Source organism: Mucilaginibacter paludis DSM 18603, assembly GCF_000166195.2.
GTDB classification, from domain to species: domain Bacteria; phylum Bacteroidota; class Bacteroidia; order Sphingobacteriales; family Sphingobacteriaceae; genus Mucilaginibacter; species Mucilaginibacter paludis.
This window is the reverse complement of the sequence record NZ_CM001403.1, coordinates 2,397,475-2,455,145: the sequence shown is the minus strand read 5'-3', so window position 1 is coordinate 2,455,145 and position 57,671 is coordinate 2,397,475. Positions and strand designations below refer to the sequence as shown.

Annotated in this window: 54 protein-coding genes (2 of these 54 only partly in view); 42 read left to right on the top strand and 12 right to left on the bottom strand. The window is 42.8% G+C overall.

The features are described from left to right. The 5 genes from MUCPA_RS10170 to MUCPA_RS10150 form a co-directional block, all read left to right on the top strand. Nucleotides 1-1,442, top strand: the 3' portion of a protein-coding gene (locus tag MUCPA_RS10170) for a RagB/SusD family nutrient uptake outer membrane protein (protein ID WP_008506209.1). It extends 28 nt beyond the left edge of the window; the window shows 1,442 of its 1,470 coding nt (coding positions 29-1,470); its start codon lies off the left edge, out of view; its stop codon occupies nucleotides 1,440-1,442. 165 nt (nucleotides 1,443-1,607) lie between these two features. Next, on the top strand, nucleotides 1,608-2,870 hold the full coding sequence (locus tag MUCPA_RS10165; protein ID WP_008506206.1) for a thioredoxin family protein: 1,263 nt from the start codon (nucleotides 1,608-1,610) through the stop codon (nucleotides 2,868-2,870). Nucleotides 2,871-2,930: 60 nt separating this feature from the next. Beyond that, nucleotides 2,931-6,158 (top strand): amidohydrolase family protein, encoded by a 3,228-nt coding sequence (locus MUCPA_RS10160; RefSeq protein WP_008506204.1) that lies wholly within the window; start codon nucleotides 2,931-2,933, stop codon nucleotides 6,156-6,158. A gap of 130 nt (nucleotides 6,159-6,288) precedes the next feature. After that, nucleotides 6,289-7,506: an aminotransferase class V-fold PLP-dependent enzyme gene (locus tag MUCPA_RS10155; RefSeq protein ID WP_008506202.1), complete on the top strand. Its 1,218-nt coding sequence runs from the start codon at nucleotides 6,289-6,291 to the stop codon at nucleotides 7,504-7,506. A gap of 125 nt (nucleotides 7,507-7,631) precedes the next feature. After that, the gene (locus tag MUCPA_RS10150) at nucleotides 7,632-8,159 is read left to right on the top strand and encodes a hypothetical protein (RefSeq protein WP_008506200.1); all 528 of its coding nucleotides are present in this window, start codon (nucleotides 7,632-7,634) and stop codon (nucleotides 8,157-8,159) included. Here the strand turns inward: MUCPA_RS10150 and tnpC are convergent. The 3 genes from tnpC to MUCPA_RS10135 form a co-directional block, all read right to left on the bottom strand. After that, the gene (tnpC, locus tag MUCPA_RS10145; RefSeq protein WP_008506198.1) at nucleotides 8,156-9,940 is read right to left on the bottom strand and encodes an IS66 family transposase; all 1,785 of its coding nucleotides are present in this window, start codon (nucleotides 9,938-9,940) and stop codon (nucleotides 8,156-8,158) included. The genes MUCPA_RS10150 and tnpC overlap by 4 nt on opposite strands. A gap of 90 nt (nucleotides 9,941-10,030) precedes the next feature. Further along, nucleotides 10,031-10,375, bottom strand: coding sequence for an IS66 family insertion sequence element accessory protein TnpB (gene tnpB, locus MUCPA_RS10140; protein WP_008506196.1), 345 nt, complete (start codon nucleotides 10,373-10,375; stop codon nucleotides 10,031-10,033). Then, the gene (locus MUCPA_RS10135; protein WP_008506194.1) at nucleotides 10,372-10,683 is read right to left on the bottom strand and encodes a hypothetical protein; all 312 of its coding nucleotides are present in this window, start codon (nucleotides 10,681-10,683) and stop codon (nucleotides 10,372-10,374) included. Before MUCPA_RS10135 ends, tnpB begins: the two co-directional genes overlap by 4 nt. A gap of 193 nt (nucleotides 10,684-10,876) precedes the next feature. On the opposite strand from MUCPA_RS10135, the gene MUCPA_RS10130 reads away from it, so the two are divergent. The 20 genes from MUCPA_RS10130 to MUCPA_RS10035 all read left to right on the top strand — a co-directional run bounded on the left by MUCPA_RS10130 (nucleotide 10,877) and on the right by MUCPA_RS10035 (nucleotide 29,726). Then, a complete protein-coding gene (locus tag MUCPA_RS10130; RefSeq protein ID WP_008506192.1) occupies nucleotides 10,877-13,276 on the top strand; it encodes a glycoside hydrolase family 2 protein in 2,400 nt (799 codons plus the stop codon). A 184-nt stretch (nucleotides 13,277-13,460) separates the two neighbouring features. Next, complete coding sequence (locus tag MUCPA_RS10125; RefSeq protein ID WP_233276852.1) at nucleotides 13,461-14,852, top strand: S8 family serine peptidase; 1,392 nt, start codon at nucleotides 13,461-13,463, stop codon at nucleotides 14,850-14,852. Beyond that, nucleotides 14,849-15,805: an NAD-dependent epimerase/dehydratase family protein gene (locus tag MUCPA_RS10120; protein ID WP_008506189.1), complete on the top strand. Its 957-nt coding sequence runs from the start codon at nucleotides 14,849-14,851 to the stop codon at nucleotides 15,803-15,805. Before MUCPA_RS10125 ends, MUCPA_RS10120 begins: the two co-directional genes overlap by 4 nt. Before the next feature lie 274 nt (nucleotides 15,806-16,079). Then, on the top strand, nucleotides 16,080-16,694 hold the full coding sequence (locus MUCPA_RS10115; RefSeq protein WP_008506187.1) for a Crp/Fnr family transcriptional regulator: 615 nt from the start codon (nucleotides 16,080-16,082) through the stop codon (nucleotides 16,692-16,694). A 577-nt stretch (nucleotides 16,695-17,271) separates the two neighbouring features. Continuing rightward, complete coding sequence (locus MUCPA_RS35935) at nucleotides 17,272-17,832, top strand: helix-turn-helix transcriptional regulator (RefSeq protein WP_008506186.1); 561 nt, start codon at nucleotides 17,272-17,274, stop codon at nucleotides 17,830-17,832. Nucleotides 17,833-18,055: 223 nt separating this feature from the next. Further along, nucleotides 18,056-18,970, top strand: coding sequence for an RteC domain-containing protein (locus tag MUCPA_RS10105; RefSeq protein ID WP_008506184.1), 915 nt, complete (start codon nucleotides 18,056-18,058; stop codon nucleotides 18,968-18,970). Nucleotides 18,971-19,089: 119 nt separating this feature from the next. Next, a complete protein-coding gene (locus tag MUCPA_RS10100; RefSeq protein WP_008506182.1) occupies nucleotides 19,090-19,590 on the top strand; it encodes a hypothetical protein in 501 nt (166 codons plus the stop codon). Nucleotides 19,591-19,693: 103 nt separating this feature from the next. After that, the gene (locus tag MUCPA_RS10095) at nucleotides 19,694-20,065 is read left to right on the top strand and encodes a DUF4134 domain-containing protein (RefSeq protein WP_008506180.1); all 372 of its coding nucleotides are present in this window, start codon (nucleotides 19,694-19,696) and stop codon (nucleotides 20,063-20,065) included. A 100-nt stretch (nucleotides 20,066-20,165) separates the two neighbouring features. Then, nucleotides 20,166-20,501 (top strand): DUF4133 domain-containing protein, encoded by a 336-nt coding sequence (locus MUCPA_RS10090; RefSeq protein WP_008506178.1) that lies wholly within the window; start codon nucleotides 20,166-20,168, stop codon nucleotides 20,499-20,501. After that, a complete protein-coding gene (locus tag MUCPA_RS10085) occupies nucleotides 20,498-22,969 on the top strand; it encodes a TraG family conjugative transposon ATPase (protein WP_008506177.1) in 2,472 nt (823 codons plus the stop codon). The genes MUCPA_RS10090 and MUCPA_RS10085 overlap by 4 nt, the downstream gene beginning before the upstream one ends. A gap of 19 nt (nucleotides 22,970-22,988) precedes the next feature. After that, nucleotides 22,989-23,375 carry a hypothetical protein gene (locus tag MUCPA_RS10080; protein ID WP_008506176.1) on the top strand — a complete coding sequence of 129 codons (387 nt, stop codon included), beginning with the start codon at nucleotides 22,989-22,991 and terminating at the stop codon, nucleotides 23,373-23,375. A 10-nt stretch (nucleotides 23,376-23,385) separates the two neighbouring features. After that, nucleotides 23,386-24,090 (top strand): hypothetical protein, encoded by a 705-nt coding sequence (locus tag MUCPA_RS10075; protein WP_040625826.1) that lies wholly within the window; start codon nucleotides 23,386-23,388, stop codon nucleotides 24,088-24,090. Continuing rightward, nucleotides 24,077-24,724 carry a hypothetical protein gene (locus tag MUCPA_RS10070; RefSeq protein ID WP_008506174.1) on the top strand — a complete coding sequence of 216 codons (648 nt, stop codon included), beginning with the start codon at nucleotides 24,077-24,079 and terminating at the stop codon, nucleotides 24,722-24,724. The genes MUCPA_RS10075 and MUCPA_RS10070 overlap by 14 nt, the downstream gene beginning before the upstream one ends. After that, entirely contained in the window at nucleotides 24,711-25,346 is a 636-nt protein-coding gene (locus MUCPA_RS10065; RefSeq protein ID WP_008506173.1) for a hypothetical protein, read from the top strand. The genes MUCPA_RS10070 and MUCPA_RS10065 overlap by 14 nt, the downstream gene beginning before the upstream one ends. A 5-nt stretch (nucleotides 25,347-25,351) precedes the next feature. Continuing rightward, complete coding sequence (gene traJ / locus MUCPA_RS10060; protein WP_008506172.1) at nucleotides 25,352-26,530, top strand: conjugative transposon protein TraJ; 1,179 nt, start codon at nucleotides 25,352-25,354, stop codon at nucleotides 26,528-26,530. Between the two features lie 9 nt (nucleotides 26,531-26,539). Beyond that, the gene (traK, locus tag MUCPA_RS10055; RefSeq protein ID WP_008506171.1) at nucleotides 26,540-27,163 is read left to right on the top strand and encodes a conjugative transposon protein TraK; all 624 of its coding nucleotides are present in this window, start codon (nucleotides 26,540-26,542) and stop codon (nucleotides 27,161-27,163) included. After that, nucleotides 27,160-27,393 carry a hypothetical protein gene (locus tag MUCPA_RS10050; RefSeq protein ID WP_008506170.1) on the top strand — a complete coding sequence of 78 codons (234 nt, stop codon included), beginning with the start codon at nucleotides 27,160-27,162 and terminating at the stop codon, nucleotides 27,391-27,393. The genes traK and MUCPA_RS10050 overlap by 4 nt, the downstream gene beginning before the upstream one ends. An 18-nt stretch (nucleotides 27,394-27,411) precedes the next feature. Next, nucleotides 27,412-28,467, top strand: coding sequence for a conjugative transposon protein TraM (traM, locus tag MUCPA_RS10045; RefSeq protein WP_008506169.1), 1,056 nt, complete (start codon nucleotides 27,412-27,414; stop codon nucleotides 28,465-28,467). 21 nt (nucleotides 28,468-28,488) lie between these two features. Continuing rightward, nucleotides 28,489-29,484: a hypothetical protein gene (locus MUCPA_RS10040; RefSeq protein ID WP_008506168.1), complete on the top strand. Its 996-nt coding sequence runs from the start codon at nucleotides 28,489-28,491 to the stop codon at nucleotides 29,482-29,484. Nucleotides 29,485-29,543: 59 nt separating this feature from the next. Continuing rightward, nucleotides 29,544-29,726 (top strand): hypothetical protein, encoded by a 183-nt coding sequence (locus MUCPA_RS10035; protein WP_008506167.1) that lies wholly within the window; start codon nucleotides 29,544-29,546, stop codon nucleotides 29,724-29,726. 108 nt (nucleotides 29,727-29,834) lie between these two features. On the opposite strand, the gene MUCPA_RS10030 is transcribed toward MUCPA_RS10035, so the two are convergent. Next, complete coding sequence (locus tag MUCPA_RS10030; protein ID WP_008506166.1) at nucleotides 29,835-30,749, bottom strand: DUF2971 domain-containing protein; 915 nt, start codon at nucleotides 30,747-30,749, stop codon at nucleotides 29,835-29,837. Between the two features lie 167 nt (nucleotides 30,750-30,916). Here MUCPA_RS10030 and MUCPA_RS10025 point away from each other — a divergent pair, with 167 nt between their 5' ends. The 3 genes from MUCPA_RS10025 to MUCPA_RS38620 all read left to right on the top strand — a co-directional run bounded on the left by MUCPA_RS10025 (nucleotide 30,917) and on the right by MUCPA_RS38620 (nucleotide 34,148). Next, on the top strand, nucleotides 30,917-31,636 hold the full coding sequence (locus tag MUCPA_RS10025; protein WP_008506165.1) for a hypothetical protein: 720 nt from the start codon (nucleotides 30,917-30,919) through the stop codon (nucleotides 31,634-31,636). Between the two features lie 41 nt (nucleotides 31,637-31,677). Beyond that, nucleotides 31,678-32,544 carry a DUF5677 domain-containing protein gene (locus tag MUCPA_RS10020; RefSeq protein WP_008506164.1) on the top strand — a complete coding sequence of 289 codons (867 nt, stop codon included), beginning with the start codon at nucleotides 31,678-31,680 and terminating at the stop codon, nucleotides 32,542-32,544. A gap of 98 nt (nucleotides 32,545-32,642) precedes the next feature. Then, on the top strand, nucleotides 32,643-34,148 hold the full coding sequence (locus MUCPA_RS38620) for a hypothetical protein (RefSeq protein ID WP_008506163.1): 1,506 nt from the start codon (nucleotides 32,643-32,645) through the stop codon (nucleotides 34,146-34,148). 95 nt (nucleotides 34,149-34,243) lie between these two features. On the opposite strand, the gene MUCPA_RS10005 is transcribed toward MUCPA_RS38620, so the two are convergent. Then, entirely contained in the window at nucleotides 34,244-35,455 is a 1,212-nt protein-coding gene (locus tag MUCPA_RS10005) for a hypothetical protein (RefSeq protein ID WP_008506162.1), read from the bottom strand. Nucleotides 35,456-35,697: 242 nt separating this feature from the next. Between MUCPA_RS10005 and MUCPA_RS10000 the strand changes: the two genes are divergently transcribed. Continuing rightward, complete coding sequence (locus tag MUCPA_RS10000; protein WP_008506161.1) at nucleotides 35,698-36,678, top strand: hypothetical protein; 981 nt, start codon at nucleotides 35,698-35,700, stop codon at nucleotides 36,676-36,678. Between the two features lie 68 nt (nucleotides 36,679-36,746). Beyond that, complete coding sequence (locus MUCPA_RS09995) at nucleotides 36,747-37,664, top strand: hypothetical protein (protein ID WP_169316164.1); 918 nt, start codon at nucleotides 36,747-36,749, stop codon at nucleotides 37,662-37,664. Nucleotides 37,665-37,742: 78 nt separating this feature from the next. Here the strand turns inward: MUCPA_RS09995 and MUCPA_RS09990 are convergent, their stop codons facing one another. Together MUCPA_RS09990 and MUCPA_RS09985 are read right to left on the bottom strand one after the other, a co-directional pair. After that, on the bottom strand, nucleotides 37,743-38,477 hold the full coding sequence (locus tag MUCPA_RS09990) for a hypothetical protein (protein WP_008506159.1): 735 nt from the start codon (nucleotides 38,475-38,477) through the stop codon (nucleotides 37,743-37,745). Between the two features lie 146 nt (nucleotides 38,478-38,623). Further along, on the bottom strand, nucleotides 38,624-40,102 hold the full coding sequence (locus MUCPA_RS09985; RefSeq protein WP_008506158.1) for a caspase family protein: 1,479 nt from the start codon (nucleotides 40,100-40,102) through the stop codon (nucleotides 38,624-38,626). Between the two features lie 468 nt (nucleotides 40,103-40,570). Here MUCPA_RS09985 and MUCPA_RS09980 point away from each other — a divergent pair, with 468 nt between their 5' ends. The 8 genes from MUCPA_RS09980 to MUCPA_RS09955 all read left to right on the top strand — a co-directional run bounded on the left by MUCPA_RS09980 (nucleotide 40,571) and on the right by MUCPA_RS09955 (nucleotide 46,534). Then, nucleotides 40,571-41,122 (top strand): hypothetical protein, encoded by a 552-nt coding sequence (locus MUCPA_RS09980; protein WP_008506157.1) that lies wholly within the window; start codon nucleotides 40,571-40,573, stop codon nucleotides 41,120-41,122. A 78-nt stretch (nucleotides 41,123-41,200) separates the two neighbouring features. Then, a complete protein-coding gene (locus MUCPA_RS39215) occupies nucleotides 41,201-41,329 on the top strand; it encodes a hypothetical protein (protein ID WP_008506155.1) in 129 nt (42 codons plus the stop codon). Nucleotides 41,330-41,332: 3 nt separating this feature from the next. Then, the gene (locus MUCPA_RS37655; protein ID WP_008506153.1) at nucleotides 41,333-41,500 is read left to right on the top strand and encodes a hypothetical protein; all 168 of its coding nucleotides are present in this window, start codon (nucleotides 41,333-41,335) and stop codon (nucleotides 41,498-41,500) included. A 4-nt stretch (nucleotides 41,501-41,504) separates the two neighbouring features. Then, nucleotides 41,505-42,575 carry a DUF932 domain-containing protein gene (locus tag MUCPA_RS09975; RefSeq protein ID WP_008506151.1) on the top strand — a complete coding sequence of 357 codons (1,071 nt, stop codon included), beginning with the start codon at nucleotides 41,505-41,507 and terminating at the stop codon, nucleotides 42,573-42,575. Nucleotides 42,576-42,623: 48 nt separating this feature from the next. After that, entirely contained in the window at nucleotides 42,624-42,998 is a 375-nt protein-coding gene (locus MUCPA_RS09970) for a hypothetical protein (protein WP_157543863.1), read from the top strand. Nucleotides 42,999-43,276: 278 nt separating this feature from the next. Next, nucleotides 43,277-45,403, top strand: coding sequence for an AAA family ATPase (locus MUCPA_RS09965; protein ID WP_008506148.1), 2,127 nt, complete (start codon nucleotides 43,277-43,279; stop codon nucleotides 45,401-45,403). An 18-nt stretch (nucleotides 45,404-45,421) separates the two neighbouring features. Further along, nucleotides 45,422-45,655 carry a hypothetical protein gene (locus MUCPA_RS09960; protein WP_008506146.1) on the top strand — a complete coding sequence of 78 codons (234 nt, stop codon included), beginning with the start codon at nucleotides 45,422-45,424 and terminating at the stop codon, nucleotides 45,653-45,655. A gap of 21 nt (nucleotides 45,656-45,676) precedes the next feature. Beyond that, nucleotides 45,677-46,534: an HNH endonuclease gene (locus MUCPA_RS09955; RefSeq protein WP_050982067.1), complete on the top strand. Its 858-nt coding sequence runs from the start codon at nucleotides 45,677-45,679 to the stop codon at nucleotides 46,532-46,534. Here the strand turns inward: MUCPA_RS09955 and MUCPA_RS09950 are convergent. Both MUCPA_RS09950 and MUCPA_RS09945 read right to left on the bottom strand, forming a co-directional pair. Continuing rightward, nucleotides 46,527-46,955, bottom strand: a complete 429-nt coding sequence (locus MUCPA_RS09950) for an ASCH domain-containing protein (protein ID WP_008506141.1) — start codon at nucleotides 46,953-46,955, stop codon at nucleotides 46,527-46,529. The two genes, MUCPA_RS09955 and MUCPA_RS09950, sit on opposite strands and share 8 nt — an antisense overlap. A gap of 5 nt (nucleotides 46,956-46,960) precedes the next feature. After that, entirely contained in the window at nucleotides 46,961-49,021 is a 2,061-nt protein-coding gene (locus MUCPA_RS09945) for a GNAT family N-acetyltransferase (protein WP_008506138.1), read from the bottom strand. A gap of 591 nt (nucleotides 49,022-49,612) precedes the next feature. Between MUCPA_RS09945 and MUCPA_RS35930 the strand changes: the two genes are divergently transcribed. After that, entirely contained in the window at nucleotides 49,613-50,839 is a 1,227-nt protein-coding gene (locus tag MUCPA_RS35930) for a thioredoxin family protein (protein WP_008506136.1), read from the top strand. 143 nt (nucleotides 50,840-50,982) lie between these two features. On the opposite strand, the gene MUCPA_RS09935 is transcribed toward MUCPA_RS35930, so the two are convergent. From MUCPA_RS09935 to MUCPA_RS09925, 3 genes are all read right to left on the bottom strand, one after another. Then, nucleotides 50,983-51,696, bottom strand: coding sequence for an SDR family NAD(P)-dependent oxidoreductase (locus MUCPA_RS09935; protein WP_008506134.1), 714 nt, complete (start codon nucleotides 51,694-51,696; stop codon nucleotides 50,983-50,985). Between the two features lie 76 nt (nucleotides 51,697-51,772). Further along, nucleotides 51,773-51,895 carry a hypothetical protein gene (locus tag MUCPA_RS39210; protein ID WP_262492993.1) on the bottom strand — a complete coding sequence of 41 codons (123 nt, stop codon included), beginning with the start codon at nucleotides 51,893-51,895 and terminating at the stop codon, nucleotides 51,773-51,775. A 154-nt stretch (nucleotides 51,896-52,049) separates the two neighbouring features. After that, nucleotides 52,050-54,428 carry an outer membrane beta-barrel protein gene (locus MUCPA_RS09925; RefSeq protein WP_008506132.1) on the bottom strand — a complete coding sequence of 793 codons (2,379 nt, stop codon included), beginning with the start codon at nucleotides 54,426-54,428 and terminating at the stop codon, nucleotides 52,050-52,052. A gap of 121 nt (nucleotides 54,429-54,549) precedes the next feature. Between MUCPA_RS09925 and MUCPA_RS35925 the strand changes: the two genes are divergently transcribed. The 3 genes in view from MUCPA_RS35925 to MUCPA_RS35920 are tightly spaced (at most 53 nt apart) and all read left to right on the top strand, a layout consistent with a single transcriptional unit that may run on beyond the window. Continuing rightward, complete coding sequence (locus MUCPA_RS35925; protein WP_008506130.1) at nucleotides 54,550-55,860, top strand: sensor histidine kinase; 1,311 nt, start codon at nucleotides 54,550-54,552, stop codon at nucleotides 55,858-55,860. After that, nucleotides 55,857-56,543, top strand: coding sequence for a response regulator transcription factor (locus tag MUCPA_RS09915; protein ID WP_008506128.1), 687 nt, complete (start codon nucleotides 55,857-55,859; stop codon nucleotides 56,541-56,543). The genes MUCPA_RS35925 and MUCPA_RS09915 overlap by 4 nt, the downstream gene beginning before the upstream one ends. Before the next feature lie 53 nt (nucleotides 56,544-56,596). Further along, nucleotides 56,597-57,671, top strand: partial view of a S41 family peptidase gene (locus tag MUCPA_RS35920; protein ID WP_008506126.1) — the 5' portion only. Its footprint extends 131 nt past the window's final position; the window shows 1,075 of its 1,206 coding nt (coding positions 1-1,075); the start codon lies at nucleotides 56,597-56,599; the stop codon falls past the right edge of the window.

Below are 57,671 nucleotides of genomic sequence, written 5' to 3'. Positions count from 1 at the left end.
ATAATACCGGAGTATTATATATACTACTCATTGTCATATTGGTAACTATACCTGGTTGTCGGAAATTAGTGGAAATCGAGCCGCCGACAAATAAAATAACGATCGAAAATGTTTTTAATGATGATGTAACAGCAGCTGGGGTGATGACCGGGATGTACTTAGACATGAGTACAACTCCCTTGTTAAGTGGCTCGCAGAATTTCAATACGCTATCATTTTGGGATAGTCTTTCGGCTGATGACATGATTTTGTGGGAAGGTTCAATAGACAACACATTGATTGCGGTTTTCAAGAATAACCTTTCTGGCAATATAGCAAACGATGGACTATGGTACACAAGCTACAATCATTTATATACCTGTAATCTTGTTATTGAAGCCTTAAATAGTACAAAGTCGGCAAAGTTAAGCCCCGCTGTTAAAACTCAGTTAATGGGGGAAGCCAAATTCATGCGGGCTCTATTATATTTTTATCTTGTGAATCATTTCGGTAATGTGCCGTTAGCTCTAACGACGGATTACACTAAAAACAGTTCATTAGTAAGAACTGACAAACAGGCTGTCTATGATCAGATAGTAAATGATGTAACTGAAGCAAAAAGCTTGCTTAGTTCATCATATTTAAGTGGTGCTTTACAACCTGGCACAACAGAAAGAGTACGTCCTACTAAATGGTTAGCGGCAGCACTTTTAGCAAGAGTTTACCTATATGAGGGTAAATGGGCCGAAGCCGAAACAGAAGCTTCTGTAGTAATCGATCAATCTTCCCTATATAATTTAGTGGATATTAATAGTGTGTTTTTGGCAAACAATCAGGAAGCAATTTGGCAGTTTCAGCCCAATGTAATAAATAATCTGAATCCGTTAGATGGCGTCATTTTCAATCTAACGAATACTGGATTGAGTGACTCTCATCCGGTTTATTTAAGTTCAGATTTGCTAAGTAATTTTGAATCTTTCGATAAGCGCTTGCTTAATTGGACGAAATCCTATACAGACAGTACTGTAAGTCCTGCTAAAACCTATTATTTTCCTTATAAATATAAAGTTGATGATAATGTCACCCCAACCACAGAATATCAGACTCTGTTCAGGCTTGCCGACCTTTATCTAATAAGGGCTGAAGCAAGAATTAATCTTTCGAAGATTCAAGGTCGGGATGATCTAAACATGATTAGATCTCGTGCAGGTGCATCTTTAATTGTCAGCTCCGATTTTGCATTTTTAAAAGCTGCGATATTAAAGGAAAGAAGGCTGGAGTTCTTTACAGAGATGGGACATCGTTGGATGGATTTAAAACGGACTGGAAATATTGATGCTGTGATGAGTGTTTTTTCACCTGCGGAGAAAGCCTCAACTTGGCATTCATATCAACAGTTATTCCCATTATCCAATAGCGAACTGGGACGAGCTCCGACCTTAACTCAAACTCCCGGATATTAAGAAGGAAAAATTCACGATTGTACAACATGTAGTCGAAGTTTGGAAACATCAGCATTTGCTGGATTTTCAAGCTTCGGGATGCTAACCCCATGTGTGTAGTGTCCTATAGAATTAACGTGCTCATGACAGTTTTTTTATATCAAAAATAAATTTAAAGCATATTAAATGAAAAAGGTCTTAATTCCCATATTATTATTGTCTTCTTGTTTCTGCACCGCACAAGGCATAAAGTTTGAATCCGAAGGCAGTGTTCCATCGTTCAAAAACAATCAAAGCAAATATTTTTTTTTAGACTGTTATGCAGATTGGTGCATACCATGCAAGCAGATGGATAATGAAGTGTTTTCAAATGAATCAATAGGTAAGTTAGCCAATAGTAGCTTCGTTTCCTTTAAACTTCAAATGGATTCTTCAAAAATAACAAGAAACTATAGCACAATGGCAAAAAATTTTACCGCGATGCTAAAAAGCACCTATAAAATTAAGTCGTTGCCTACTTTGATTTTTTTATCACCCGAAGGGGAATTGGTTATGAAAATTGAAGGGTATAGAAGCAAAATGGAGTTTTTATCGGATTTAAACAAAGTATTAAGTTTAGACAGTAATTATTATACTAAAATCACTGCCTTCCGAGAAAGACGACTCAATTTAGACAGCTTGGAGAAATTGGCTTTAACGGCACAGAAAAATGATATCAGAGACGTATTAGTCAAAATTGCGGAAGCATATTGTGAAAGGGCGGTCGCTGATAAATTAACAATTGAAAAACAAAGTAAAATTGGTTTAGAGTTGTTATTAAATTTTGATGTCGATATCCCTTACAATTATTTGAAATTGATTGCTAATAATGAGTTGTTTATCGATTCTACATTTAAAAATAAAGGGCGAACAAGAGTCTTTTTGACAGAAAGAATTTATTTAAAAAAAATTAATAGACAAATAGAAAAGGCCATTGCGTCCAAAAGTCAGCCCAAAATCCATGACCAGATTGACGAAATAAGTAAAGATTTTAACTTTAGTATTTCGGACGAAATTTTTCTTAATGCAATGGCTTATTACAGCCTCCAGATAAAAAATGACAAAAATTACACTCGGTATATTTGTGACAAAATAGACAAATATTCGTCAAAATATTTGACCGGAATGCCGCTTGTATTAGTCTTGAATAATACAGCTTTTGACATTTTCCATAAAAGCAGCAATAAAAATGAGCTTAATCGCGCTGTAAGGTGGTGTGATCAGGCGCTCAGTTTGGTACCAGAAAATGAGTCTTCGGCGATTCTCGATACCAAATCAAATCTCATTTATAAGCTCGGTGATAAAAAGCAGGCAATTAGCTTAGAAAAGAAAGCAATTTATATTCAAGAGGGCTACAGTGAAGCCAAAGCGAACTTATCAAAAATGGAGAAAGGAATACGTACTTGGTAGTTTTCGTTACTCAAGTGACGTCGCACAGGTATTTGAATTGAACTTCAAAAATATAAAGGAATGAAAACGAACATACTTATTAGGCAAATAATTGTCAGGATTTCCGTATTGTGTTTATTTGTCTTATTTGGTTCCAATAACATAACCGCTCAAGAAAACATAGTCGACCCGATTGCAAAGTTTAAATCTTTGCCTATGGGCGTCGGTAAAACGATATCGTTTACAACCAGCGAAGGCAGCAATATGGATGTAGACATATCTCCAAATGGGAAGTTGATTCTTTTTACTTTGCTTGGCGATATATATAAGCTTCCTATCACTGGCGGTTCAGCAACTCAAATTACTCGTGGTATGGCAATGAATTGCTCTCCTGTTTGGTCACCTGATGGAAAAAAAATAGCTTATATAAGCGATGAATCAGGTGGGTATGGCCTTCATATTATGGATACTACAGGAAAATCTAAGCGATTGCTCACCAAAGCCAAGCTCCCTTTGTATGCAAGATTTAATGCGCCAAAATGGACACCAGATGGACTTGCGGTATCTGTCGATCAAATGGTGTATCCATTAATTGGAGGTGAAGAGAGATTGCCAGACTCTAATATGCCTGTCGACAGTTTTATAGGCTTTTCATCTGACGGTTTATTTATGTACTACTCAGATTTTGATCTTAATGGAAACACAATAATCATAAAATACAACAGAATAAATTCAGCGAAGACGATAATATATACTGCAAGACATAAGCAGGATTTTTCAAACGTAAGAGTATCACCAGATGGACGATGGTTGACATATATTGCTGAGAAATTACAAAGGCCCACAGATAGTTTAATGATATATGATATCTCCAATAAAAAAGAACGTTTATTAGCCTCCTTAGGAATTTTTTCTCCAGGAGGGTTAAGACATCAACATTACTCATTCTCCTCTGATTCTAAAAAATTACTTATTGGGTATGGGGGAAAAATTCGGGAAATCTCAATAGAAAGCGGAGAACAAAAAGTAATACCATTTTCAGCAAATGTCAATTTTGATTTGGTTGGCGAGAAGATTTATAATACTCATCGTCTATTACATGATTCTTTAAAGGTTAATTATATACGGGACGCGAGAAGAAGTCCGGACGGATCAACACTTATTTTCTCGGCCTTAGAACACATTTATACCATGAGCTATCCGCATGGGATCCCAAGAACCCTTGTCAACCAAGACCAGGCTCAATTTCATCCAACATTTTCTGAAGATGGTAAGTGGGTTGCATATGTAACTTGGAGCGACAATAAAGGTGGACAAGTTTGGATAGTATCAAGCAAAGGAGGTAATCCAGTCCAAATCACAAAAATCTCAGGTCAATATTCATCACCGTGTTTTTCGCCAGATGGTAAATACTTAATTTTTGTGAAGGGAGAACCGCATTTAGGTGGCCGAGAGACACCTGGTGAAAATGGAAAATTGATACGTTTATCTTTAAAAGATAAACATTGTGAACAGTTGGCGGATAGCATTTCGTTATATAATAATCCAGTTTTCTCATTTGATGGAAAGTCTGTCATATATAAACCGCGACAAATAGATAATTCATCTGTGGAATCAAAGTTAGTTGTAAAAGATTTACTCACTCATAAAACATCGGACTTTGCCGTTGGGATATATGACAACGAAAGTATTAAACCGCTGAAATCGATACCTTCTCCTGATGAACATTACATAGTATATTTAAAAAACGAGTCTCTATATCTTGTGCCAAATCTAAAATTGGGCAGCCCCCAAGTAATAATAAATAGCGAAATGAATCTGCCAATTATTCGTTTTGCTAAAAGTGGCTTTGACCCCGCGTGGGAAGATCACGGAAAGAAATTATCTTGGTCTTACGGGAATAAATATTTTAATATTGATCCTCAAAAGATAATTGATGCAGCGACTTCCTTGTTGAACGCCAATCCAAGTGCAAAACCTGATGGACAACAATTTCTCGATGTAGACATTCCTGCAGATCAAGAAATTGAAGTCAATCTTAAGGTTCCAAAGTTTTTCGCTAAGGGAACGGTTGCACTAAAAAATGTGAGGATTATCTCTATGAAAGCAGACGAGATTATTGATAATGGGACATTGATCATTGAGGATGGTATTATTAAGAGTGTGGGAGCCGCTAATTCGATAAAAATACCTAACGGAGCAAAAGTGTTTGACTTATCTGGAAAAACTGTTATGCCAGGATTAGTCGACTTGCATAGCCACATGCCCTTACCTGTTGAGATTTACCCTCAGCAATATTGGGGAATGTTGGCAGATCTCTCTTATGGTGTTACCACGGCTCGTGACGTATCTTCCAGTCATGATATGTTTGGATATCAAGAGTTGATTGAGGCGGGACAAATGTTGGGCCCAAGATTTTATTCAGTCGGGTGGGCAATAAGACCTAATACATATCCAAGACTTTCCAAAAATGAAGCAGAAGTGGTTATTGAAAACAGAAAGAAAATGGGAGCGACAGTAATAAAGCAATATGTATTGTCTTCGAGGATTCAAAAGCAATGGCTTTTAAATGCCGCAAGGAAGCAGTCGTTAAATGTTACAAATGAAGGCGCAAGTGATTTATTAGAACAGTTAGCAATGATAAAAGACGGCAGTACGGGTATTGAACATAATCCAGATTGGGGAGATATCTATGATGATGTTATTTCATTGTACGCTAAATCAGGAGTTTTCCTTGATCCTGTTTTTCAGTATGACAGTGGCAAAGCCTATATAGACGATTCACCAAGGTATTATTTCGAATTAAAATATTTAAGGGATACTGATTCGAAATTTTTGAGATTTACTGATAAATTAAAATGGGCAGCAGTATTTAAAGAAAATTTAGCTAATAAAAACCGGGTAGACACTATAAATCCAACATTCATTGCAGAATCAAGATATAATACTTTGATGTCAAAAAAGGGAGCAAAAATTGTGATGGGAAGTCATGGTGAGGACTTAGGAGTAGGTGCCCATTTTGAATTATGGGCTTTGCAAATGGGCGGAATGTCTAACCTTGAAGCCATTAGAGCGGCTACATTGACTGGAGCAGAAGGACTTGGAGTACAGAATGACATAGGTTCATTAGAAGTTGGTAAAATTGCCGATTTAATTATCCTTGATAAAAATCCATTGGATGATATTCATAATACAAGAGCCATAAAATATGTAATGAAAGATGGAATTCTTTACGATGGCAATACATTGGATATAACCTGGCCATTCAAAAAGAAATTTTGCATCAAAAAATTTGAAGCAAATAAATGAAATACTAACGTACCAATAAATTTGCTTAAGAAAGACAACCAATAAACCCGTGTAAATATTGTAAAGTAACGAACTGAGGGGTATTGGTAATATAGAGCAGATTTTGTAGCCTTCGGGCAAAAGAAAAGATATGAATAACATTAGTAACGAAGAGTTGAACAAGTACCGGAATGACACATCAGGCTGCTCTGGCGTGGTGCATTTTAACAATGCAGGCGCATCGTTGCCGCCGGACGTAGTGATCGACACCGTTGTGGCTTATTTAAAGGAAGAAGCGACTTACGGCGGGTATGAAACGGAGTACAAGAACATAGCCCGAATCGAGGATACTTACCGTCTTATTGCGGAACTGATCGGAGCCGGTAAGGATGAGGTAGCCATATTTGAAAACGCCAGCGCAGCGTGGGGAACAGCATTTAAAGGGTTAACCTTTGAACCGGGTGACGAGATCATTACCTGCGAGATGGAGTATGTAACCAATCTGATTGGATTATCAGATGTCAGAAAGAAAGGTGTAAAGGTTGTGGTGATCAATAATGATGAGTTTGGCAATTTCCCCTTAGCCGAACTGGTCGATGCTATCAATCCGCGAACCAAACTGATTTTGGTAACACATATCCCGTCATCAGGAGGCGGTATCCTGCCAATTAATGAGATCGGTAAGATAGCTGCCAGGTACGGCGTGCTGTATATGGTCGATGCCTGCCAGACTGCCGGACAATATCCTATTGATGTTAAAGCGATCCAGTGCGATATATTATCCGCAACCGGCCGCAAGTATCTAAGGGCACCAAGAGGAACAGGCTTTTTATTTGTAAAAAAGAGCGTTCAGGATAGACTATCACCTATTCTGATGGACTTCCTTGCAGCAAGTAATGTCAGCCTGGACGGTTATACCTTACGCAGTGATGCACGCCGCTTTGAACTTTATGAGAAAAGCCGCGCACTCACTTTAGGCTTAGGCAAAGCTGTCGAATATGCACTGAACATCGGTGTGGACAGGATCTGGCAGCGGGTGCAATACCTGGCCGATCTTACACGAAGCGAGTTTAGTAGCATTCCCGGTGTTACGGTTCATGATATCGGCAGTGAGAAGTGTGGTATCGTTACTTTCTCGGTTGCGGGAATTGATAGTATGCTGGTCAGGAATAAACTGGTAGAACACGGTATCAACGTTTCTTTTGGGGGTGCCCAGGCAACGCCGATCTATATGGAAAAGCACCAACTTCAAGGTATAGTCCGGGCTTCACTTCATTATTATAATACAGAAAACGAGATATACAGTATGTGCAGCCTGCTTAAACAAATAGCAAAAAGCGACAGCACAGCCTCCGTTTTGACGGAATAATTTAACAATAACATAATACAACCGGGCTAGCGCGGATGCGGCCCAAAAACGTTCTTTATTTTATTATATATAGCTATGCGGATTTTTCATAGATTTAATGGACTTATTAACTAACTGATCTTATTATGGCGTTCTACTTGTGTGACGATCCCAAACGGGATATTCCAGGGGGTGTCGTGGCCAATATCTATGCCCACGAAAAGCCCCGCTTCTTCGCCATAATGATGACCCTGAACGAAGATACCCCGGTATCTAAGATCAACTATTCGGGTACCACAGTTACATTCCGCCATTTTATCCCAGGTGAAAACGAACTCGCCCACTACCTTTTAATGGTCAGCGATAATATCGATGGGGCAAAGTATGAGGAACTGGCAGAGAAGCTAAAACAGGCAGTGGAATGGTTTGTCAGCATTGTTGCGGACGAAGCCGAAGTCGAAAAGATTGAGCACATGTTCCTCGATCCGATCAACGAGAACCTGAAACCAGCGCAGCTGATCAAATTCGGAAAGACCGGTGAGCACCTGCTTAACTTTGGCATGGGTGCCAAAGGTTTTAAAAGCGAAGAGGATGCTTTGCAGTTCATGCACAAAGAATTCGGCATATCGCAGGACAGGCTGTTTTTTGAGCGTATGGTCAATTTAATCGCTTAGGCAGCTAAACGCTGAAGCTTCCAATATTGCGGCAGCAGATCGGACAAACGCTCTTTAGGCGTATGCGCAATGCGATTCAATACATCGGCCAGCCAGGCTTCCGGATCAATACCGTGCAACTTGCAGGTGCCGAAGAATGAGTACATAACAGCGGCATTAGGCGCTGATTCATGGCTGCCGGCAAACATCCAGGACTTCTTGCCCAAAGCGATAGGCCGAATGGCCCGCTCCAGGCAATTGTTGTCAATAGATAACATACCATCGGTCGTATAAAGCATGATCCCATCCCACAAGCGAAGTGTATATTCTATTGCCTTAGCCATAGGTGAATGCTCCTTTACCTTCGTTCGTTCGGTGGTCAGCCACTGGCGGAATGCACTCAGGATCGGTACGGCATACTTTTGCCGCATCTCGGTGATCTGGTCAAAGTCCAGTCCCTCGGATCTGCACTTTCGCTCGATGGCATATAGCGGGTTGATAAAGTTCTTCAGCACATAGAACGACCGTCGTTTGTCAACGTCCCTGGCATTGAAGTAATATCGCCGGGTATGTGCAAGGCAACGGCCATGCTGGATACCATCCCGCTTACCGATCTTGTTATAACCGGTGTAACCGTCCGTATGCAGGTAGCCTTTAAAGCCACGCAGCACATAAGCGATGTCGTCAAGCCCTCTGCCTTTTAGGTATTGGAAACCGACGATGTTCAATAATGGGTTCATCAGGCCCAGGATCTGCCCGCGGTGTGAACGTTTGCCCTGTTTTTTGGATTTATCCAGTACGGTCAGGCCGGTTTCATCACAATGCAGGATGCCGCTCTTTACCAGGTCGCGCAGGTGCAAACGGTGCAGTGCAGAAAGTGCGCCCGGAACAGCGTTAGACCAATCCAGTAAGGTAGAATACGGTACCCGCACACCAGCCTGCGCAAACTTGTTTTGCGTGCGCTGTACGGGTGAATGGTACAACCACCGGTCAATAGCCAGTTGAACACTTACCGATACGTCTGCTTTGCATTTCATCGGACGTGCAGGCAGTTTTTCGGTAATATTCTCAAAGCGCAGGTTCTGTTTATCTTCCCGCATGTAGATGTAGCGGATGGTTTCCTGTATCTCGGTCCAGGCTTTGTGATAAACCAACCGGCGCGAGGTTTTGGTACCGATATGGCGGACACCTTCAGGAATGATATCCAGTTTGATCACTTTGGTTGTAACAGGCAGATTTTGTTCCAGTAAACTTGGAACAGGTGTTTTTTCGATCTTGGCAAAGCCGGTCTTGTAAAAGACCTCTTTGGCTTCGGCCAGTTCTTCGTCGGTAATACCATCGCCAAACACATCGGGCAGTTCAGCGGGTTCATGCAGCTTTTCACTTTTACGGCCATAAAGGTCTTTTTTAGCTAACCTTTGGCCGTGACGAACCAGGTCAAGCTTACCCAGATCTTTTTGCTGTTTAGCGATCAGCCGGTCTTTCGTATCGATCTGCTGCTGGAAGTCGGCCAGGATAGTATCCTGAATGGTTAGCTTAGAAGAAAGGGCATCGCAGTTCTGCTGCAAAAGATTGGCAAGGGCGGTTTGTTCCGCAACCATTTGTTCCTTTGCGGCGAGTTGTTCGTTAAGTTCCCTGATAGTGGTTTGCAGGAAAGCATTGTGATCAGTGAGCCTGGTATTCTGTCCTTCAAGAAAAGAGACGTAGATATCTTTCGCCTGCTCTCTTTCGAGTGCATCGTTCAGTTGTCGGTTAGACAGTTTTAACTGCTGGCGCAGCGAAAGGTTGTTATTCAGGCTCAAATGTATCAGCTACGGATGGCCGCAAAACAAATACTATGCAAGCATAGTAAAAAGCGGATTTTATCCACTTATCCACAAAAAAGGCTGAACCTAAGCGCTTTTTGCACCTACAACGGTTAGGCCCTGGAGTAACGCAGTCATGGTTACCGGCGATACATCGATGGCTTTTTGATCAGGATCAAAGCCGGGCAGCTTGAATGCTTCCTCTTTACGCCTGCCATAAAGTATGGTCACCATCTGGTTATTGTAAAAGAGGGCTTTCACACAGGTGCGCTGCTTATTGAAGAAAAAGAACAGGATGGGCTCGTCATCGCCATACTTACCCAAATGCCGGAATACAAGCTGGCCGAGGCCGTCAAAACTCTTGCGCATGTCAACCGGGTCACGGAAGATCCGGTACTTCAGCGTGGTGGGGAACATAACGATTTCGTTCATCCTTTCAGCGATCTAAGGTAAGCGGCCGGAACCTGGTGGTAAAGTTCAATATCACCGATCTTGGCAAACAGCGCAGGCTGTTTCTTTGGCCCCGGTTTTTTAGGTTCATCGCGAATGTTGGGGTTAACGTTTACCTCCATCAGGCCATCGTCGGCCAGGTCAGGATAAAACTTTTCTACCCAGCTCTGCACGGTTGGTTCATCAAGATCTTCGATGGTGCAGAACTCGGCAAGGGAATATCCCGACTTAAAATATTCATCAAGTAAGCGAAGGATATCCGCTTCAGTGAGGTTGGTGTTATTCGGCATAAAATAGGTTTATACCGCAAAGCTATATATAATACGGGGGCGTCGGTTCGCTCCCTAATCCGTGACTTTACTAAATATTCTGGATTTAAAACTTAGATGCTGGAAACCGTGCGCCAGATTGATTACAAAACACGATTTTTTACACCCATTTTCTGTAAGCTTTTCAATTATAACTAAAATAACTATTAACAACATGAAAGCAAAATTATTATGGCTTGCATTTCTGACTTTGTTGTTCCCATATCGGACAATTGCTCAAAAATCCTATAGCATTCAACACATAACAATTCAAACCCGTTGGATCAAAGATGTATCAACATCTAACGCGTTAAATGACTACCCAAGGCCACACATGATACGCGCTAATTGGATGAACCTGAACGGGCTATGGGATTATGCGATTACCGCAAAAGATGCTGCAAAACCAGTCGATTTTGACGGGCAGATCTTGGTGCCTTATCCGCTGGAATCGGCTTTGTCGGGTGTGAAAAAAGCGCTGCTTCCAAATCAAAATTTGTGGTATAAACGCAGTTTTGAAAAGCCTCCGTTAAAGGCAGGCGAACGGTTAAAACTAAACTTCGGCGCGGTGGATTATGAGGCTACGGTTTTTGTCAATGGCACCGAAGTAGGCAAACATGAGGGCGGTTATTTTGAATTTAGTTTTGATATTACCTCAGCGTTGAAAAACGGCTCAAATGAAATTGCCGTAAAGGTATTCGATCCGACTGACCAGGGAGTTGGCCAACATGGCAAACAAGTATTGAACCCGGCTAATATTTATTACACGCCGACATCGGGTATCTGGCAGACCGTATGGCTGGAAACAGTTTCAGTTAACGCTGTAATTAACTTGGTGATAACGCCTGATATTGATAAAAGCTTGCTAAACCTTGCAGTGAACCAAGACGATAAAATAGATACCCAAGTCGAAGCAACCGCATATGAAAAAGGTAAGAAAGTTGCTGATTGGCATAATGGTCATATCTTAATTCCAAATGCCCATTTATGGTCACCGTCAGACCCCTTTTTATATGATTTGATAGTACGGGTAAAGAAGAATGGCAAAGTAGTCGATGAAGTAAATAGCTATTTCGGAATGCGCAAGATCGGTATCGGTAAAGATGAAAAGGGTTTAGACAGGATCATGCTGAATAACAAACCCTACTATAATTTAGGCACTTTAGACCAGGGTTTCTGGCCAGAGGGTTTGTACACTGCACCGACAGACGAAGCTTTATCGTTTGATATCAAGGCCATCAAGGCCATGGGCTTTAACACGATCAGGAAGCACATCAAAGTAGAACCCGCGCGTTGGTATTATTGGGCGGATAAGTTAGGAATGCTCGTTTGGCAGGATATGGTGAATCCCAACCAGGGTTTGCCGGAAGGTAGTAAGGCCGCTTTTGAGCGGGGTTGTAAGCAGGAGTTGGCGCAGTTGCATAATTATCCCTGTATCACGACCTGGGTATTGTTCAATGAAAAATGGGGACAATATGACCAAAAGCGGCTAACCGACTGGATTAAGGAAACCGACCCGAGCCGAATATTGAACGGGCATAGTGGCGAGCTGCTTTATGTCAACGAACAATTAAGGAGCCCTAGCCCTGATGCTTACGTAGATGCGGATATGACCGACGTGCACGCTTACCCGGACCCGATGATGAGTATTAAACAACCCGGCAAGGCTCAGGTTTGCGGTGAGTTCGGTGGCATCGGCGTTTTCATCCCCGATCACCAATGGCTGACTGGTAACGCATGGGGTTACATCCAGGAGAAACCGGCAGCACTCAAAGCCAAATACACCGTCATGCAGCAGCACCTACAACTATTCCAGCAGGAGGGATTGTCCGGTAGCATCTATACCCAACCATTTGATGTGGAAGGTGAACAGAACGGCCTAATGACCTACGACCGCGAAGTGATCAAAATACCTTTTGCAGAGTTACGGAGAATCCACAGTAAGTTGAACCCGGATGTGAATTCCCCAAGTTGGATGGCGAATCTGGGTGACGTTGCTGCACAGGATGCGGACCTGACCGAACCCGGATTGAAATACAGCGTCATGCTGGATGATTATATTAAAGGCAACCGGGATGCGGCGTTCCTTAAGAAAATGGCGATGATGGCGACACAGGCCGGTGATAAACCAGGTGCAGTGCTCGCGGGAAATGCTTACATCGCCAGTTTAAAACTACCATTGAGCGACGAAGATATCCAGAATATCAGCCAATTTACTAAAAGCACCAAAGATCCGGGTTTTGCTTTAATGCAAAATGATGCGGATGCTTTCAAAAAAGTAATAGGTGACCGCCAGTTCACAGTGAACATGATGAACATGATCTTCAAAGGTGAACTGGAGCCAATGCTCAATTCCAGTGAAAGTCCTGATTGGAACGCAATTGAGGTAAAAGCTAAAACATATGGTGCTGCGGGTGAAGAAATCTTCTTACGCGCCAAAACAGTGGCTTTGTACAATAAGCAAGATTGGTCGAATTATGTTACAACAGCTAATCAGTACCTAACTAAATATGGGAAAAATATCAGTGAGCAAGAACAGACGACTTTTCAGCAGGCCATTAACCAACACAAATAAAATTAAAGTAATAATACTTACCGTTTTACTGCTGTATACAAGAAACAATGATGCAGGAATTGAAATCAGCAAAATCGCTACCACGAAAATGATCAGACTGACTAAACTTATATTAATCGCCGTCGGGACTTTAACCTGCTTTAACGTGTTTGGGCAACAAATTCCAAATTGGCAGAACAAAGATTTGCAAAAGGACATTTTATTCGGTATCAGTACAGAAAAAGCCTATTCCCTGCTTCAAGGCAAGAAAGCTACTAAAATTACGGTAGCCGTTATTGACGCGGGTATAGATACCATACATGAGGACCTGAAAAGCATTTTATGGATCAACCCTAAAAAGGAAGCTTTTGATAATGGCACTTACGGCTGGAGCTATCTCGGTTCACCAAAAGGCAACGTTCACTACGACAACCTTGAGGTCACCCGCCAGGTGCGGCAGTTTGAACAACGCGATACCAGCAAATTACCGGCATCCGACCTACTGGCTTACCATGCCGAAAAACAAGTGCTTCAAAGACAGTTGTCAGAGGCGCAGCGCATGGTTGATGGAATGGGCAACTTTCGCCGCATTCTTGAAAGTGTCGTTCAAAAGATAGGTAAACCCGAACCAAAGTTAGCCGATTTCCAAACGTATCAGCCATTAGGGCCGGGCGAAACCCAGGTCTGCCAAACCCTGATAAAAGTCCTCACGGAGAAAGATGATTATAAATCTTTTAAAGAAGAACAATTAGACAGCCCCATGGAGCACTTCAAAGTGCAATCGGATTATCAGTTGAACACGGGATACGATCCCAGGATTATTATTGGTGATGACTATTTCAATAGCAAGCAACATAAATACGGCAGTTCCGATGTCATGGGGCCTGATGCCACACATGGCACCCATGTAGCTGGTATAATTGCGGCTGTAAGAAATAACGGAATTGGGCTTGACGGAATCGCCGATAATGTTCAAATCTTAACCGTTCGTGCTGTTCCTGACGGTGATGAACGGGACAAGGATGTGGCAAATGCTATCCGCTATGCAACTGATCACGGTGCCAAGGTTATCAATATGAGCTTTGGTAAGGATTATAGCCAGGATAAAAAAGCAGTAGATGAAGCTATTCAATATGCTTTAAAGAAAGATGTGTTGCTGATCCAGGCAGCGGGCAACAGTAATAAGAACATCGATTCAGCAGCTAATTTCCCCAATAGGAAATACATTAATGGAAAGATAGCTGGTGCATACATTGTTGTCGGTGCTTCTGGATTAAAAGATGATGACCACCTTAAGGCTGGTTTCTCTAATTATGGTAAAACATCAGTTGATGTTTTTGCGCCTGGTGTCCAAATTTATTCGACCATTCCCGGCTCCAAGTATGCTTATTTCGACGGTACCAGCATGGCCTGCCCTGTTGTATCAGGATTAGCAGCATTGATACGAGAGTACTACCCCAAGCTAACCGCTTTGGAGGTAAAAGAAATTATCTTGAAAAGTGTTGTAAAAAGAAGTGCCTTGACAAATTATTGCATAACCGGTGGTGTCGTAAACATCTATAATGCACTGCAATTAGCGGAAAAGTATCAAAAATGAAAGCGGAAAAAATCCTTGTCATAGGAGCCTGCGGCCAAATAGGAACTGAATTAACCATTGCGTTAAAAGCGAAACACGGTAATGATAGTGTACTTGCCGCTGATGTCAAACTGTTAAACGATGTGCCGTTCAATCTGCGTCCATACGTCAAACTAAATGTAATGGACAAGTTAGAGCTGCGCACATTGATCCTTAAAGAAAAAGTCACTACGGTTTACCATTTAGCTGCAATGTTATCAGCTAATGGTGAAAAGCAGCCTTTGGTAGCCTGGGATTTAAATATGCAGGGCTTGCTTAATGTGCTGGATATCGCCAAATCTGATCAGCTTAAAGTATTCTGGCCCAGTAGTATTGCCGTATTCGGCCCAACCGGCCCGAAGGCTTTTAGCCCGCAGCACGCGATCACCGAGCCTTCAACAGTTTACGGTATAAGCAAAGTGGCTGGAGAGTTATGGTGTAAATATTATTTTGACCAGTACGGGGTTGATGTTCGAAGTATACGCTATCCGGGATTGATAAGTTATTCAGCACCTCCTGGCGGCGGCACAACCGATTATGCGGTTGATATTTTTCACCAGGCCTTGAAACACCGTCAATACACCAGCTTTATCAAAGCACATACAGCCTTGCCGATGATGTATATGGCAGATGCGATACGGGCTACGCTGGAATTAATGGATGCTCCGGCCGAAAAGCTAACGGTAAGGACAGGTTATAATGTACACGCTTTAAGCTTTACGCCCGAACAATTAGCGGTCGAAGTCGAAAAGCAGTTACCAGCATTTAAAATGTATTACAAACCGGATTCCAGGCAATTGATCGCGGAAAGCTGGCCTGCCAGCGTCGATGACCGTCATGCCCGGCACGATTGGGGCTGGGAACCTCAATATGATTTGAGTGCGATGGTAAACGATATGCTGAAGAATTTGAAACAACAATTACAATACACATGAGCTTTAAAATCGGAATAGTGCTCATTGTAGCCTTTGCCATTTTTATCGCTTATAAAATATCCAAAGACGATGACCAGGACTAACAAGGGTCAGCGTTGCCGGAACTCCGTTCTTTATACACAGTTAATAATAATTAGTTAGTAGTTAGTTAAAAAAGTGAGCGCATCCCGGACTGATCGCCGGATGCGCTTTTTCATTCAAATTCTATTCGTCTATGTGAAATCCTTACGCTAATACTTTTATTTCTATCTACCAATTCTAAAAATCTAAATCTATGAGAAACCATGAAGAGATCATTAAACGTTTATTTAAACTTTTATGCAGTTATAAGATACAACCCGAGGCGTTGAGGGAATTTTTGCAGGCAGTAATGACCGGGCGCTTATATCCCGAGCGCGAGATTTTGTATGAACACAACAGTACGGTGACTGATGCCATTTTTGTTTCTGATGGCTTTGTGGCCTGTTATGGTTTTGGCGAAAATGGTGACAGGCAGGTTGCCGGCATCTATGGCAAGGATTCGATCATCGCTAGTAAAAGCTTTACCAGTGAGCAGCCTTCGGCTTATGAATGGGTAGCGCTTCCCGGCGCTTACCTGATGAAAATAGGTTACAACCACATGAAAACGGTTTATGCTACTTTTCCTGATGCCGAGGAACTGGCAAGATTGGTGATGGCGGATGCTGCTGATAAAGATTTACAGCGCGTTCACCTGTTGAAACGGGATGCGGAGTCTTTGGTTTATGAATTTTATAAAAAGGATTTCCCGGAGTTTTACCTGCCAGGTGGGCTGATGGTGGATTCGGATGTTGCTTCTTATCTTTTGATCAGTGAAAGCACCTTGCGCAACACCAGGGCGAAGCTAACCAAGGAAGATAAACTCCCTTAAAATAAGCCGTTTATAATCAGGTGATTACTTGCTTATTAGTTAAAACTTGCTTTGGAGTCACTTTTTTAGAGGCATGGTTTAATAACAATTTAAGAACTTACGTTCTTACAAAAACTTATTATGAAAACCATACTTAAATTAAAATTCCATTTGACAATAAACAGCTTAACTGGAGCAGTCTTGCTGCGCTATCTGATAAGCCCTAACTATTTTCTATCTTTACAACTGGTTAAAATTGATAATACGAAACAGACATAAGTCTTTAATAATATAGAACGATAGCGTTCACTAACCTTCCGGACAAAATAAAGCCGCTAACTTTTGAATCGACCAAGGAAGACAAGTGTAATGCCTGCGTTAGCGCGGGCTAGCCTTGTTTTGGAGTCGGGGTACTTAGCGGCACCTTTTTGTCCGGACATGGCGACACCCTCGCGAACGCAGGTTTGCTGTCGGTTAGCTGCTTCTCCGCAGGTTAAAAGGCGCATTGATCTGACTACCCCATCTGAATTTTACTGTGCTACTCTCCATGCGAATAAGCGGTTATTAAATTAATCTTATTAATAATCTTAAACTGCTTATGCGTACGATCAAAATTCAATTACCTTTAATTTCCTGGATATTTATCCTGCTTGATATTTCCCTTTTCTGTTTCCAGTTTATTCGTGTTTATTTCCATCCCGGTGAAGGCAGGCACTGGCGTGCTACGATGTTGTGTTTACTGATCATTATTTACAATTGTATTTCGGGAAACCTGTCGGCGCTCTGGGTACATATCTCTATAAATGTGGCCGTTTTATTTTTGGTAGTTTACCTTTTAACTAAGAAAGTTAGGGATGTCTCTAATAATAAGGCGGAAGAACCGCCGGCGGAAACACCGGACATCCCCTTTCAAATGCTGGAGATTACGGAAGCGATGGCGGTGGTTTTCCTGGAGAACTGCCATCTCTTCCAATTTACGGCACGAGAGATCGATGTTTGTCTCTTGCTTGCCAAAGGAATGACCTATACCGAGATCGCGGAAACGTTGCACATTTCTAATTCAACGGTCGATTCCCACACTCAAAAGATCTATAAAAAATCAGGGGTCAATAGTAGGGTCGCCCTGCTCAATAAATTCTACCAAAAACCGGGACAATAGCACGGTTTTTTTTATGGGGATAATCCCTGAATTGTCCCCTCTCTACGCTGTTTTGACGCGTGTCTGTTACAAATCGTGAACTTTCACTATTGTTTTTTTATGGGATTTGAACGCACATTTGGCAATAACCAATACGAATATGCCTATGGTCAAATGATACTCGTTCTGCTGATTTTCTAATGGTAGCCTCCGGGCGTCAGCAGGTTTATTTAAATCATCATATATGCGTAAAAACAATTTCAAAGTGGCGTTTCGTGAACTGCGGGGCAAGCTGAAAGTGATCTCTGGTAACGATGACCTGGGTCTGGTGGAAAAGTTCAACGAGGCGATTGCCCTGATCAGGGAATACTTAAAGGATGTCAGGACTTCGGTGCTGGCGAATCCATTTAAAGAGAAACTGGAACAGATCTATTTTTATAAGTTCGAGAAACCGGAGTATTATGCTTTAAAGATCTACCATGTGGCCTTGTATACCCTACTGTCCCAGAGACCGGCAGGTCCGCCGGATATCCTCCGCAAATTCTACCTGGAGGAACTGGAATTTATCCTGCGCTATTTTAATCAGCATGCTTTTTATTATGAATACTACCGTTCGGGTTTCACAGAAATGGATGAAGCTTTGTTTATTCCAGGTGCGGTCATGGCTTCGCCTTTACTGCATGATGTGCCGGAATTAGACCCTGATTACTCCACCAACGGGGATTACCTCTTTTCCAAATTTATCGCCTATGAAATGTTGCAGGAATATATCCTGAACGAGCTGTCGGCGCTTGACTGCCCGGTTCCGGGCGTCGGCAACGGCATTATGGGCGCTACGGGTATGCCTGCGATTGCCGGTAAAAAATGGTTTGAATGGACGGGCGAATTGATCAATGTGGTGGAATTGGGTTATGGGATTTATCTCTCTAAACAGTTGAATGACGGGAAAGCGACCCTGGCGGAGATTTTCCGCTGGTTGAATGAAAGTTTTGGCTTGAAGATCGTCAACCCGGCCAATAAGCTGGCCGAGATCAAACGGCGCAAAAGGATTTCGCGCACGCATTTCTTCGATTTTTTACAGGCGGCTTTTATTGCCTATCTGGACGAAGACGATGCGTTTGACCCGGATGAACTGTTGGGAAATGGCCGTTTAAATTAGTGTTAAGGCGGTTTGAGATTTATTCATCAGTACTACTGATAAGCCTGTTTCCGGCTTCCTGACCTTTGATTTTGTGATCCGGGGGCAATGGAGCCGCCGGAATAATAAACAACAATCTTATGTTAAAATCATTTTCATGGCCGGACTTTTTACTGGCCGCAAGCGTGTTCAGCCTGTTTTGGTTCCTGGTGATCGGGCTGCTGTTTTATCGTAAAGAAGTCTTCGGCTTGTTGTCGGGCAGTAAGGCCGATGCCGAACCTTTACCGCATAGCTGGCAAAATGAGGTGGAAGAATTTGAGGATTCGTCACCGGATGATCTGATGGGCAAGTCTGTTTTGGATGAAGGCGTAGCATTGGTATCAGCGGAGGATTTTTCTTTCGTGGACAAGGACGAACAGCTTGGGCTGCTGGCAGATGTGCAGGAGGAAGTGAAATCCATTTGCAGCATCCTGGAGAAAGAAGACGGCGGTAAGGAGTATTTCCTGTCTCTTTTCGCCCTGGTAAAAAGCAAGTACCCTGCGGTTGCTTCCAGTCCGGCGCTGTCCGCGATCAATGCTTTTATCCGGGAGCATGTGCCCTTCTTTTTGTCCGATGATGAACTGGACAGCCTTTGGGTATAGTTCTTTTGGCCTTTTTTAATTGCGGGTCGGGTTTGGTTTCCATTCCGAAAAAACAGGCGGTACATCGAGGTACTGCCGATTTGGAAAACTAAACAAAGACAGCATGATGAAAAAATTAAAAGTTCAGGTGAAGCCTGAAAGTGTACACAGCAGGAAAAAGCAATTGTTTGTCAAAGGATGGCTATTAACGGTAACGCTTTGCGTGTACCAGATGCTTTGCAGTGTGACTGCTTATTGCCAGGACGGCGCGGCAGGGATAAATGAAGCGACCAATAAGGTCAAAGGCTACTTTGATTCAGGTTGTAACCTGATGTATGCCATTGGCGCGGTTGTGGGCCTTATCGGTGCGGTGAAAGTGTTCAATAAGTGGAATGCCGGCGAGCCGGACACCAATAAGGTGGCAGCGGCCTGGTTTGGCTCTTGTATCTTTTTAGTAGTAGTAGCTACGGTACTAAAATCCTTCTTTGGAATATAAGTCGGATTAATGATTCACAGATCATGGCAGGCGGGGCGCAAAGCCTGGCTAAGAATGGCGCTGCGGCTTTGCCTGCCGGTGATCTTAAAATTTTACGTAAATGAGTACAGTATATCAAATTAATAAGGGGATTAATAAACCCATAGAATTCCGGGGCCTATACGGCCAGTATATCGCCTACCTGGCGGTCGGGCTGGTCGTACTGCTGCTAACCTTTATTATCCTTTACCTGCTGGGTACCGGCCTGATGGTCATTGTGCCGCTGGTATTTGCCCTGGGTGGCGGTTTGTTCTTTTCTGTCAATCGCCTATCTAAACGCTTCGGTGTTAATGGCTTGGAAAAGTATATGGCCAAACGTGGGCTGCCGAATTATGTAAGGTTCAGTTCCAGGCGGGTATTTACGACGCTGCGTTCGTCGGGAAAGGTGGGCGTATGATAGAGATCGAAAAAATACTGCCGGTCTGGAAAGTAGAACGGGATGCCATGATCTCCATGTCAGGCGATATCACGTTTGCATGGCGGGTGGAACACGCCGAAACGGGTACGCTTTCGCAACAGAATTTCGAGGCGCAGCATTTGGCCATGGTAAAAGCGGTCAGGGTGTTGTTGCCCGATACCGTGTTGCATAAAGCAGACTGGTACACTAAAGGTAAAGTAAAGGCGGATTTCGTGCGGGCAGGTGATGGTGTATTGTCTTTGGCCTCGGAGCGGTTCTTTAACGAAAGACCGTACTTAGACCATGAGTGTTTCCTGTTCATTACCTTAAAGCCGCTGGCTCGTAAGCTGTCATCTTCAGCATATGCCAATATCCTGCGCAAGTCGATCTCTCCTGTGGAGGTGAAAGATGAAAAACGCTACAAAGATTTTGTTTCGGCCTGCGGGCAGTTTGAGCGGATCATAGCGGACAGCGGCTTGATGAGTATGCGGCGACTTTTGGAGCCGGAATTATGTGGCACGGCTAACACGGCGGGTATCATTGAAAAATACCTGTTCCTGTTACGACCGAATCAGCAGCCGGTGATCAGGGACATTCATTTACGTGATGGCTTGCGGGTTGGTGACCAGCATTGCGAACTGTATACCTTATCGGATGCTGCCGACTTGCCTGCCTTTTGCGGGAGTCGTATCAACTATGATAAGTATTCCACGGACCGCAGTAAATACAGTATTGGGTTTGCTTCTCCGCTCGGACAGTTCCTGGACTGTAACCACATTTACAGCCAGTACCTGTTTATTGGCGATGCCCATAAAACGATCAAGGCGCTGGAAGCGAAAAAGCTGCGTTTACAATCGCTATCCGCTTATTCCAGGGAGAACGCGATCTCGCGGGATGCCTGCAATGATTTCCTGAATGAGGCCATTGGGCAACAGCGCCTTCCGGTCAAGGCACATTTTAACGTTTTGGCTTGGGCGGATAATGTTTCCGAGCTGGCAGAATTGCGGAATAAAGTAGGCTCTGCTATGGCTTCGATGGATGCGGTCTGTAAGCAGGAAACCGATGGCGCGGCACAGATTTGGTTCGCGGGGATGCCGGGAAATGCGGCGGATTTCCCGATGAATGACACCTTCGACACTTTTGCGGAGCAGGCCGTTTGTTTCTTCAACATGGAAACGAGTTACCGTTCCTCCATGTCGCCTTTCGGCATCCGGCTGGGCGACCGCACTTCGGGTTACCCCTTGCATGTGGATATATCAGATGAACCGATCCTTCGGGGCTGGACGACCAATCGCAATAAATTTATCATCGGCCCGAGCGGTTCGGGTAAGAGTTTTTTTACCAATCACATGGTGCGTTCTTACTACGAGCAGGGTGCGCACGTCGTTCTGGTGGATGTAGGCCACAGTTATAAAGGGCTTTGCGACCTGATGGGCGGCTATTATTTTACCTATTCGGAGAAATCGCCCATCCGTTTTAATCCTTTTTATATCGCTGAAGGCGATACGCTGGATACCGAAAAAAAGGAGAGCATCAAAACTTTGCTAATGACGCTTTGGAAAAAGGATGACGAAAGCTATACCCGCTCAGAGTATGTGGCCATATCCAATGCGCTGACCCTTTATTATGAGTATTTGGGTTTGCATCCTGATGTATTCCCTTGTTTTAATTCCTTTTATGAATTCCTGATGGAGGAATACCTGCAAGTGTTGGAAGATGGTAAAGTGCAGGAACGAAATTTTGATGTCGATAATTTCCTGTATGTACTGAATCCTTACTATAAAGGCGGTGAGTTTGATTATTTGCTGAATGCCACCAGTAACCTTGACCTGCTTAACGAGCGCTTTATCGTTTTCGAGCTGGACGAGATAAAGGAGCATGCCATTTTGCTGCCTATCGTAACGATCATCATCATGGAGGTATTCATCTCCAAAATGCGCAAGCTGAAGGGTGTGCGTAAGATGATCTTACTGGAAGAAGTGTGGAAAGCGATCTCCCGTGAAGGTACAGCAGAGTACATTAAATATTTGTTTAAAACGGTGCGTAAGTTTTTCGGTGAGGCGGTAGTCGTTACCCAGGAGATCGAGGATATCATTTCATCGCCCATCGTTAAGCAGGCCATCATCAATAACTCTGACTGTAAGATCCTGCTGGACCAGAGCAAGTACCAGAACAAGTTTGACGATGTACAGGCGCTCATGGGTTTGACCGGTAAGGAAAAGGCGCAGATCCTTTCTATGAACAAGGCCAATGACCCGACCAAAAAGTACAAAGAGGTGTTCATTTCACTCGGCGGCCAGCAGAGCAAGGTGTACCGTACAGAGGTTAGCCTGGAAGAATACCTCTGCTATTCAACCGAAGAAAAGGAAAAGATGAAAGTACAGGAATACGCCGCAAAGTACGGCGATATCCGTAAAGGGATCGCCGTACTTGCGGCTGAGCTCCGTAACGGAGCGAAGATTTTTTAACCATTTAAATTAATTCATTATGGAACTAGTATTCAAAACAACATTTACAAAAAACGTCGGACTGGCGCTTATCGCTGTACTATTTATTTTCCTTTTCGGTTGCCATTCCCAGCCTGATTTTAACGGCACTTATGTCAACCATGCTTCCGGCGAGTTCAGTATTGCTGACGACACCTTACAAGTAGAGCATGTGCAGGGTCAGCAGTATACCATCCACCGGAAAACGGGTTACCGCGAGATCGCTGAAGATGGCAAGCCAAGCAAACTGCAATGGCATGTAGAGGAATGGCAAGCAGTTTATGACCCTGGTGCCAGGGTGATGACCGAAAGCCGTAAGGGCCGCACGCTGACTTTTGGAAAAGGAATATTGGTTTTAGAGCGCAGCCGTTACCGGCGAGTCAATTAACAAAGTATTTATGAGAAATAAACTAAAGAGAATGATAAGAACCTATATGGTTGTTCTGCCGCTGAGTGCCACAACCGTACTTGTGGCTTTGCCCTCCGGGGCGAATGCACAGGTGATAATTGCAGAGGTGATCAAGGCGGCAATCAAAAAAGTGGTCAAGGCCATAGACCTGAAGGTGCAGCGCCTGCAAAATCAGACCATCTGGCTGCAAAACGCCCAAAAAACGGTGGAGAACCAGTTGTCCAAGTTTAAGCTGGACGAGATATCCGACTGGACGGAAAGACAGCGGAAGCTGTATGCAAACTACTATGATGAGCTGGTCAAAGTAAAAGCGATGATTGCTACTTATCAGCGGGTCAAACATCTGGCAGAAACACAGACCAACATTGTCCGCGAATATCACTGGGCGATTGCGCTGTTCAATAAGGACAAGCATTTCAGCCCGGACGAGCTGACGCACATGGAATCGGTCTATAAAGGGATACTGGAGGCGAGTATCCGAAATCTTGACCAGGTGTTTATCGTTACCAACTCCTTTAAAACGCAGATGAGCGATGGCAAGCGGCTGGAGCTGATCAATGCAGCGTCGGCCAAAATGGACGATAATTATTCGGACCTAAAGCAGTTCAACCAGCAGAATATTACGCTGTCCATACAGCGTTCTCAATCGGCGCTGGAAGTGAAAACCTTAAAGCAAATTTATGAGGTCAATTAAAAAATACGGGTATTGCCTTTGTGTCCTGGCATTGGTTTGCTGTAGTTCGCTTAGCCGGGCACAAACTTTTGCGGAATGGTTTAAACAAACGAGTACCCAAAAGAAGTATCTGCTGCAACAGATCGCCGCCTTACAGGTTTATACCGGCTTTCTGGAGAAAGGCTACACGATTGCCAAATCCGGGCTGGGCACCATTAAGGACATCACAAGCGGGGAATTTGACCTGCATTCGCTGTACATCAGTTCGCTGAAACGAGTCAACCCCGTGATACGGAACGATAAGCGGGTCGATCGTATTCTATCCATGCAAACCGAACTGCTGAAGCGCTTTAATGAGCTGGACGGACTGGATGTATTGCCTGCTGATAACAAGTCGTATATCGGTTCGGTAAAGCAAACCATTACGGACTTGTGCCGTAAAGACCTGGATGAACTGGAGCTGGTCATTATCTCAGGCAAGCTGGAAATGACAGACGACGAGCGTTTGGAGCGATTGGGCAAGGTCTATGAAAGCACGTTGGACAAGTATGCGTTTACGCAGCAGTTTACAGCGGGCGTTACGCTGCTGGTTATCCAGGTCAGGCAGCAGCAAAGCGATACGCAAAACGTAAGGAGGTATTATGAAAACAATTAAAATCGCGTTGTTAGGTCTAGTGTTATCCTTTTTCGGATTGCAGGGTGCATCTGCACAGTCTACCGAGATTCAGCAGTTGTTATTGAACGTGGAAAAGCTGGCGCAGTTCAAGCAGATCCTGTCCGATATGAAAAAGGGTTATACCATCCTTTCGACAGGCTATAGTTCTGTAAAAAACATCGCCCAGGGCAATTTTTCCCTGCACGAGACTTTTCTGGATGGCTTAATGCTGGTCAGCCCGGAAGTGCGTAAATATTACAAAATTGCAGATATCATCAGCGATCAGTCTGCCTTAGTTTCCGAATATAAGTCCGCTTATAGGCGTTTCAGTGGCAGCGGTAATTTCAATGCCGGGGAACTGGATTACCTGGGCAGGGTTTATGGATCTTTGTTTAACCAGAGCCTGGAAAACCTTGATCGGCTCATCATGGTCATCACTGCCGGTAAATTGCGCATGAGTGATGATGAACGTCTACAGGCGATTGACCAGATTCATGCTGATACGCAGGATAAATTGATCTTTCTCCGCTCGTTCAATCGGGAAACGGCGGTTTTAAACCTGCAACGGCAAAAGGAAAAGGATGATATCTCGGGAACAGCAGCCTATTACAATTTAAAGTAACAATTATGAAGAAACCAATTTTAATGACCGCATTTATTGCGGCACTGGCCATGCTTTTGCCTTTTAGTTCCCATGCCGAAGGGCTGGCAAACTATCTGGGCGGGATGCAGCCGGTACTGGATAATGTCTATAACGAAATGATACCGCTTTGCGGTAACCTCATTGGTGTGGCGCAGGAACTGGCCGGTTTCGGGGCATTGTGGTACATCGCTTCCAGGGTCTGGCGGCACATTGCCAATGCCGAACCGGTGGATTTTTACCCTTTACTCAGGCCGTTCATGCTGGGCGCTGCCATTATCGCCTTTCAAACCGCAGTGATCCCTTTGATGAACGGGGTACTTAAGCCGGTGGTTACTGCCACCGCTGCGATGGTCAAAAACTCCGATGACGCAATAGCTGCGTTATTGAAACAGAAAGAAGCAGCGGTCAAGCAAAGCAGGCAATGGCAAATGTACGTTGGCGAGAGCGGGCATGGTGACATGGATCGCTGGTACAAGTACACACATCCTGAAGACCCCAACCGCGAAAAGGAAGGCATGTTTGAAGGCCTGGGAAATGATGTAAAATTCTACATGGATAAGGCCAGTTATAACTTTCGTAATTCGATCAAGGAATGGATGAGCGAGGTGTTACAGGTTTTATTTGCAGCGGCGGCTTTGTGTATCAATACCATCCGCACTTTTTACCTGATCGTGCTGGCGATACTTGGGCCGCTGGTATTTGGCTTTGCCGTCTACGATGGCTTTCAGCACACGCTCACGGTCTGGCTGGCGCGATACGTCAACATCTTTATGTGGCTGCCTGTGGCTAATATCTTCGGTGCCATACTGGGTAAGATACAGCAGAATATGCTCAAGATCGACATTACGCAGATCGGGCAAGCAGGCGACACTTTCTTTTCTACGAGTGATACGGCATATTTAGTATTTCTCGTGATTGGCATTGTCGGTTATTTCACGGTACCCAACGTGGCCAATTACATTGTCCATGCTGGCGGCGGCAACGCGATGCTGCAAAAGGTAAACACGCTGGTGGTCGGCGGCACCAGTACCGCTGCTTCTACGGCGCAGACCGGCGCGGGCATGGCGGCTGATGCAATGGGCAATATCTACCGCAGGCTCAAAGGCGGCGACCAGTCGGATGATAACGATTATTTCAAAGACAAGATATCCGGTAAATCATAAACACACATTATGTTTAAACAACTCAAAAATATCGATACGGCTTTTCAGCACATCAAGCGTTTTAGCCTGGTGCTGATCGCGGCAAATGTGCTGATCTGCGGCCTATGGTCGTTTGTGACCTACAGGGCCGTTACTGAAGCGCAGCAGCGGGTGCATATTCTGTATAATGGTAAAGTGTTCGAAGCATTTGCCTCCACACGTAAGGCGAACCTTCCGGTTGAACTCCGCGACCACATCAAGGATTTTCACCATTATTTCTTTGACCAGAGCCCGGATGATAAGGAGATCAAAAAGAAAATCAGCAAGGCCCTTTACCTGGCCGACAATTCTGCTAAAAAGCAATATGATAACCTCGTGGAATCCGGCTATTACAACAACCTGATTTCTGCCAATATCTCCCAGGAAGTGGAAATTGACAGCATCAAACTGGATATCAATACTGCGCCTTACCAGTTCACCTGTTACGCCACAGAAAAACTGATCAGGGCAAGCAATACCGTTGTTCGCAAACTGGTCACCCAGGGCGTGATACGCGACCTGGGCGATAAAACGGATGATAACCCGCATGGCTTTCTGATCCAGCAATGGCAGATACTGGAAAACAGCGATGCCACTAATGCGCAGCAGCCATGAGGATATTCAAAAGAAAACCAAAGGCGTTAAGCCCTCGACAGGAGCAGCGGGCTGGCCAAATCGCCGGTGCCATTTTAAAAAAACAACGGCAGGCGGCAGATTACCTGAATAGGCAGACGGCGGGAATATCGGGCAAAGGCTGGCTGATTCTACTGATTTTGTTCTGCGCGACTTTTGGCAGCTATTGCCTCTACCTGCTGATACAGGCCTTTAATTCACTGAATCATTAACCTTTAAAACTATTTCAAATGACAAAAAGAAAAATGGATAAGCGCAAAATGCTGCTTATACTACCGTTTATCATCCTGCCTTTTCTGGCACTGGCATTTTATGCCTTGGGGGGAGGGCAACAGGTTGTCGCTGTGCAAGGCACAGCTGGTAAAGGCATCAATACGGCCTTACCGGATGCACAGTTTAAAAAAGATGCCCCTGCGGATAAAATGGGCATCTATGAACTGACCAAAAAAGATTCAACGCATGCTGATGTGAATGGAATTGCTTCGGTAGCGGATCGTTTAGGCTTCGATCAGGCAGATGATCCCCAAACCAAAGCGATCAATGAAAAACTGGCGGCTATCAACAAACAGGTCAACACACCGGTTACCGCACCGAATTCTTATAATGAATTAAGCCGAGATGTTACCGAAGATGCGCCTGTCTCCAAAGATGTAGCCAAGCTGGAAAAACTAATGAAAACCATGCAGGAATCCGGCAAAGGCGATGACCCTGAGATGGTGCAGTTGAATACCCTCATGGATAAAATCATGGCGGTACAAAATCCCAGTCAGGTGAAGCCACAGGCACAAAAACCGGAGGCAATAACAGATAGTGTATTTAAAGCCATTCCTGCGGTTATTGACGGTAACCAAAAGGTTATCGAGGGTTCGGTAGTGAAGCTGCGTTTACTTGATACCATCACCATTAATGGCCAGCTGATACCCAAAGGCTATCCTGTTTTTGGTCTGGCTAAATTCAGCAACCAGCGGCTCAACCTGGAAATACGCAATATCCGTTTGGGTACTTCTATTATCCCCGTAAGCCTGACCGTGTTTGATCAAACGGACGCCATGATCGGCATCAATGCGCCGGAAGCGATGCTTTCCGATGCAGCCAGTACCGGTGGCGCGGATGCCATTAGCGGTATCGGCCTGGGTTTCGACCAGAGCCTGACCACGCAGCTTGCGAGTGCCGGACTGGATGCGGCCAAAGGCCTGCTGACCAAAAAGCTGAAGCGCATCAAACAGCCGCTGAAATCGGGTTACCCGCTATTGTTGCGGGCCAATACCCAAAAGACAAATCATTAATGTTTTACTTAAATCATCATTATGAACAAGAACAATCTTGAAAATTTAAAAGCCGAAATGAAAGGCCTTAAATTCGACAAGCAACTCATTGCCGAGATGGAAAAGAACATGGAAAAAGACCTGCCTGCTTTTCAGCTCAAAACGACATTGCCATCGGATAAGGGCCAGATGGATGCTACGCTGCATTTCAAACAGTCCGGGCAGTCCGATTATTATTTCTTTAACAAGTTTGAACTGGCTTACAGTGCCAAAGCCAAACCGCTGGAAAACGAGCAGAAATACATGGTTATTTCTCCCGGTGAGCAAGGCAAAAACATGATGCGCTCATTTCAAAGCCCGGTAGATGCCATGGAGTTCTTTAAGTCACAGAAAGGTGCAAGCGAACTGGCATTAGGTAAGCCAACCGAAAAAGACCTGCAATTCAAAACGCCGCTGGCCACTATGAAGGATGGTAAAGTGGATTATGTAGCGAAAGATTTCCAGCAGACCTATTACGGCCAAACCCTCACCAATTCTTTTTACGTGGACAAAGGCAAAGGGTTCAATGTCACACAGGCGGCCAATATGCTGCAAGGTCGTTCCGCTTTCCGCGATGATCTGGTGAGCCGTGCCGGTGTTGGCTACCAGGCATGGAACGTGATTGCATTTGACAAGCCCAAAGATAATTATGGCAACTATAAGATCCAGCAGTATAATGAAAACTACGGTTTTGATCTGAAACAAGTATTAGCGGAATACAAGATCAATATGCCGGACGACCCAAAAAAGCAGGAAGCCATTTATAATGAACTGAAAGATGGTAACCGCCCGGTGGTCAGTGTGACCGGCACTGACGGCAAAGAAGTCCAAATGCGCATCGAGGCCGTGCCACGTTATGGCAACATCAACTTTTACCATTTAAACGGAAAGCCGGAAAAGCGCGAAGACCTGCAAAAAGCTCCCACGCTTGACCAGTCATTATCTAAAGGCCAGGAAAAGCAAAAAGGAAAAGCGGAAAGCCACGAAATGAGCATGTAAGTTCAGCGAAATCGTAATTAATCAATTTTTTATATCTTCAATTTTAAACAAGTAAATTTATGTCAACATTTCAAAAATTAAAAGACTTAGTAGCAGCAACAGAAGCAGACGCAGTTGCATTCCATGAAAAAGGTAACAAAGCAGCCGGAACACGCCTGCGCAAAGCTTACCAGGAAATCAAGGTATTGGCACAAGCGGGCCGTACAGAGGTAACAGAACTGAAAAATAAAGAGAGTAAATAACAGTAGCAAACTGTTTGGGGTAAAAGCCTGTCGGAGTCCGGCAGGCTTTTTTAAATAAATTATAATTATATCAAGCGTTTTCGATATTCCTTTTGCGGGCAAAGAGGCCTAACTTAATTCTTCTTTAACCATGCATCCATTTCTCATCTTCATTTGATAAAGATTACATTGGTAATCATTTTCGGTCAGTATTTCTAAAACTTTTTTGACGTCCTCGTCGTTTGTTCTAACCCCAAAAATTATCGATTTAACAGATTCTTTGGAAATACTTACATCAGTAAATAATGCTTCAGATTGATTTTTGACTGCTGTTTCTTTAAGGTTTGTCTGCATATTAATACTGGTCGTTATTTCGCCAAAATTTTCAAAAAACATAAATCTATATTCCTTTTCATAATTCCAAGATGTTCTTTTAGAAAATGCGACATCTCTTATCAATAAATCTCTTGTTTCCTCGGTTTCGCCGTATAGAAAGATATCTAAAGGATTGGATTGTGGTTGCAGATTTTCATGGTATCTCACATAACCTTCTCTTAGCAAGCGCGGTTTTTTAAGGTAGACACTGTCAAATTCAATAATGCAACCATAGTGCTGATCAGCATAATGCGCCCACATCAAGTTATTATCATACTTTTCTGTAACACAAAGGACTCGAAAACATTTTATAAGAGCAGCGTTGATAAAATCTCTGTAATCTGATTCGGGGTTACTAAATGTCTTCAGAACTACTTCTTCAAAGTAACTTGTGTTAAAAACAACATCATTCATTGATACCCTCATCACTTCAATTATTAGCCTGGACGCGTCACTTAATTCGTTAATGTTATAATCGGATTGCCCTTTTGCACATTCGGTAAGTATTTTGAAGTAAGCTTTGTAAGAGCTTGCATACTGTTCTTTAGTAAATGGAGTAAATTGGCACTCCTCCAAATCGTTAAAAATCAAGGGGCTCGACCATCGTAACGATTTGTTTTTAAGCACAAGACTTGCAGTTGAAATATTTGTGTATTTATAAAAACTCATAAATTAATGGTTCTAATTACTCCAACTTTCAGCGGCTTCGCGAAGTTGGCAGCTTGAGATAAACCTACTAAAAAGTGGTGAGGGTTGCAACGTTTGGCAAAGCAAGAGTACTTGTTGACGTTTGGTAATAGGAAATTCTTAGATTTATATTTTATAACCAATCACAAATGAGAAGGACGGTAAATGCGCTTGAAGAAATTTTTGCGGCGATATGCAATAGGTCATATCCATATGAATGGGATGAAAACCATATTTCTTTTCAGCTCATGCAAGCCTTGCGACAACTATTCAGCAATAGAGTGATTCATTTTAATGGGTGGTCAAAGATTGTAGATTGGCAAAGTTTTAAGAACAGAGGAAAGCAGGAAACCAGTTACGGCGATATCGCCCTGATTGTAAATGTTCAATTTACTTCGGGCGAAACACTTAAAGGTGTTGTCTGTTTGGAGGCTAAACGTGACTTTAATTCCGGTAACTTTGAATCTGTGGAAATGGCTCAACTGGAACGCTTGCATGCAAACTTACCCTATGCCCAAACATTGTTATTTACCCATAAAAGACAGGAGTTGCAGCAGAAGTTCCCAGATGAAACGACTTGGAAAAGCCATATTTGGGTATCACCCGTAAATACCGCTAAACAGTTATTTCAGCAGGTGCATCCCAGTAATAACTGGAAAATATTGAGGACTGCGTTTCCATTTACTATGTTTTTAACCTCACGGGTTTTTTGGGGACTTGATCTTGATTTTCGTGAGGATGTTTTAAAAGACATTGAAACTGGCATTCATAAAATTATTGATCCGGCTTATTTAGGCATCGTTAATGTTTATTACGAGGGTCAAAGGCCGATAGAGGTTTCACTCGCTGATATTTGGCAGGAGATATAACAGAATCTCTAGTATTGATATTTTTTATTTAATCCAATAATATGCCTTTACAGAAAAACCTTAAAGCAATTTTTGAAGCAATTAAACCACATTGTGATAACTTAATTGTGGAGGATTTCAATACTGAAGACAAAGCCTTTATTTGTCTATTGAAGGCCGCGTTTGCAAAAAACTATGAGTTTAACTGCTTGTGCAATCAATTAAAGCATGTTGATCAATTTTTCTTTATCATGCCGTCATTGCGTGGAATCTGTGAAGATTTAATAGCTATAAAATATATCAAAGAGCATATTAAAATAGAACGCAACAAACTGATCAGCATACAAACTGAAAAACGAACTATAGAGGGGACTTTAGTTCAAAAATCCTTTTTTGATGAAAACCGACCCGGCCAGATTATTCTTGAGATACGGGATGCCCAGACAAGAGTTGATAGCCTTTCCCATCAAATTAAAGACATACTCATTAAAAATGGCTTAAAAGGCGACAAAGAATTTCCGAGTGTAGCGCAAATGGCGACTGACACAAAGTTGATCAAACTTTATAATTACATGTATTATGCAACTTCCAAAACCGTTCATTTTGAACCCGGATTGTTATTACGTTTAGGTTGGTCTAACAGTCTGGAATCAAAGCTATTTACTTTTTCCACTAAGAATTTTACCCGATACCACGCTGATTTTTGTTCGTATTACGCCGCTTATTTATTTATAGAATTCTATAAAGCATTCAAAAAGGATTTAGGTTTAGATGTTCTTTTTAAAAAACAAATAAAGGAAATCACAGATCTGTTGGAGGACGAATTAAGAATGCCGGAGATAGTGACCTTTGAAGAATGCAATATCAAACCGCCATCGGTGATCACCCAATTACTTCTTAAAAGTTCAAAAAAGTTGAGTCACAAATAATTGGTAAATTAACAGATGGAATATCAGCTGGATGGCACAAATAATTCTTCAAAATTCAACTTTCGATCAATAAACCTTACACTAAGAAAAAAGATACCATGGGCCTATATGTAGAATCTCTTAGTAATATACCATCTGACGAAAACGTGCCGGCAGGATCTAAAAAGGATTATTATATCTATTTGCTGGATTACGGCTGGGATGAACCCATCGGCAATGCTTTAATGGAAAATTATGCGAAGATGGCCTCCCTTGCCGCCAATAACCGGGCTGTTGTTATACGTGGAACTAACCGTGTGCATTTTGAAGATGAGGTGTTGTCGTGGCACAACATTAACGGTGAGGATGCTCAGGAGTTGTTACCTGCCATACTGATCACCAATCGAAACCCACACCACTTTAAGCCGATCTTTAACACCGGTGATGCCGATCCGGTGGAAAACGACCTGCGGCTGATCCTGATCCCGTTAAGAAAATTTTGCCGCAATGCGACCGAGGTGGTGCACTTGATCGAGCGTATATTCACTGATATCAAACAGCAAAAAGCGCTCAAAGATTTCAAAATTGCCACCACCGTACCGAAAGATGGCATTTTTGCGATGGCGGATATGATCACTTTAGAGCCTGATGATTCGGGCGGCCAGATACCTGTTGAAAGCATTAAAAACTATTTATATTCAGGCAACGGTAATGCCCTTACCGTTGAAAAGACTGTGCTTCCTATTCATTTTGAGGATCGTAGTGGTGGTGAATTTGAGCGCCTGGTATTTGCCTATGTTTCGCGCCTCAAAAATTGGGACAAGATCGAATGGCTGGGCCAGTCCGGCGATGATGATGGGCGAGATATTTGGGGTGAATATCAGGGTACGACTTACTGTTATCAGTGCGCCAATTACCGTTCATTGGTATTGAAGAAAGTAACCGATGATATTGATAAACTTGTAAATGCAGATGTGGTGCCTAACCACTTTATCGTGGTCTGCGGCGGCAAGGTGAGCAATAACATGCGAACAGCGATCAAGAGTTATGCAGCTCAGTATGGTGTTGCAGAAACTCATATCTGGAGTAGTGGCGAATTAGAGGAACGGTTGCGAAAAGAGGCCCCTGAACTTTTAAAGCGATTTGTTGATGGTGAGGTGTTCCCCGAATTAAATAAGGCAAAAGACGTTGTTGTTAATGATCAGGAAATATTAAAGCAGATCATTCAATGTTTTGACCGCCCGGCATTTACTACATCATTTCACCGGGAAGTCAATATACCTCACTTTGAAAAGGCAATTGCTGACACAATAGAGGTATTAAACACTGGGGTGCACCGGCTTAGGGACGGTACTGTTATCCGCAAGATACCTTCGCGGCACGAACTATCTGGAAAAAGTCTAAAGGAGGGCTTAACAGCTATTTATAAATTGGTTGTTAATTTACGGGATACGCTGGTGGATCTGAAACGGAAAAAGGAAGTCAAAGGTTGCGAATGCGGTCAAGCGGATTGCCCTACCTGGTTCTTTACTGATAATGCCGGTCAACAGATGGACGATATTCGTCGTTCTATTTTTGAAGAGTTCAAGCGCATTAAGCCTGACTTTAACTTAGCAATCGAGTAATATTGTTATCAATGAGATACTTAAAGATGATTTTATCAATAAGGAATTTGAAGCATTGCGCTATAAAATTAAATTATAACGCAACTCACCATTAGTTACATCCTTTTCATAAAGGGGCTATCTTGTAGATATCGCAGTAAATTGTCAGTATTTCGCTGGCTAACACTCGTTTGTAAAAGCATATCGATGTTATGTAGATCAAGCAGGTCGCCGCAGCCGGCTTCCGTAAACAGGGGTTTCAATATCGGGTCATCTATAATATTTAAACTTCTAAAGCCGGTTAGCGTGTCTATGCCAAGATATTGCTTATCCAGTTTCTTTAATCTCGTTAATTCTGCCAGTTTGCGCCCTTCGGGTGTGCCATCATTGGTGAGGAACAAAAAGGTTCGGACGACCATTTTGTCGTCCACTAGGTCAACGGCGAGATAACCGACCTTTTTACCGAGTACGCTTAGCGGTAGCAGATTCCCGTCTACCAGGTAAAAATCTTCTGTCTGGTCATGGAATAGACATTCCAGTATATATAACAATATGCCGCCCTGTATCGCAAGCCGCTCAATTAGCCGCGCCGCGGCATGCTGCTGAAAAAAGACCGGGACAGGCTTTGACAATTCCACAGGGAAGCCCAGTTTGGAGGGAACTACCGTTACCTGCTTTAATTTGCCGTAGATGTCAGGCCAGCACAAGGCCGTTAGTTCACGCGTCTTCCCATCTATCATTAGCCGTTCGTGGTTCGGCCTACCTGTGCTAAATTTGATCTTATTATCGGCATTGGTGTGGATAACAAGCATGGAGGTAGAGGAGTAATCCGTCAGCAGGGCTTTGCCGTTAATGTCGCCGTAGATAATACACAGGCTGTTAATGAACTGCATGATCTTTTCGGCCATTTGTAAAAAGATTGGTGAACAGATGCCGTAAGTATCTGCAACTTTTCCATGAACGAATAGGTTGCTGTTTCTTTTATGCAAGGTGTCCGAGTACGTTGCCAGTAAAATACCGTCCCGAAAATAATCGGCTACAGGCATGGTTTCACCTGTTAGTGTCTTGAAAGAAAGGTCGGTTAATCGCAGGCGGAAGTGTGTTTGCCAGTTAGCTTCCTGTTCTTTAGTGAAGACACCCAAAGGAAATTCAAGTTTTAACGGTGGCAGCCGCTGCTGGAATAACTGCGGCAGATGTTCATTGGGAATTGTTGCAAAAAAGTCTTTCCCGACCATCAAGTCACAGGCAGTTCTAAAGCGCTGTAAAAATGCGTTGTACAGCTCTTTCTCCTGTACCGTAGGTGATTTAAAAACTGACTTTTTCTTCATAGCAGCCTCCTAATTTCATAACTTTTTATGTAAATAAGTAATGTTGACACATGTTGATGTTATAATGCAAATATTGAAGCGATTAACGTTCGAATGATTCGGTTTTCTAATTTTGCTTTCAATTGTTTTGGGTTTGGTTTAAAGGGGTGGATATACATCATTATACGGCTGTCCATAACTGATGATGATGCCCTAATTATTTAATACTTACGATTCCGAAGCGTTTTCATAAATTTACTTTGATGAGTAATAAAACGGGCTGGAAAGAACATTTATTAAAAAGTGGCATTCCATTAGAATTTGAGATCAAAAAATATCTGGCAAGAAAGGGTTGTATCAGCAATTTTGAATATACCTACTTAAGAAATAATGAATCGGATCTGCCTACCGAATTTTCTTATGATATAGACAGTTCTTACATTAAGGGCCATCATTTTGTTGATTTGATGATTGAATGCAAGTACCGGCACGAAAGTACAAAGTGGGTATTTCTCCCGGAAGAATACGGAGGCCCTGATGAGATCGAGTTTACTTCTTTTATGCATAAGAACAGCCATTTTAGCACCGCAAGGCAAGTCCGTTACGATCATCCTATAGCATTTGCGCCACTATGCTCAAAGGGAATAGAATTGACTTCAGAGGGACCGAATCCTAAAACCATAACCCAGGCGATAAACCAGCTCTCGTATGCGATGGCGGAGCGGATAGTTAACGGAATGCATCACCAGCTGGATGTGGTTTTAGGTGAACAATTTGGCGGCACCAATTTCTATAATATCCCGATAATTATTACCACAGCGGAGTTATACAGGATTAAGGAGGAATCGGATATTGAAACAATAAAAGGCGCTCAAAATATAGAAGATATTTCAGATAAAGCTCCTTTTCTCATCATAAAAAATAAACCGGGAATAGATCTGGAAACCTATAATAACCAGATTTTCCAGGCTTTTATTGACGAATATGGTAAGGAGAAATTAGAGAAACATCTGTTTTCTTTTAATAAAGATGTTGATTTTGTGATGTCTGTAATCGCAAAGGACTATTGCCCAAGGGCTATTGCGGTCATCCATTATTCAAAAGAGGAAAACGGGCTGGAACAATTCTTCACTTATATTGACCGGGTTTTTAATCCCGATGAAGAAATTATTGCGCTCATTAAGCAAAAAAGCGATGAGCTTAAAGCGATGTTGCAGAAATTCCAAACGCGTAAAAAAGCTTGACCTACTCACGGAATATGGATCTTTTTACACCAATGGTCGAACAGAATAAACTTCATCACAATTTTGTTATGACGGTTGCACCCCACGCTTTGGGCGTGAGGAAAGTTATTTCTGATTGGGCGAATGGATTTGTTGATAGGGATGGAAAGTTTATTAAGGAATTTCAAACCACTTACAATTCAAGCTTTTGGGAGTTGTATCTGTATGCTGTAATGAAGCATTTTAAACTGGATGTTGATTTTTCGTTCGCCTCGCCTGATTTTGTTATTAAAAATCGAAACCTAATCATAGAGGCGATCAGTGCAAACCATGCGCATGATGATGTTCCTGAATGGGAAAAAACAATCCCCGGAATTACCGAAGGCAACAGTTTTGATGTATTTAAACACTCTGCTATACGATTATCCAACGCGTTTTCAGCTAAGGTCAATAAATATAGAACCAACTATGCCCAGCTTAATCATGTAAAAGACAGACCTTATATTATTGCTATATCCAATTTTAGCCGGCAAGATTTTAACCTGCATGGAGACGTACCATTGCAATGGTTGCTGTACGATGTCCTGGAGCAGAAATCCCTAACCAAAAGCAACGATAGCACTGTCGATTTGGGGCTATTCAGATCAAATGCTTTTCAAGATATAAGCGCCGTTTTGTATAGTTCACTGGCGACGTTTGGAAAGGCAAGGGTGCTTGGCGACGATACTGGTGACATTACCTGCCATGCCATTCGCATTAAAAACAACTATGAAATTTTAAAAATACAGGCCAATATATCAGAATATAAAGAGACACTTACCGATGGCCTGCGGCTTTTCGTAAACCCTTTCGCTAAAAACCCGATTAACATTGACGATTTTGTTAATGGGGATATCAGAATTTTTATTGCGGATAAAAATGGCGACTTAACGGTTTCCTGTCATGAAGACGGTGATCTGTGTATGCGGTTTATTGATTCCAAATTCCCCAAACACATGCTTAAATAACCTTAATACTGGCTAAATGGGTATTACATTTTTAAGCAACGATCTTCAGTATTAGATCGTGTTAAAGTAAAGGTTGCGTTATTTACAATAGACAGTTGCAAACATGCAAGCCTTATCAATTTCATCTTTAGTCAGCCGGTATTTTCTTTCCAATTTCTTCCATTCCTTATTGATTAACTTATCGGAATAGACATCATGTTCAGTTCCATAATCGGGATACAGCTTATCTGCTGCGTGAATACTGTTAAGTTCAATATCGTTGACAGTCTTGTTAAGGTCACACATATCCACGCCTCTTGAAGCCAGTAGCTTTTTAATTTTCGCAAGCTGGATTTCATCTTTAGATAATACTTTATCCTTTAAACCCAAGGAGGCATTAACTTTGAAATCGTTAAAAGAAAGGTATGGATTCGTATCGCTTGGGCCTTTCATCAACATGCCCAACCATGCGGACGGGTCGGTCTTTGCCAGTTTTTCTGTTTCAAAGAGGTAGACAGCCACAACAGTCGGTTCACTAAAATTGGTGTAACCGCCTTCATGTCGGTAGGTATTATAAATATTATTTAAAGTCAATTCAAGTTCATTTTTATCTTTAAAACCGGAGGGTAAATAAGCCATTACCTTGATTTGCGCTTTACCTGATGTTTCCAGTTTATCCGCGCTTACGACGGCGTAGTTTTTAGGTTTGGCAACATTGGCTTTGACTACTGTATCGGCTACAGATACTTTGTTCTTTTTTTCTGGACTTCCACAGCCCGTTACAAGTAACAAAATAAGGCTGAGTAGCAGTAAAGGAGATAGGTTTAGTTTCATTGGTTAAATATACAGCAACATTCTTTTATAATAATTGGTTAGATAGTGACAAACTTAGTCGAAACAAAAATCAATCCCGATCTCCCAGTCGCAGATACACCTAACATACTCTCGGCAAGGTAATATGAAAACATACTGGTAGATCACTAATCTTGTCGATATAACTTGAAGCTGTCGGGTATATAAATTTTATTAAAATCTTTAAGGTCTTTATTACAGCTTACCCTTAGCATGCTTTTTGGCACACATAATTGCTTGCAAAGGGTCGTCATAAACTCATCTTTTGAAACCATAGCCACGTTCCACTCATCATCCTTATATGGCTCCATCAATTCAACGTTTTCGTGTTTTATCGACTTTACTTTAAAAGCTTTCCTTTCTTTTCCTGAAGCTAAAAAAATCTCCTCTTCTCCTTTAATTTCGATGGCACACGCTTTTGGTGAGATCCCCGGTATATAAAATATATAGTCTTGAAAGGGCGACAGTTGGTTTTTTATAAATTCAAATGATTTTATATAACTTTTATTGGTTTGCAATTTGCAAACTGCTTCTAATAGGTCACTCTTATAATTACCGTTTCGAAATACACCCTCTGGATTAAAATATATTTCATAAAGTATGCCATTCAAAACATGGTTTTCCCCATTTACGCTGTATTTTGACACCCATGTATCAAGATTATTAATGATCCACAAAGCACTTCTCTCTGTTCCGTCTGCAACTTGTAGTATATTTCTTCCAACTAAAAATTTGGAACTATCGTCGATTGTAGCCGGTGAAAGTTGATTTAGTTTAGCAATGGCAGCCTTTTGCTTATACCAGTCATGAGATTTCATCTCCGTAATAATGTTGTCTACAGCACTGCCAGAAGAAATGAAATCCTTATCTGAGATACAATCATCACGATATGGTAAATCCGGTGAATGGATCAATTGGCCAGAGTTGAAAAAGAAATTACCGATAAGGGAGGTGTGTTCCCAGCTTGTTTGTTTTCCATCTGACAGGTCGAAAACACTAGTCCTGACACGTTTAAAAAATTCTTCTAATGGAATATTGGCATCCTCAATATGGTTAAGTAATGCGCCAGTATAAATACTGTTATTTCCTGATCCCGAATCTTTAGCTTTTTCACCAGGAGAGGTTGAAAATGCAATGATTGTTCCCTTTGGCGCGTGTATAGGCGCAAGCCCTTCTGAACCAATACTTCTATATTTATCAGCTAAAGGATTATCCCGGCACGCATCTAATATGATTATATTGATCTTAGTTTGGGCTACCTGCATATATTCGATTACCTCACCCAAGTAATAGGCCGTCCGATGCACGGATGCTTCATCATTGAAATTTGTATCAATCGCAGTTAGATAATTCTTTCCCTTGCTTTGTAATCCATGACCAGAAAAATAAAATAGACCAACATCATATCCTTTTAACTCTTCTCCGTATTCACTTACGTTCCTTTCAAAAGTTTCTATAGTGCAATCTGTCACCCTTTTTACCGCAAATCCAAGTTTCATCAACTTAGCGGCTATGTCCTTAGCGTCGTTTACAGCATTATTCAATTTATACCTTCCAGGATAATTGGCGTTACCTACGATTAGCGCCAAAGCAGTCATTTTACTCATCAATGTGGGTTTAGTAGCGGTTAAAATTACGAAGTTTTAGGTCTTAAATTTTACATCAGCTTTTAAAAGTGAAATCAAGCCAGCAGTTCCAGCAGCTTCATTCCGTTCCTCCATTCAGCAGCTTCCCTGCATTTTAAAAGATCGCCCATTTTGGGCATCGCATTCGCATCACCCAAAACCGGGCGAACTTTTTTCCTGACACTTTATAGGATTTATTAGGCTTGATAAAATTGGTATTAGGCTGTTTGTGTAGCAAATTTCTGAATCGCAGTGCGCCCAGCCAAGGCCAGGCCCTTCGGGTTTGCTGAAAAAAAATCTCCACACCTCCGCTGCGCTCCGGGTAGTATTTTTTTTCGCAAAGCCTTGTCTGTTCACCCTGCTAATCAGGTGAGGTTGCTTAACAAAAAGCCAGAAATGGCTCCTGCCGAAAGGTAGTACGCAGGGTGTACAACTAAAATTCTATTAAAAATGGAAACGAATGTAAAAAACAACAACAGCGGAGTTGCAGCAGTTAACCCCGTTAAAGCGGACAAGGTGGCAAAGTTTGTAGCGGGTAATCCGGTAAATGCGGTATCAAAAGCCGAACCTGTCATGGAGGAAGTTAAAAAAGAAGCGGACAAAGTACCAGCGACCACATCGCAACAGCCTGAACCGCCGAAAGCGGAGGCACCGAAAGCCGAAGTTAAGGCAGAGCAGGTAAAGGAAGAGCCAAAAAAAATCGTGCTGAATTTAGAGGGTACGCTGAAATTTATCGAAGAAATGCACCGCAAGGCGAAACAGCGTACAAAGCTACAGGACACTATTAAAAATTTGGATGATTTTGAAATCGAGTTGCGAGACGAGGCAGATACGACCGATACCAATTATTATAACGGTTGTGTACTAACCATCGAAGATGATAACCGCAGGAAATTTGAGACCAAGAACCCGACGATCATCTGGACGGTAGCGCAGTTGGTGAACAATATGTGCATTGAAAAATTAGCCGAAATCGAAGCGGGTATTGTCATTCCGCAATAGCTGAAATCAGAAACGCCCCCTTTCCCAAAACTCCAAAGGGGGCGTTATTAAAACTTTTTTCAAATTCTAATTAACCAAATGTATCAACTATTCATCGAGTTAACAAACCAAATCTATTGGGAGGGTTATGCAGCGCAATTGGCGATAGAAAACCCGGCATCATTTCAAATGGAGCTGGCACAGTTTACAAATAATTATCATTCATAAGATATGTACGATACCATTTTCTTACTGGTCAAGGCGACCATACAGACCAAGCATAAAAATGTACACGAGGCGATTACCGAGATACAACAAAAGGCCACTTGTACTATTAGCAACACCCGAAAGGTGAAAATACACGAACTAAAATTTATGGACTATAAACTAAAATCTTAAAAGCATGGCACACGATATTAATTTCAATGAACAGACAGGTAAACACAGCTTTTTTTCAGTTAAGGAAAAAGCATGGCATGGGCTGGGCCAAGTCATAACAGACTACCCAACAAGCGCAGAGGCGATAAAATATGCGGGTTTAGATTACACCGTTGAAAAACGCAACCTGTTTACCTATGGTGATGATACCGACGAGAACACCGAGGATAATGATGTAGTAATGGAATGGCGTATTGATGTACCTAATCATTACGCAACCGTACGAACCGATACTGACCAAGTTTTGGGCGTGGTCGGCAAGGACTATGAAATCGTACAGAATGTTGATGCCTTTACATTTTTTGATGCCATTGTAGGTGGCAAGGAAGGCATTTTATATGAAACCGCAGGGGCGTTAGCCAACGGCTCACGGATTTTTATAACCGCTAAATTGCCTGATTATATCCGTGTCGGGCGTAATGATTGCATTGAGCGCTATTTATTCCTGACTACTTCACACGATGGTTTAGGCAGTATTCAGATTGCTTTTACGCCTATTCGTGTAGTATGTCGCAATACGCTGAACGCAGCATTAGCCAACCAAGTTAACTGCATTAAGATACGCCACACGGCGAGTGCCACCGATAAATTAAAGGAAGCGCATAAAATGATGGGTATCTCTAATAGTTTATCGGAAGAACTGGAAGCGATTTATAACCGCTGGTCAAGAGTAAGGATAACAGACAGAGAAGTTAAAAAACTGATACAGTTGGCAATGGCACCGAGTAAAGAAGTTTTAGCCAATGTACAGAAAGGCTCAGATGACGAATTGTCTACCCATTTTAACAACTTGGTAGACGATGTTTTTCAATACGCGATGATTAGCCCAACCCAACTGGAGGAAACCACCAAAGGAACTCTTTTTGGCGCATACAACGCAGTAACAGGATATTTTCAAAACGTCCGCAACTTTAAAAGTGATGAAGCCAAGTTAAAATCCATCATGTACGGTACAGGCTTGCAACGCAGTCAATCGGCTTTTGACCTTTGCCACAAGTTCACGCAACACGGTTCATCCGCTTTATTATTCAACTAATTCCACAGGGGGATTTTATCCCCCTGTATTTATTTTATGCTTATTATTATGAAATCTATCAGCCAGTATAATAATGTAGAAAAAGCACGGACATTGCACCAGCTATTTCCCAGTGCGGTTAAGGGCTTTATTGCATTTGCAAAAGCCCACGCACAAAACACCATCGACCATAAAGACGAGTTATCCAAAAACTGGGGTAGCCAGCCGTTCACCTTTGATTTTTGGTTACAACTTGCCGAGGAAGTGGTAAAGAAAACGAAGTTCTATAACGGCAAATTAGTAACAAATGGTAAACTCTTTTCCGAGCAGTTGTTTGACGGCTATTTAGCGATCTATACCAATAATTGTTTTGACCTTTACAGCAGGCAGAAAGATTGCCCCGTTAAATTTAAACAGGCAATCGCCTTGTTTATCCTCCCTTAAACAAATAGCCCCCGACTATGGGGGCTACAATTTCCTATCAATTACCACGGTTAATTAGGGCACAAAAGGCTGAAATTTCCGCGCGGCCCTGCCGGGCATTAAGGTTTCTAGATCAATTATAATACGCCAAGTGATATAATTTGTTGGCTTGTTTACTCTTAGTGTAGCTAGAACACTAAATGACAAGGAATTATTGTACATCAGTCAATAAGTCAGTAAAATATATAATAATAGGGAATGGTATAAGTATTGTATGTTGATTATCAAATATTTAACTTATGGGAACAAAACTACTTAGATATAAAGTTATAAATTTCAGATCTATTGAAGAAAGTGATTGGATCACAGCAGGCGATAATACCTGTTTAGTGGGTACTAACGAAGCCGGAAAAACTAATTTGCTAATTGCTTTATGGAAATTACGTCCCGCAAATAACGAACCGATAGTACCTTTATCAGATTACCCTAGACATCTTTACAGTAATTTTAAAGCCGGAAATCATGAAAAAGACATATTTATAGAGGCTGATTTTGAACTTGATGAAACTGTTAGTAGTAAAGTTGCCATTGATTGTGGTTGCGACATAGAACAAGTCCGCACTGTCTTGGTAAAAAGGGCATTTGACGGCCTATACTATATTTCCTTACCCTATTCCAAAATACAATCTTACAACGAGTCCCGGGTTAAAACATTAATAGATGGTTTTAAAGTTAAACTTAGTAATTCTGAGGCCTTTACCAAAGAGCCAGAACTTTTACAAACAAAAATCACTGAAGCGCTAAATTCCTTATTACCGAACAATGAATCAGGAACCCTGAATTTAATTGAGGTAACGGCAATAAAAGAGAAAATAAATGGCTTGATTGGAGAATTTGGCAAGAAGCAAAATTTGCCTGAATTATTTAACACACATTTGCTAAAGCCGATCTTGAAAATCATTAATTCATTTAATGGTCAGGCAATCGTCACTACTGAAGAAACACGGAAATATATATTAACTAAACTGCCAAAGTTTGTTTACTACTCAGATTACGGAAACCTTGATAGCGAAATTTATCTACCTCGTGTTATTGAAGATATGGAGCGTACCGATCTTACTGAATCTGCCCGCGCCAAAGCTAGAACATTAGACGTACTCTTTCAATATGTGAACCTTTCTGCACAGGAGATTTATGATCTCGGAAACGACCGTAAAACTATCATCAAAAAACATGATGCCTACGATAGAGAGATAAGTTCAGTCGAGCAGAATTTGTCAGCAGAAGAAGTTACCGACTGGGCGGAAAAGAAAAAAGAACGGGGTGTTCTGTTAAGATCAGCTGCCGGCGAACTCACAAAAAGCTTTAAAAAATGGTGGCAGCAGGGCAACTATATTTTTTCCTTTGAAGCCGATGGTAGTCATTTTAGAATAAACGTAGCCGATGAGTTAAGGCCGGAACCGATAGAACTGGAAGGAAGAAGCCGTGGCCTGCAATGGTTTTTTAGTTTCTTTTTGGTGTTTCTTGTTGAAACTAAACAAGAGCATACGAATGCGATTCTTTTATTAGATGAACCAGGGCTGTCGCTTCACCCGCTGGCACAATATGATTTGGCAACGTTTTTTAAAAGGCTCTCCGAAGATAATCAGTTGATCTATACATCACATTCACCATTTTTAGTTGACATGGATAACTTGGCGAATGTAATGGCTGTTTATGTCGATAAAAGTACCGGACGTACAAAGGTATCTGCCAATCTACGCTATAATGAAAGTGACTCGGAAAAATCAATTTATCCAATTCATGCAGCATTAGGTTTGACGGTTTCAGATACTTTACTGCTTGGTTGCCTTGCTGTACTAGTTGAAGGCCCAAGTGACCAAATTTATTTAAGTATGATAAAGAGATACCTAGTGAGTAAAGGTAAGTTCCTGAACAGCAAAGAGGTGGTCTTTATCCCAACCGGAGGTGTTAAGGGAATGGCGGCAGTAACCAAACTCGTATCATCCAGGGATAATGTTCTGCCTTTTGTATTACTGGATTCTGATAAAGTAGGAAAAGACTATGCTAAACAGTTGAAAACGTCAACGTACAAGGATCAGCAGGATAAAATATTGGAGGTTGCCACATTTTTAGATGAAAAAGCATTTGAAATTGAAGACTTGATGCCTGTACAGCAGCTCATTGATATTGTTGATCGAAAATACCGTTCAGATAATTATTTTAACGATAGTTATGTTAAAGACGAACCCATTGTTGATCAAATTGAACTTTGGGCTGGCAAAAATAAAATCGAGTTGGAAAAAGGCTGGAAAGTTGAGTTAGCGAAAAGCGTAATTAAACAGTTCGATCGCGTCATGGGTGGGGTGTCTGAGGAATTAGAAGCAAAGTGGGTAACGCTATATGAAACGTTTTCAAAAAAATAGTTAACTCATCTCTTTAAAATGAAAACTATAAATATTAGAACAGACGCTGCAACGAGTTCAGTTCCAGTTTTGATTCCTTTTCAAGGAGGCCCGCATGATGACTTTGCTGATGGAGAGGAAGTGTTAATTCAACTTGTAAACAATGATGGCGAAAGAGTAGGCTACCCAGAAATTAGATCAGTAATCAAAACCATAAGTGCAGATGAAAATCAAAGTGCCTGGTATGATGCTTATATACCGATTGTACGATAAACTTTTATATTTTGAACTGTAATGCCAAATATGAAATGTGTATTTTGTAAACAGTCATCTGTTAGCTCAGTTACCGTTGAACATATCGTTCCCGAATCATTGGGGAACAAAGAACACGTTTTAGCAAAAGGCATCGTTTGTGATAAGTGTAATAATTATTTCGCTACCAAAGTTGAAAAAAGGGTACTGGAAACCGAGTTTTTTCGTAACCTTAGATTCAGAACAGGCTTGGAATCTAAAAAGGGACGTGTACCTCCTGGCAATGCTTTATTTCCAAAGACGGGATGTAAAGGAGAAATTAGTTTTGATGATGATAGCTCACCTTTAGCAATTAAAATAACTGTCGATAAAGAGACGTTTGACGCTATATTGGCAGGGAAAATTAAACAAACCTATATTCCTTTTAATTTTGAACTTCCTAAAGACAATCAGGCCATTTCCAGAATGCTTGCTAAGATAGCTATGGAGTTTATGGTTCAAAAGTTTTTACATGAGCCCGGATATGTGGAGTTTATGGTTGACGAAGAAGGCTTTGATCCGCTAAGAAACTACGCGCGTTTTAACCATAAGAACGAGACCTGGCCATATTCGGTTCGCAAGATTTATAATGAGGATGAAAAGTTCTTTAAGGCCGATGGAAATTCAGTCGATATGGTTTTTGAATGCGACTTTTTAGGTACAGAATTAGGGGAAATATATTTTGTGATTGCGTTTAAAGGTATTGAATTTGCATTAAACCTTGCGGGGCCTTCGGTTGAGGGTTATGAAGATTGGCTTGAATCCAACAACGGGTTAAGTCCTCTATATCGCCAAGGGATGGGTTTTGGATATTCACTGACGCCAGAATTCCTAAAGTCCAATAAAGATAATCCTATGTGATTAAATGCTTAAAATCCCTGAGAGCGGTAAACTTATTTAAATACTTAAATGTTTGCGGCGGTGTGAAACTCGGGTGGATCAATTTGATGGCACTCAATAAAATTTCTCCATTTAACGGAATAACTTCACTGAGTTCAATACCGACTGCTTTTTTGTTGTTTTTATAATAATCATCAAATCCTGTTTTGTCAATTCCAAGTCTATCATGGTACAAACGCCACATTTCCTCCGGTTCGCATTTAATAATTTGCTTCACAATCGCTATGGCTGTAATCGCCTTTTTGGGTTGAGTAGTATATATTATCAATGTATCACCGGCCACTGCTTTGGGTGCAGACTTTCTTAGTTCGATTGTTTTACGACCCGAAAGCATCTCCTTTACATATCTATCCTTTACAGATATAAGTATCAATTCGCTCATTTTACTCAGAATCCATTTCCCATAGCATACAATTCCATAAAGGTAGTGCTTTTAATGCGAAGCGGTGATTGAAAGTTATTATCCGATTCATTATACTTAACAAGTATCTGCTTTACTTTAGCCAGTGGTATTACGTTAGGAAATGACTCTGAATCACTGAAACGTAATACTTTTATGGGTTTAGTGGCTACCTCTTTTACCAGTTTTGAAATATCTCTCTTCCATGAATAGACCCCAAACTTTTCATGCTTTTTGAAAACCTCTTTAGCAGGGCCAACTACTATTTCATTTAGATATGAGGAACAAACAATTCCTTTTTGACGTGTAGAATTAACATCTGAGCTAGCATACCATAGAATCCTTGCGGGGGATTTTTCGACATTTGGGTTAATGTTACGATAGTAAACATTTTCTTTGCTCCAAATCAATGTTGGCTGTACGCCAAAGAGTTCCGCTTTAGCAGCTTTTGTATCAAATAACTCTTTTGCATAATGTGGCTTGATAGGTACAATAAAGCATGGGATGTCCGCATCACTGATTTTTAGCGGCCATAATAGCTTTTCCAGCTCCAATGCTTCCAAATTCGATTCGCCACTGATGGCGCTTATCAAATTTTTAAGTTCCGGGATCTTGTCGGAAATGATATTTAATTCTGCTGTTAATTCATCGATCTGATATATGCCGGATTTAATACCCCTAATGTATGCATCGTCCTTATAAAAGAACCCTGAATTTACAAGGATTTCTTTTTCAATACTTGTTAAATATCGGTCATCAATGACAATAAAACTCTTTTTCTTGTTTATTGCCAACTTAACCAAGTCGTTTATGTTCTGAATGAATATGGTTTGTCGCAATGAATATTGCTTGGTTCTGATCACTGGGACTATAAAAGTATCGTCAACCTCGAAATAACCAAAAAGCGCTACGATTTTGTCCGCTTCCTTTACAATCTGTACGCAACCAGTAGGCTTTGCAACAAGATCATTTATAGTTGAAATAAAATTCGACTTTTTCTCTCCAGCTCCGGTATTCAGAAACAGGTTATCAATTTCCTCCCGGTCGTCTGGTCTTAGCTTAAGTAGTGAAAAATTATTACCAGATAACTTGTTTGGATAATAATCTTCAGCATTAATAGAAAGGTCAATTTCTGAAATTAATGTGGAAGGAGTTACAACCTTACGCTGGTAAGTATTGAAAATTTCTTTTGACTGTTTTAATATCCCATCATCGAGTGTCACAAAATATGGGAATCCCGATAATATAAACTCTGCAACCTGTCTTCTGTCTGATCTGTCATTATCAGAAACACCCGGAAAAATCCCTAGTAATTCACCCTCTACAAGTTTTATACTTGGTTTATCAATATTCAATTCTGGGAAATCCTTTAAAAAAGACTTACTTCTGTCTCGCCTTACTGTATTTGCATCCCGAAATATTTCACTTGTTGTTTCTGAGGTTTGGTAATATTCAACTTCAGATACCAACCAATCACTTTGTAATTGGATAATTTCATCTCTAACGCCGTCCGTAACAGATATATCCATCAGCTTCGCTATAATGTTAAAATCCAATACCGCTTTAATTTTATCATTCTTCTGGATTGAAAAAAGATCCTCCCGACCAAAGTTAAACCACCAAACGACAAGATGTACATTAGGATTGTTACCACGACTAGGTAATTTCCCTTTAGGTTGAAAATTGTAACGGGTCCAGAATGATATTGCTTGAGCATAGTCACTTCGGCAGTTTAGCTTTATCCCCCTGGCCTTAAATTTAAAATCATCAACTAATTTATCTAATAAAAGGTCAGAGATTCTTTGCCCCCGTGACGATATATCTACACATAAATGAACAATAGATAGGGTTTGATTTTTAGCTGTATACCGAAACTGCAAGTAACCGACGATTTGATTAGCGCTTTCAGCCACCAATATCCATTTTTTTGCAATACAATCTTTGAACGCATCTCTTGGCATAAGGCCTAACGTTGCCCTATTTAATCCCCAGATTTTGCAAATACTGTCGAGGTGATCTGCTTTTGCATAGTCTATGTTTGGTTGCATGTAATAAAGTAGGAGCAGCCAATTTAATATTAAAATAATGAATTACCGAAACAAGGCTGTTTACCAGGCAAATTAACACTTAAATATAAATCAATAAGAGCCAGGAAACTCAACTTGCTGTCATTAAATCTCTGCGAGTATGGGTAGTACTGATTTTTAAAAATCAGTACTACCCATGAAATAATGCATGCTTTTATTCGGTGTCAAATTGAAGAATTATTGCCTTTTCCCATCTCATTGTATTCTTTCAATCTTTCAGGAAAATCGGCCAACCACTTCAAATCAGCGATAAACTTCGACGTAATTTGTACCGATAAGCACCTGCTTTACAAAAATGAGCATGTCTAATAACTTTTTGCCGGAAATATTTCAATGTTAATTATTTGATTTTCAGTTTATTTTCGTTCTATATGTGTCTATTTTGACTGGTTCGATCTCGGTTTTTAAAATCACAGAAATTTCCAGTACTACTGGCGATATCTAAGTCTTTCTTATCTGTTATAGCCTTAAAAATGAAGCCGGTCATTCTGCTGCTTATAACGGTTTTAAGGAAATTATTCAGAAAATGGTAAGCATGTGTACATTTGTAACATGAGAAGATCGCTGACTTTTTTGATGCTGTTGCTCGGCTTGGCCACGACGGTTCAGGGACAGGACAAACCCGGCATCCGCTTTTTTTCAGGGAACTGGAAAGCAATGCTGGCAGCAGCGCAGGCGCGTCACCTGCCCGTATTTGTCGATGTTTATACCGACTGGTGCGCTCCCTGTAAACGAATGGAAAAGGAGGTTTTTGTCCTGCCGGAAGTAGACTCATTCTTTAATGAGAACTTTCTCTGTTATCGCCTGAACGCCGAAAAAGGAGAAGGCCCCGGCATCGCAAAAGCTTATGGGATCAGGGCCTATCCGACCTGGCTCTACCTGAGTGCCGATGGCAGCCTCCGCAGCCGCCAGACGGATTACATGGCGCCTGCCGATTTTATCGCCTCTGCAAAAGTAGCCTTGGGCAAAGGCGCTGTGGCCGATAGCCTGGCGGTACTTTCGGCCCGGTTTAAGAACGGTGATCGCGACAGTGCATTTCTTCACCGATACCTGGAAAAGCGGACAGGTCTGCACTTAGACAACGCAGAGATCCTCGATGCATATATATTGGTGCTCCGCAATAAGGATCAAATTAGTGCAGAACAACTCCGGTTCCTGGTGGCCAACAGCGGTAATACCTGGTCAGCTGCGGTGCCGTTGATCGTAGGTCAACTGGATCAGCTCGACACTGCCGGACAAAGAAGCGTAGCCACAGACCTTTATAGCCGCCTGGTCTACAATGTCTGGGGTTATGCAGCCAAAACAGGCGACAAACCGCAAGCAGAACAAGCCATGGCGGTAGCAGAACGGCTTCATCCCCTGCTGGGCGAACAACAGCAAGCATCATTTGATAACGTGGCGTTGTTCCATTGCCGTAAATTCCGGGACCTAACCGGCCTGAAAAAAGTGGGCTACCGGCTGGCCGGAAAACAAATGGCCATTGACACCGCCTTCGCGCGGCATCAGGACAAAGTGATGTATGAAAAGGTGAAAAGTTTTTACACAAATGAACCTGCGGACCCGGTGAAAAAGCAGGACTTTAACGAAGAAAAAAAACTCGCCATGGGGCAATACTCCGGGCAGGCCGCCGCCACCCTGTATAATGTCGCCGAAGCCTTCGCAGAAGTACTTCCGCCAAACGATCCCGGCCGGAAGGATGCACACGGGTGGGCAGAACGCGCTTTTTTGCTGGTGCCGAATCTGCGTACCCGTGAACTGGCCGAGCGCTTGAAGCGTTAAAAATTCTTTACCTGTAACGTATATATATTAGATACGTCTATCTAAGACTTTATCAAATGAAAAGTTAAAATAATTTTAGCTTTATTAATTTCATTAAGTGAGAATACTAAGGAATTTTAAGGCACTTGACTGGTAATAGGTGCCTATTTATTTATAAGCCTAAATATACATGCAACAATTGCCCACCTCTTTGTGATGTAAACTAAAGTCTTTTTTTTATTTATTGCAGTGATGATCTGGGAAGCAGCTTTACTAACCGGCGCGACCCAAAACAATCCTTCTCCTTTTGCCATTTCGGTATCAACCAAACCGGGCCTGACATCTGTAATAGTGATCGGCAGATTTGACTTTTTCAGCTTGCGCCGCAAACCCTTTAAATAGTTAATTTGAAAGGCCTTACTGGCATAATAAGCGGGCGCTACATCGCTGCTTATCATGCCTGCAAGCGAGGTTATTGCCACAAAGTGGCCGGAGCCTTGTTCCTCGAATGTTTTAAGGGCCCAGTTAGCGATCTTAGTAAAGCCTGTTACATTCAGTTCAACAGTCTGCCGTTCAATGTTAAAATCAAGCGTTTCATTGAGATCACCTACGCCTGAGGATAAAATCAAAAGATCAAGTCCGCCGAGTTGTTCCTTAAGATACTCCAGCTGGCCATTCACTGAATCAATGTCCGTATTATCCATCCGGGTGAAAAATAGCTTTTCAGGATATTGGGTTTTCAACTCTTCCAATAACTCCGCCCTTCTTCCCGTAATGCCAATAATATGATTTCCTTTCGCAAGTTGCAAGGTAAGTTCTTTACCTATACCGGAAGAGGCGCCGATAATAATAACTTTTGTTGCCGGAGTCGTATTCATTTGTAATATGTTAGATTAGACGTATACGGAGTTAGATAAAAGATTTTAGCTATGTTACAGATTGATTGGAACAATATTATCGTAAAGCAATATGAAAGACCGCTTTTGCAAACTGCCATAAGAGAATGCAGATCCGCTCACAGGCCCGCGCTTCACTGTCTTTGACGATCAGGCCCCATTTCAATTCAACATCGGCCATAGCGGAAGTTATGCTAGCGGCCGTATCTTTATTTTTCGAAATAAGCAGTTTTTCACCGGTTTGGGCATCCAGGAATATTAACGCCACTTGTGCCGGTATCCTTCATTTAAAGCATCCTGTTGACCGATTTACATGGATCACATGTAAGCGCTTTTTATAACCTGTTTTGTTCCTCTGTTTTCGCCTTTGCCGCCTTAGCTTTTAAGCCGGTATTACCCAGGTTGTATTTAAAGCTGATGCGCAGGTTCTGGCTGTCGCCGTAATAGGTGAAAAAATTGTGCTGATCCGCATAGTCCGAACTGACCTTCATCTTTTCACCACGGTAGATATCGGATACCAGTAGGGAAATCTCCGCACGGTTCTGCCATAGTTTTTTCCGGGCGCTGAAACCCAGGCTGCTGGTGCCGCTCACCTTAGCAGGGCCCTGCACACCCGCGGTATTGAAGCTGAAACTGATCCCTGCCGTAAAACCGGCTTTTTTATTCACCGTCAACTGGTTGTCCAGGCTGCCGTTGACGGTAAACGCCCGGTTATGTAATACCGTACCATCTGCAAGCCCGAAACTGCTTTCTACATGTCCCGGTCCGGCCTGCACGTCCACAGACCACCAGAGCGCGGGTTGCAAACTGGTGCTCAGGTCAATGCCGTAATAATGGTTACCGGGAATATTGGTTACTTTTTGGATCAGCGTATTGGTCGCGTTATCCTGGAAAGGCAGTTGTATGGTCGGGTTATGTTCGCTGATGTAATACAGCTGCGCATGGTAGTTTTCCTTATAATCATAATTCAGGTTAAACTGGTCGGTTAAGGCCGGTTTCAGCCGGGCATCGCCCACCAGGTAGGAATTAGGGCTGAAGTAGCTCCTGGAAGGGTTCAGGTAACTGTACTGGGGGCGGCTGATCCTTCTACCATAAGAGAACCCCAGCTGGTGATCCGGGGATAATTTATCCTGGATGAATAAGGTCGGGAACAGGTTGAAATAATGCTGGCTATTTAGCTCCGAGGGGCTTACTGAACGACTGTTAATGGCGGTATATTCCCCTCTTAGCCCGGCCTTGAAATTCCAGCTCTTCAGGTCTTTGTTCAGGCTCAAATAACCCGCAGAGACTGATTCATCATAGGCAAAGGTATTGCTCAGCGCCGGATCATTGACCAATCCGCCCGTGGTATCAATGCTGAATTCCACGCCGTTAGCCGCTTTTACCCGGCTGTATTTAAAACCGGTTTCCAAATCAAAAAGTTTGCTTTGTTTGCTGTAGTCCAGCTGCGTGCTGAATAAACGGATATGCTGGGTGTTATCCGTGGTAAAACGGGCGTTGCGTGGGTTAACCAAATAATAGGCCGTGCGTACATCCTGGTCAGCTTCGCTCCGGTAATTGGTATAGTTCGTCCCTAAGCTGATCTTTTCTTTGGCAGAAAACAGGTGCTCGTAATTCAGATTATAAGAACCGTTATGATTAGGTGCCAGCCGGTTATTCTGTGTCTCGAAATAAGAGACCAACTGGTGCGCCTGGTCGTAGATCCGGGTAGGCACGTTGTACTGTGCATGGTTCTGCCGGGCAATATAACCGTCCGTCCCGAGGCTCAGGCTATTGAGGCTGTCGATGGCATAATCCAAACTTACCCGGTAGGTATGTTCGGCATCCCGGTAATTCTTACGCCTGAGCTCATCCTCCCAGGTTTGCTGCCCGGCGGTATAGCGGGTCACTTCTTTGATCTCGTTATAATACACACCGGTGCCAAAGGTATAGCTGCCGGAAAGCGACAGCTTTTTCGTTTTGTAATACTGGCTGGTACTGACATTGCCTTTCGCATAGATACCCTGTACATAACTCCCGCCGATAGAACCTTTATAACCGGCCTGGGTATTCTTTTTCAGCTTGATGTTAATGACCGCGCTGCCCGAGGCTTCATATTTTGCAGGCGGGTTAGTGATCACTTCGACCGATTTTACATCCCCGCCATTGGTGCCTTCGAGGTAAGCTTTCAGTTCATCGCCGGATAAATAAACCTTTTTATCGTTGATTGTCACCAGGATACCCTTGCTGCCCCGGATGGAGAGTTCGCCGCCACCCGATTGTACCCCCGGCGCGCGTTTAACGATCTCCCAGGCATTGGTGGATGAAAGCGCGGTATTTTCCACGTTAAATTCCACGCGGTCGATCTTCCGGGTAACTGTGGGCTTTTTTGCCGCGACCGTCACTTCCCCCAGTAACATCACTTCCTCCTTCAGGATAATGACCGGCAAAACGGCATCCCCGGAAAGCGTAAGCTTTTGCTGATAAGCCTGTAAACCGACAGCACTTACCTGTAAAATATAATTCCCCTTACCGATTCCGGTAAAAACAAACCGCCCATCTTTATCAGTAAGGGTGTTTTTAAAAACCTGGGAGTCTGGCTGGTTCCTCAAAGTAAGGGTGGCATACGGAACCGGCTGGTGCTTTTCGTCTTGTAGCTGACCAGACAATTTGATCGACTGGCTGAACCCGGCCAGCGGCAATAACAGTAATAAGTAAATAAATCGGCGCATCATCTTTTGATTTGCTGCAAACATCCCTTAACGAAAGGCCGGATTGGGTTAATGCTTGGTTAACGGAATGTTAATGCCGCCCTTTCCTGCATTTAAATGAACCGGTCCAACTATCTTTGAATTTATGAAGCGCAAAATAAGATACCTGATCTGGGGATGCAGCCTGGCGATAACGGCACTGGCGGCGATCCAGTCTTATTTTATTTACAATACGTATATCCTCAAAGAGAAAGAAGCGCAAACCGCGGTACGCCTGGAACTGATCCGGATGGAGACCCTGATCAATATCGATTCGGTCCGGAATGCCTGGTTTGTTCATGGTAACGCCCTGCTGCGTACGCAGGGTATCACAACGGCCAAAAGTTTTTTCAGTTCCGGGGCCCCGGCGCTGAGCAGAAAGGTAGCCCAATATATCAATACCAACTCGGTACTGCACCAGTACCGCACGGTTTACCAGGTCGTGATCAACAAGGTCCTGCTGGAAAGCCCTTCCGGCCAAACGTTTACCTTGACCGACCGGCCCTGGTTCGGCAGTGGTCAGCTGTATGGCGAACAACTGGTCATCCATGACCTGACCACGGATAACAATATCAACGGCGGCCTCGTTAGGAACTTTACTTCCCGCTCCGGCTTCGCCATTAATGGGGGTGGGAACAGTATCCTGCGGGAAATGCTGGGCCTGCTGATCTTTTCAGTGCTGCTGCTGGGCGTGGTCATTTTACTTTTCTACCTGTCGATCCGTAGCCTAATCACCCAAAAGAAGATCTCGGATATGCAGACCGATTTTATCAACAACATCACCCATGAATTCAACACCCCGCTAGCTACCCTTGGTGTTGCGCTCAGCACTGTAAAAGACAGGCTCACGGGGCAGCCTGACCCGGTATTGGATAACTCGGTCGCCACCATCGACCGCCAGCAGCAAAGGCTCCGGAAACTGATCGGGCAGGTGATCTCGCATACCGCCGGACCACAGCAGCTCCGGTTGCAGCGGGAACTGATCCATATGCCTGGCTTTATCGCAGAACTGCTGGAAGATTTTAAGCTGAGTAGCCCGCAGACCGAACTGATCGCTGAATTAGACAGCCAGATAGCTGCAATTAAAGCCGACCGCTTCCACCTGACCACGGCCATCGTGAATATCCTGGACAACGCTGTCAAATACGGCGGCGGGCAGGTTATCGTTACCACCGTTGCGGAAACGGATACTTACCAAATCGCTATCCGTGACAACGGTCAGGGAATCACTGAATCTGACCAGTCCCGTATCTTTGAAAAGTTCTACCGCTCCGAAAAGGGAGATATTCATAATACCAAGGGCCTGGGCTTGGGTCTTTATTACAGTGAACAGGTCATCACGGCCCATGGCGGAAAGATCCTGCTGCAAAGCGGTACAGGGCAGGGCAGCACTTTTACTTTAATCTTACCCCGATGAACAAACATATCCTGTTAGCAGAAGATGACCCGGATTTTGGCGGTATCCTTAAGCAATACCTGGAACTGGCAGGCTACCAGGTCAGCTGGAAAATGAACGGCGCGGAGGCACTGACCTTTTTCAAAACCGAAAGCGCGGACATCTGCGTGCTGGATGTGATGATGCCGGTCATGGATGGTTTTACGCTTGCTGAAAAGATCACAGGCATCCATCCGGGGATACCTTTTATTTTCCTGACCGCCCGGAACCAGAAAGAAGACCGCTTGAAGGGGCTGGGCTTGGGTGCGGACGATTATGTGGTTAAACCCTTCGAGGTAGAAGAACTCGTCCTTCGGCTGAAAAATATCTTAAAGCGTACGGAGCCGAATGAAACAACGGTACCGGAACTGGTTCAGATCGGCAACTATACCTTTGACTATCCCAGCCTGCTGCTGCGCCATGAAACGGGCGATACCCGGCTGACGGAAAAAGAGGCCACGCTGCTGCTGTATTTTTGTGCGCACCGCGACCGGCTGATCAAACGGAATGAACTGCTGCTGCATATCTGGAAGAGCGATGATTATTTTTCCGGCCGCAGCCTGGATGTCTTTGTTAGCAAATTGCGGAAGTATTTAAGCGCCGATCTGGAGATTTCGCTGGAAACTGTCAGGGGTACCGGCTTTGAATTCAGGTATCCAGCCTAATGGAGCTTCCGGCATGCAACATTTAATCCCTTTTTAGTGTCTTGTAATCCTATATGATGAAAAAAACAATCATCCTTTGCTTTATCCTGCTCCACAGTAGCTTAGTTTTTTGCCAGCAATTATCGAAAGCTGATTACCTGGCGGACCTGCAATATTTAAAAGATACGCTGCCTAAAAGGCACGTCAACCTCTTTGCAAAGATCAGTAAAGCCGATTTTGATCAAACCATCGCTGCGATGGCATCCCGGCTGACCGACCCGGATATGGAATCTTTTACCGTTGAGCTTTTTAAACTTCCCGTTGCCATTGGTGATGAGCATACCCATATCGAACCCGTATTTACCAAAGCGGCCCCCATACGTTTTGACAAGTTCGCCGAGGGGATCTTTGTGACCGCTACGAATTCGGTCGATGCGGATATATTACTGTACAGGCTGGACGGTATAGACGGGCACCCGATTGGTGAAGTCATCAGCCGTTTCAAAGCGATCATCCAAAGCGGGAACTCATCATTTTTTGACTCGCGGTTCCTGCACCTGATCAATAATCCCGTCCTATTGAAAGGCTTACAGTTAACGGGCAGCACTGATGAAACTGCATTTGATTTAACTGCGCCAAACGGTAAAACGATCAGGCGCGTAATCAAGTCCGTTGCCGGTGCAGACGCCGGTAACCTCGTGCTGGTAACGGTCAAAAATAATATGCTTTCCAAAATAAAAAAGGGGAACTACTGGAAAAGCTATGATGCCCGGACAGGTACACTTTATTTTAACTTTAACAATTGCCAGGAAGACGATGCGCATCCATTCGCGGCTTTTAATGATGCGCTCTTTGCTTTGATCGGTCAAAAAAAGCCCAAGCGACTGGTGATTGACCTACGGGATAACAGCGGTGGTAATTCGGGCGTCCTGACGCCGTTTATTGATAGTATAAAAAGCAGTTATTTGAACACGAAAGGAAAGCTGTTCGTCCTGATCGGTAAGCAGACTTTTTCTTCGGCCTTGATGAACGCGATTGATTTTAAGCGTAACACCAATGCGACTTTATTAGGGGAAGCGACAAGCGGTACGGTTAACCATTACGGGGAAGTAAGAGGCTTCAGGTTGCCGCATACGAAAATTGTGATCG

Bases quoted from the DNA above. Each gene is read 5' to 3' on its own strand.
- MUCPA_RS10165 (WP_008506206.1), top strand. From the start codon at position 1,608: ATGAAAAAGGTCTTAATTCCCATATTATTATTGTCTTCTTGTTTCTGC.
- MUCPA_RS10160 (WP_008506204.1), top strand. From the start codon at position 2,931: ATGAAAACGAACATACTTATTAGGCAAATAATTGTCAGGATTTCCGTA.
- MUCPA_RS10155 (WP_008506202.1), top strand. From the start codon at position 6,289: ATGAATAACATTAGTAACGAAGAGTTGAACAAGTACCGGAATGACACA.
- MUCPA_RS10150 (WP_008506200.1), top strand. From the start codon at position 7,632: ATGGCGTTCTACTTGTGTGACGATCCCAAACGGGATATTCCAGGGGGT.
- tnpB (WP_008506196.1), bottom strand. From the start codon at position 10,375: ATGAACGAAATCGTTATGTTCCCCACCACGCTGAAGTACCGGATCTTC.
- MUCPA_RS10135 (WP_008506194.1), bottom strand. From the start codon at position 10,683: ATGCCGAATAACACCAACCTCACTGAAGCGGATATCCTTCGCTTACTT.
- MUCPA_RS10130 (WP_008506192.1), top strand. From the start codon at position 10,877: ATGAAAGCAAAATTATTATGGCTTGCATTTCTGACTTTGTTGTTCCCA.
- MUCPA_RS10120 (WP_008506189.1), top strand. From the start codon at position 14,849: ATGAAAGCGGAAAAAATCCTTGTCATAGGAGCCTGCGGCCAAATAGGA.
- MUCPA_RS10115 (WP_008506187.1), top strand. From the start codon at position 16,080: ATGAGAAACCATGAAGAGATCATTAAACGTTTATTTAAACTTTTATGC.
- MUCPA_RS35935 (WP_008506186.1), top strand. From the start codon at position 17,272: ATGCGTACGATCAAAATTCAATTACCTTTAATTTCCTGGATATTTATC.
- MUCPA_RS10105 (WP_008506184.1), top strand. From the start codon at position 18,056: ATGCGTAAAAACAATTTCAAAGTGGCGTTTCGTGAACTGCGGGGCAAG.
- MUCPA_RS10100 (WP_008506182.1), top strand. From the start codon at position 19,090: ATGTTAAAATCATTTTCATGGCCGGACTTTTTACTGGCCGCAAGCGTG.
- MUCPA_RS10095 (WP_008506180.1), top strand. From the start codon at position 19,694: ATGATGAAAAAATTAAAAGTTCAGGTGAAGCCTGAAAGTGTACACAGC.
- MUCPA_RS10090 (WP_008506178.1), top strand. From the start codon at position 20,166: ATGAGTACAGTATATCAAATTAATAAGGGGATTAATAAACCCATAGAA.
- MUCPA_RS10085 (WP_008506177.1), top strand. From the start codon at position 20,498: ATGATAGAGATCGAAAAAATACTGCCGGTCTGGAAAGTAGAACGGGAT.
- MUCPA_RS10080 (WP_008506176.1), top strand. From the start codon at position 22,989: ATGGAACTAGTATTCAAAACAACATTTACAAAAAACGTCGGACTGGCG.
- MUCPA_RS10075 (WP_040625826.1), top strand. From the start codon at position 23,386: ATGAGAAATAAACTAAAGAGAATGATAAGAACCTATATGGTTGTTCTG.
- MUCPA_RS10070 (WP_008506174.1), top strand. From the start codon at position 24,077: ATGAGGTCAATTAAAAAATACGGGTATTGCCTTTGTGTCCTGGCATTG.
- MUCPA_RS10065 (WP_008506173.1), top strand. From the start codon at position 24,711: ATGAAAACAATTAAAATCGCGTTGTTAGGTCTAGTGTTATCCTTTTTC.
- traJ (WP_008506172.1), top strand. From the start codon at position 25,352: ATGAAGAAACCAATTTTAATGACCGCATTTATTGCGGCACTGGCCATG.
- traK (WP_008506171.1), top strand. From the start codon at position 26,540: ATGTTTAAACAACTCAAAAATATCGATACGGCTTTTCAGCACATCAAG.
- MUCPA_RS10050 (WP_008506170.1), top strand. From the start codon at position 27,160: ATGAGGATATTCAAAAGAAAACCAAAGGCGTTAAGCCCTCGACAGGAG.
- traM (WP_008506169.1), top strand. From the start codon at position 27,412: ATGACAAAAAGAAAAATGGATAAGCGCAAAATGCTGCTTATACTACCG.
- MUCPA_RS10040 (WP_008506168.1), top strand. From the start codon at position 28,489: ATGAACAAGAACAATCTTGAAAATTTAAAAGCCGAAATGAAAGGCCTT.
- MUCPA_RS10035 (WP_008506167.1), top strand. From the start codon at position 29,544: ATGTCAACATTTCAAAAATTAAAAGACTTAGTAGCAGCAACAGAAGCA.
- MUCPA_RS10030 (WP_008506166.1), bottom strand. From the start codon at position 30,749: ATGAGTTTTTATAAATACACAAATATTTCAACTGCAAGTCTTGTGCTT.
- MUCPA_RS10025 (WP_008506165.1), top strand. From the start codon at position 30,917: ATGAGAAGGACGGTAAATGCGCTTGAAGAAATTTTTGCGGCGATATGC.
- MUCPA_RS10020 (WP_008506164.1), top strand. From the start codon at position 31,678: ATGCCTTTACAGAAAAACCTTAAAGCAATTTTTGAAGCAATTAAACCA.
- MUCPA_RS38620 (WP_008506163.1), top strand. From the start codon at position 32,643: ATGGGCCTATATGTAGAATCTCTTAGTAATATACCATCTGACGAAAAC.
- MUCPA_RS10005 (WP_008506162.1), bottom strand. From the start codon at position 35,455: ATGAAGAAAAAGTCAGTTTTTAAATCACCTACGGTACAGGAGAAAGAG.
- MUCPA_RS10000 (WP_008506161.1), top strand. From the start codon at position 35,698: ATGAGTAATAAAACGGGCTGGAAAGAACATTTATTAAAAAGTGGCATT.
- MUCPA_RS09995 (WP_169316164.1), top strand. From the start codon at position 36,747: ATGACGGTTGCACCCCACGCTTTGGGCGTGAGGAAAGTTATTTCTGAT.
- MUCPA_RS09990 (WP_008506159.1), bottom strand. From the start codon at position 38,477: ATGAAACTAAACCTATCTCCTTTACTGCTACTCAGCCTTATTTTGTTA.
- MUCPA_RS09985 (WP_008506158.1), bottom strand. From the start codon at position 40,102: ATGAGTAAAATGACTGCTTTGGCGCTAATCGTAGGTAACGCCAATTAT.
- MUCPA_RS09980 (WP_008506157.1), top strand. From the start codon at position 40,571: ATGGAAACGAATGTAAAAAACAACAACAGCGGAGTTGCAGCAGTTAAC.
- MUCPA_RS39215 (WP_008506155.1), top strand. From the start codon at position 41,201: ATGTATCAACTATTCATCGAGTTAACAAACCAAATCTATTGGGAGGGT.
- MUCPA_RS37655 (WP_008506153.1), top strand. From the start codon at position 41,333: ATGTACGATACCATTTTCTTACTGGTCAAGGCGACCATACAGACCAAG.
- MUCPA_RS09975 (WP_008506151.1), top strand. From the start codon at position 41,505: ATGGCACACGATATTAATTTCAATGAACAGACAGGTAAACACAGCTTT.
- MUCPA_RS09970 (WP_157543863.1), top strand. From the start codon at position 42,624: ATGAAATCTATCAGCCAGTATAATAATGTAGAAAAAGCACGGACATTG.
- MUCPA_RS09965 (WP_008506148.1), top strand. From the start codon at position 43,277: ATGGGAACAAAACTACTTAGATATAAAGTTATAAATTTCAGATCTATT.
- MUCPA_RS09960 (WP_008506146.1), top strand. From the start codon at position 45,422: ATGAAAACTATAAATATTAGAACAGACGCTGCAACGAGTTCAGTTCCA.
- MUCPA_RS09955 (WP_050982067.1), top strand. From the start codon at position 45,677: ATGCCAAATATGAAATGTGTATTTTGTAAACAGTCATCTGTTAGCTCA.
- MUCPA_RS09950 (WP_008506141.1), bottom strand. From the start codon at position 46,955: ATGAGCGAATTGATACTTATATCTGTAAAGGATAGATATGTAAAGGAG.
- MUCPA_RS09945 (WP_008506138.1), bottom strand. From the start codon at position 49,021: ATGCAACCAAACATAGACTATGCAAAAGCAGATCACCTCGACAGTATT.
- MUCPA_RS35930 (WP_008506136.1), top strand. From the start codon at position 49,613: ATGAGAAGATCGCTGACTTTTTTGATGCTGTTGCTCGGCTTGGCCACG.
- MUCPA_RS09935 (WP_008506134.1), bottom strand. From the start codon at position 51,696: ATGAATACGACTCCGGCAACAAAAGTTATTATTATCGGCGCCTCTTCC.
- MUCPA_RS39210 (WP_262492993.1), bottom strand. From the start codon at position 51,895: ATGGCCGATGTTGAATTGAAATGGGGCCTGATCGTCAAAGACAGTGAA.
- MUCPA_RS09925 (WP_008506132.1), bottom strand. From the start codon at position 54,428: ATGATGCGCCGATTTATTTACTTATTACTGTTATTGCCGCTGGCCGGG.
- MUCPA_RS35925 (WP_008506130.1), top strand. From the start codon at position 54,550: ATGAAGCGCAAAATAAGATACCTGATCTGGGGATGCAGCCTGGCGATA.
- MUCPA_RS09915 (WP_008506128.1), top strand. From the start codon at position 55,857: ATGAACAAACATATCCTGTTAGCAGAAGATGACCCGGATTTTGGCGGT.